Source organism: Vitreimonas sp. (genome assembly GCF_036392335.1).
Classification (GTDB): Bacteria; Pseudomonadota; Alphaproteobacteria; order Caulobacterales; family Aquidulcibacteraceae; genus Vitreimonas.
Window position 1 is genome coordinate 1 of sequence record NZ_DASVYD010000038.1, and the last position, 41928, is coordinate 41928.

General features: G+C 63.1%; 41 protein-coding genes and 1 tRNA gene. 8 read left to right on the forward strand and 34 right to left on the reverse strand.

What is annotated here, in order from left to right; all coding sequences use genetic code 11:
- Together VF769_RS09020 and VF769_RS09025 are read left to right on the forward strand one after the other, a co-directional pair.
- Positions 1–939, forward strand: a 939-nt coding sequence (locus VF769_RS09020; RefSeq protein WP_331008064.1) for a tetratricopeptide repeat protein, incomplete at its 5' end; no start/stop codon positions are given.
- 67 nt (positions 940–1006) lie between these two features.
- The gene (locus VF769_RS09025; RefSeq protein WP_331008065.1) at positions 1007–1735 is read left to right on the forward strand and encodes a DsbA family protein; all 729 of its coding nucleotides are present in this window, start codon (positions 1007–1009) and stop codon (positions 1733–1735) included.
- On the opposite strand, the gene VF769_RS09030 is transcribed toward VF769_RS09025, so the two are convergent.
- The 12 genes from VF769_RS09030 to VF769_RS09085 form a co-directional block, all read right to left on the reverse strand.
- Positions 1732–2463 (reverse strand): squalene/phytoene synthase family protein, encoded by a 732-nt coding sequence (locus VF769_RS09030; protein WP_331008066.1) that lies wholly within the window; start codon positions 2461–2463, stop codon positions 1732–1734. The genes VF769_RS09025 and VF769_RS09030 overlap by 4 nt on opposite strands.
- Before the next feature lie 96 nt (positions 2464–2559).
- Complete coding sequence (locus tag VF769_RS09035; RefSeq protein ID WP_331008067.1) at positions 2560–3189, reverse strand: urate hydroxylase PuuD; 630 nt, start codon at positions 3187–3189, stop codon at positions 2560–2562.
- Positions 3190–3234: 45 nt separating this feature from the next.
- A complete protein-coding gene (secF, locus tag VF769_RS09040; protein ID WP_331008068.1) occupies positions 3235–4278 on the reverse strand; it encodes a protein translocase subunit SecF in 1044 nt (347 codons plus the stop codon).
- 14 nt (positions 4279–4292) lie between these two features.
- On the reverse strand, positions 4293–5891 hold the full coding sequence (gene secD / locus VF769_RS09045) for a protein translocase subunit SecD (RefSeq protein WP_331008069.1): 1599 nt from the start codon (positions 5889–5891) through the stop codon (positions 4293–4295).
- A gap of 5 nt (positions 5892–5896) precedes the next feature.
- Entirely contained in the window at positions 5897–6244 is a 348-nt protein-coding gene (yajC, locus tag VF769_RS09050) for a preprotein translocase subunit YajC (RefSeq protein ID WP_331008070.1), read from the reverse strand.
- 157 nt (positions 6245–6401) lie between these two features.
- Entirely contained in the window at positions 6402–7430 is a 1029-nt protein-coding gene (locus VF769_RS09055; RefSeq protein ID WP_331008071.1) for a M23 family metallopeptidase, read from the reverse strand.
- Positions 7431–7469: 39 nt separating this feature from the next.
- Positions 7470–8099 carry a protein-L-isoaspartate O-methyltransferase family protein gene (locus tag VF769_RS09060; protein ID WP_331008072.1) on the reverse strand — a complete coding sequence of 210 codons (630 nt, stop codon included), beginning with the start codon at positions 8097–8099 and terminating at the stop codon, positions 7470–7472.
- Between the two features lie 3 nt (positions 8100–8102).
- A complete protein-coding gene (surE, locus tag VF769_RS09065) occupies positions 8103–8888 on the reverse strand; it encodes a 5'/3'-nucleotidase SurE (protein ID WP_349258123.1) in 786 nt (261 codons plus the stop codon).
- An 88-nt stretch (positions 8889–8976) separates the two neighbouring features.
- Positions 8977–9381, reverse strand: a complete 405-nt coding sequence (locus tag VF769_RS09070) for a DUF1761 domain-containing protein (RefSeq protein ID WP_331008074.1) — start codon at positions 9379–9381, stop codon at positions 8977–8979.
- A 108-nt stretch (positions 9382–9489) separates the two neighbouring features.
- The gene (locus VF769_RS09075; RefSeq protein WP_331008075.1) at positions 9490–9855 is read right to left on the reverse strand and encodes a DUF2155 domain-containing protein; all 366 of its coding nucleotides are present in this window, start codon (positions 9853–9855) and stop codon (positions 9490–9492) included.
- The gene (locus VF769_RS09080; RefSeq protein ID WP_331008076.1) at positions 9852–10331 is read right to left on the reverse strand and encodes an MlaD family protein; all 480 of its coding nucleotides are present in this window, start codon (positions 10329–10331) and stop codon (positions 9852–9854) included. The genes VF769_RS09075 and VF769_RS09080 overlap by 4 nt, the downstream gene beginning before the upstream one ends.
- Complete coding sequence (locus VF769_RS09085; protein ID WP_331008077.1) at positions 10328–10735, reverse strand: NADH:ubiquinone oxidoreductase subunit NDUFA12; 408 nt, start codon at positions 10733–10735, stop codon at positions 10328–10330. The genes VF769_RS09080 and VF769_RS09085 overlap by 4 nt, the downstream gene beginning before the upstream one ends.
- A gap of 191 nt (positions 10736–10926) precedes the next feature.
- On the opposite strand from VF769_RS09085, the gene VF769_RS09090 reads away from it, so the two are divergent.
- A complete protein-coding gene (locus tag VF769_RS09090) occupies positions 10927–13743 on the forward strand; it encodes a hypothetical protein (protein WP_331008078.1) in 2817 nt (938 codons plus the stop codon).
- A 117-nt stretch (positions 13744–13860) separates the two neighbouring features.
- Positions 13861–14343 (forward strand): pentapeptide repeat-containing protein, encoded by a 483-nt coding sequence (locus tag VF769_RS09095; RefSeq protein WP_331008079.1) that lies wholly within the window; start codon positions 13861–13863, stop codon positions 14341–14343.
- Here VF769_RS09095 and VF769_RS09100 read toward each other — a convergent pair.
- On the reverse strand, positions 14340–15506 hold the full coding sequence (locus VF769_RS09100; RefSeq protein ID WP_331008080.1) for a hypothetical protein: 1167 nt from the start codon (positions 15504–15506) through the stop codon (positions 14340–14342). The genes VF769_RS09095 and VF769_RS09100 overlap by 4 nt on opposite strands.
- 72 nt (positions 15507–15578) lie before the next feature.
- Positions 15579–17381, reverse strand: coding sequence for an aspartate--tRNA ligase (gene aspS / locus VF769_RS09105; protein WP_331008081.1), 1803 nt, complete (start codon positions 17379–17381; stop codon positions 15579–15581).
- 264 nt (positions 17382–17645) lie between these two features.
- Between aspS and VF769_RS09110 the strand changes: the two genes are divergently transcribed.
- The 3 genes from VF769_RS09110 (at position 17646) to VF769_RS09120 (ending at position 20095) form a co-directional block, all read left to right on the forward strand.
- The gene (locus tag VF769_RS09110; RefSeq protein ID WP_331008082.1) at positions 17646–18770 is read left to right on the forward strand and encodes a DUF898 family protein; all 1125 of its coding nucleotides are present in this window, start codon (positions 17646–17648) and stop codon (positions 18768–18770) included.
- Positions 18767–19999, forward strand: a complete 1233-nt coding sequence (locus tag VF769_RS09115) for a M48 family metallopeptidase (protein ID WP_331008083.1) — start codon at positions 18767–18769, stop codon at positions 19997–19999. Before VF769_RS09110 ends, VF769_RS09115 begins: the two co-directional genes overlap by 4 nt.
- Before the next feature lie 21 nt (positions 20000–20020).
- Positions 20021–20095 (forward strand) — tRNA-Thr (locus VF769_RS09120).
- Positions 20096–20119: 24 nt separating this feature from the next.
- Here the strand turns inward: VF769_RS09120 and VF769_RS09125 are convergent.
- The 19 genes from VF769_RS09125 to VF769_RS09215 form a co-directional block, all read right to left on the reverse strand.
- Entirely contained in the window at positions 20120–24568 is a 4449-nt protein-coding gene (locus VF769_RS09125; RefSeq protein ID WP_331008084.1) for a hypothetical protein, read from the reverse strand.
- A gap of 63 nt (positions 24569–24631) precedes the next feature.
- The gene (locus VF769_RS09130) at positions 24632–25447 is read right to left on the reverse strand and encodes a sulfite exporter TauE/SafE family protein (RefSeq protein ID WP_414731773.1); all 816 of its coding nucleotides are present in this window, start codon (positions 25445–25447) and stop codon (positions 24632–24634) included.
- 132 nt (positions 25448–25579) lie between these two features.
- Entirely contained in the window at positions 25580–26182 is a 603-nt protein-coding gene (locus VF769_RS09135) for a glutathione S-transferase family protein (RefSeq protein ID WP_331008086.1), read from the reverse strand.
- Positions 26183–26326: 144 nt separating this feature from the next.
- Complete coding sequence (locus VF769_RS09140; RefSeq protein ID WP_331008087.1) at positions 26327–28012, reverse strand: M28 family metallopeptidase; 1686 nt, start codon at positions 28010–28012, stop codon at positions 26327–26329.
- Positions 28013–28094: 82 nt separating this feature from the next.
- Positions 28095–28298, reverse strand: coding sequence for a hypothetical protein (locus VF769_RS09145; RefSeq protein ID WP_331008088.1), 204 nt, complete (start codon positions 28296–28298; stop codon positions 28095–28097).
- A 3-nt stretch (positions 28299–28301) separates the two neighbouring features.
- The gene (locus VF769_RS09150) at positions 28302–29303 is read right to left on the reverse strand and encodes a cysteine synthase A (RefSeq protein WP_331008089.1); all 1002 of its coding nucleotides are present in this window, start codon (positions 29301–29303) and stop codon (positions 28302–28304) included.
- Positions 29304–29405: 102 nt separating this feature from the next.
- Entirely contained in the window at positions 29406–29546 is a 141-nt protein-coding gene (gene ccoS, locus VF769_RS09155; protein ID WP_331008090.1) for a cbb3-type cytochrome oxidase assembly protein CcoS, read from the reverse strand.
- The gene (locus VF769_RS09160) at positions 29534–31804 is read right to left on the reverse strand and encodes a heavy metal translocating P-type ATPase (protein WP_331008091.1); all 2271 of its coding nucleotides are present in this window, start codon (positions 31802–31804) and stop codon (positions 29534–29536) included. The genes ccoS and VF769_RS09160 overlap by 13 nt, the downstream gene beginning before the upstream one ends.
- Positions 31786–32283, reverse strand: a complete 498-nt coding sequence (locus tag VF769_RS09165) for a FixH family protein (protein ID WP_331008092.1) — start codon at positions 32281–32283, stop codon at positions 31786–31788. The genes VF769_RS09160 and VF769_RS09165 overlap by 19 nt, the downstream gene beginning before the upstream one ends.
- A complete protein-coding gene (gene ccoG / locus VF769_RS09170) occupies positions 32280–33761 on the reverse strand; it encodes a cytochrome c oxidase accessory protein CcoG (protein WP_331008093.1) in 1482 nt (493 codons plus the stop codon). The genes VF769_RS09165 and ccoG overlap by 4 nt, the downstream gene beginning before the upstream one ends.
- A gap of 59 nt (positions 33762–33820) precedes the next feature.
- Positions 33821–34789: a cytochrome-c oxidase, cbb3-type subunit III gene (gene ccoP / locus VF769_RS09175; protein ID WP_331008094.1), complete on the reverse strand. Its 969-nt coding sequence runs from the start codon at positions 34787–34789 to the stop codon at positions 33821–33823.
- Positions 34779–34943, reverse strand: a complete 165-nt coding sequence (locus VF769_RS09180; protein ID WP_331008095.1) for a cbb3-type cytochrome c oxidase subunit 3 — start codon at positions 34941–34943, stop codon at positions 34779–34781. The genes ccoP and VF769_RS09180 overlap by 11 nt, the downstream gene beginning before the upstream one ends.
- A gap of 5 nt (positions 34944–34948) precedes the next feature.
- Positions 34949–35683, reverse strand: a complete 735-nt coding sequence (gene ccoO, locus VF769_RS09185) for a cytochrome-c oxidase, cbb3-type subunit II (protein ID WP_331008096.1) — start codon at positions 35681–35683, stop codon at positions 34949–34951.
- Positions 35684–35695: 12 nt separating this feature from the next.
- Positions 35696–37174 carry a cytochrome-c oxidase, cbb3-type subunit I gene (gene ccoN / locus VF769_RS09190; RefSeq protein ID WP_414731774.1) on the reverse strand — a complete coding sequence of 493 codons (1479 nt, stop codon included), beginning with the start codon at positions 37172–37174 and terminating at the stop codon, positions 35696–35698.
- Positions 37175–37740: 566 nt separating this feature from the next.
- Positions 37741–38163 carry an META domain-containing protein gene (locus VF769_RS09195; protein WP_331008098.1) on the reverse strand — a complete coding sequence of 141 codons (423 nt, stop codon included), beginning with the start codon at positions 38161–38163 and terminating at the stop codon, positions 37741–37743.
- Entirely contained in the window at positions 38160–38600 is a 441-nt protein-coding gene (locus VF769_RS09200) for a hypothetical protein (RefSeq protein WP_331008099.1), read from the reverse strand. Before VF769_RS09200 ends, VF769_RS09195 begins: the two co-directional genes overlap by 4 nt.
- Entirely contained in the window at positions 38597–39364 is a 768-nt protein-coding gene (locus VF769_RS09205; RefSeq protein ID WP_331008100.1) for a glucose 1-dehydrogenase, read from the reverse strand. The genes VF769_RS09200 and VF769_RS09205 overlap by 4 nt, the downstream gene beginning before the upstream one ends.
- A gap of 10 nt (positions 39365–39374) precedes the next feature.
- Complete coding sequence (locus VF769_RS09210) at positions 39375–40211, reverse strand: universal stress protein (RefSeq protein WP_331008101.1); 837 nt, start codon at positions 40209–40211, stop codon at positions 39375–39377.
- 9 nt (positions 40212–40220) lie between these two features.
- Positions 40221–41045, reverse strand: coding sequence for a universal stress protein (locus VF769_RS09215; RefSeq protein WP_331008102.1), 825 nt, complete (start codon positions 41043–41045; stop codon positions 40221–40223).
- A 96-nt stretch (positions 41046–41141) separates the two neighbouring features.
- On the opposite strand from VF769_RS09215, the gene VF769_RS09220 reads away from it, so the two are divergent.
- Positions 41142–41714: an NAD(P)H-dependent oxidoreductase gene (locus VF769_RS09220; RefSeq protein WP_331008103.1), complete on the forward strand. Its 573-nt coding sequence runs from the start codon at positions 41142–41144 to the stop codon at positions 41712–41714.
- On the opposite strand, the gene VF769_RS09225 is transcribed toward VF769_RS09220, so the two are convergent.
- Positions 41711–41928: response regulator transcription factor (locus VF769_RS09225; protein WP_331008104.1), on the reverse strand; the 218-nt coding region annotated here is incomplete at its 5' end. The genes VF769_RS09220 and VF769_RS09225 overlap by 4 nt on opposite strands.

Genomic DNA, 41928 nt, shown 5'->3' on the forward strand with positions numbered 1-41928 from the left:
GGCGCGGCCCTCATCGCCGGCTCGCAACAATTCGCGATGTCCAACTTCGTGCGCCACACCCAGGTGCAGGAATCGGCCGCCGACCAAGCCGGCGCGCAATTCCTTGAGCAAAGCGGCCAATCTGGCGAAGGCCTCATCAGCTTCTTCAACCGCAACATGCGCCCGTACGAATTCATGACGCGCCGCATGCCGCCTTACATGATGACGCACCCCTATTCATCGGACCGCGTCGAGGCGTTGCGCCAGCGCGTCGCCAACAATCCGCACCGCGATGCAGTGGATACGCCGGAAAATATCCGCCGCTTCCAATTCATGCAGGCGAAGCTGATCGGCTTCATCCAGTCTCAGGGGCAAACCTTGGCGCGCTATCCGCTGCGCGACCAATCGCAGCCCGCGCGTTATGCGCGCGCGGTCGCCTATTATCGCGTTTCCGATCTGCCGCGCGCGCGGCAAGAACTGGACAGCCTGATCGCGGAAGACCCGAGCAACCCTTATTACCAGGAATTGATGGGCCAGATTCTGTTCGAAAACGGCCGAGCGGAAGAGTCTATCGCTTATCACCGTCGCTCGCTGGAGCTCTCACCAGGGCAACCCTTGCTGCAGGTAAATTTGGCGCGCGCGCTGGTTGCCGCCCACGAACGCGCGGGCGCCGACGAGGCCATCGAAATTCTCCAGCAGGTCGTCGCACGTGAGCCGGACAACGCCTTTGCTTGGCGTGAACTCGCCCAGGCGCGCGATCTGCGCGGCGAACAAGGCCTGGCGGAACTCGCATCCGCCGAGCAGAACTTCGCCCTTGGCGATTATGGGTCGGCGCTCAATTTCGCCGAACGCGCGCGTCGCACGCTGCCGCGCAATACACCCTCTTACCAGCGCGCGACCGACATCGTGACATTCTCCGGCAACGAAGTGCGGGAGCGCGCTGAAAGGCGGCGCAGTTAGCCCGCTGACTTGCTCCCTGAGCTGAAAGCCGCCATGTCCTGATCTCCGATATCTTGGAGATCGCCTGATGGCGCGCTTTCTTATCGCCGCTTTCCTCGTCTGCGTCATGAACTTGCCGTCGAACGCGGCGGCGCAGAACTTTAATGCGCAGGAGCAGGCGGAGATCCGCGCCATCGTTCGCGACTATCTAGTGCGAAATCCGGATGTGTTGCGCGAAGCGCTCGACGCGTTGGAGACGCGCATCACCGCCGAGCGTTGGCAGCAAATCCGCAACGATCCTCGCGATTTCTCGATGGGCCCTGCCAACGCGCCGATCACAATCGTCGAATTCTACGACTACCGCTGCGCCTATTGCCACGCCGCACTTGAATGGCTGAGCGATGTCGTGCGTACGCGCAACGACGTGCGCGTGGTGTTCAAAGAATTGCCGATCCTCTCGGCGGAATCCATGGAAGCAGCTCGCGCTGTTCTGGCTGCGCGCCCGCAAGGCCGCTATTGGCAATTTCACCAAGCTTTGATGAGCTTCCCGCTCAACCAGCAACTCACCTCCGCTGAAATCGACCGCATCGCGCGCCAATCCGGCATCGATGTCTCTCGCATGCGGCGCGGCATGGAAACACCTGAGATCACCGCGCTGCTTGAAGACAATCGCGGACACGCCGTGGACTTCCAGATCAGCGGAACGCCAGGCTTTGTCATCAATGGCGAGCTTATCTCGGGCTTCGACCAAACGCGCCTTGACGCTCGCTTGCGCGAAGCCACCCGCGAAGCGCGCGAACGCCAAGCCCGCCGCTAAACCCGTCCCGTCGCCGCCGCCGCTATCAACGCAGAATGGCGCGCGAAGAGCGAGAGATCCCGCTCCTGCGCCATCGCCTTAAGATAGCGCGGCGCGAACGCGACATAGCCGATCGCCGCGAACGCGTCGGCAGACACGCTGCGTGATGTCTTGCGCGCCGCGCCATAGGCCGCCCACGCCCGTTGCTTCAACTCTTCCAAGCTCCCCTCGCGCGGGATCACGCTCCTGCCCCGCGACCGCCAATGCGCCGCGGCGCGCAAGAGACCCGTATAACCCCAGGCGCGCGCGCCGGTTTCCACGAACCCCTGTGCAGCCTCTGCAGCACCCGGCGCGCAAGCCTCGACCGCGCCACGCATCAAAGCGCCAGCAGTGCCGTCGACGTAAGCGTCTAGCTCCGCCCAACTCGCGAACGGAGCCGCATCCAGATCGCGCGCGCGCGTGGCGATGATCTCAGGCAACACGCCGAGCGGCGCGCCGCTTTCTCTCAGCGCGCCGAGAGCTGGCGCGCGCGGCGGCTTACCTTCCGCGATCTCTTCGACGCCGGCGCGCCACCATTCGAGCCGGATGTCGCCCAACGCCGCTTCACGCACAGCCTCCGTCGAGTGCGCGATTTCGTAATAGACCGCGTAAAGCGCGATGAGCTTCGCGCGCGCATCCGCCGACGCAAAACGCGTCGCCAGCCAACGATCTTCGTCCACGCGACGAACGAGGGCGTCCAAAGCTTCCATGCGCGAATAGTCAGTAGCGAATAGCGAATAGGGGCGCCACGTCTCCGCAGCGCCCCTACCCACTAATCAATATTCGCTATTCGCAACTCACTGTCCTTAGAACAGCGTGGTGGCCCCCGTCATCGCCACCAGCATAGGCACGGACAAGAACGTGTTCGTGCGGGAGAACAGCATCGCCGTCTTGCCGGCTGCAGCCTTCGCGGCGGCGTCGAGATCGGGATACTTGTTGGCGATGTTCAACGCCTTTTGCTGGTTCGGCCAAATAATGAACCAGACGTTGAACCACATGATGATGGCCAGCCACATGCCGATGCCGATCAGAATATGCTTTGGCACGGCAAAGCTCGGATCATCGGCTGCGCCCAGAGTGAGCGCCTGCAGCAAATACCCTTGGTTGCCCGCCAGCGCGAGCCCAGTGATCAAGGTCGCCATCGCGCCCCAGCGAAACCAGAACAGCGCCGCCGGCGCGATCACCTTGGTGACGGCAGGCTTCTGCTCGTCCGGGATCTTCGGCATGTTCGGGATCTGAGTGAAATTGAAATAATAGAGATGGCCGATCCACATGATGCCGGCCAGCACGTGACTCCAGCGCCAGATCGCTTCCCAGAAGCCGGGATCGCCGAAGCCGAAGCCTGCAACGCCCATCGCAAAATAGATCAAAAACAGCGCGCCGACGGCCAGCGCCGTCCACGCCACGTAACGCAGATTAGACAAAAACCAGGCCATGCCCTCTCCCTCCAGCCGGCACGCGCGGAGCGAGGGGTCTTTGCCCTAGCCCGCCGTCTGCGGCGCTCCCCGCGCTTCGCCGCCCTCCCGCCCGCGCTTGACGCCCCAGATGAGGATCGCCGGTGCGGCAACGTAGAGCGACGAGTACGTGCCGATGACAATGCCGAAAATCATGGCAAGCGCGAAGCCCGAAAGCGCCTCTCCGCCGACAAAATACAAGCCGATCAGCGCAAACAGCGCCGTACAACCCGTGATAATCGTTCGGGAGAGTGTCTCGTTGAGCGAGAGATCGATCAGCTCGCCCAGGGGCATCTTCTTGTACTTGCGCAGATTCTCGCGAATGCGATCGAACACAACAACCGTATCGTTCATCGAATAACCGACGATCGTCAGCAACGCGGCGATGATGGTGAGCGTAAATTCCAGGCGGAAGATCGAGAACAGGCCGAGCGTCAAAATCACGTCGTGGAACAGGGCCAGCACGCCGCCGAGGCCGAACTGCCATTCAAATCGGAACCAGATGTAAACCAGCATCAACAGGATCGCGAGACCAAGCGCGATCAGACCGCCGGAGAAGAGTTCTTCCGAAACCTTGGCGCTGACAGAATCCACGTTCGCGATGCGCGCGCCCTGCGCCACCGCACCGAGGCCCGCGCGAATCTCTTCAACGGTCGCCGATTGGTCTGGTGCGGTCTCGAAATTCAGGATCGCGCAATAGGGCGGCGCATTGGTCGGACGGCAGGTCGTACCCTGAACTTCGACGTCGCCCTCTTGGGCGCTACGTCCAAGCGCACGCAACGCTTCTTGGTCAATCGGCCCAGGGGCTTCGATAAGAATCGATGTGCCGCCGCGAAAATCGATGCCGAGATTGAAGCCGCGTTCCATGATCGCGCCGATACGCGCTAGCGGCGAGCCATCGGCTTGCTGATAGATCTCGATTGGGTTTGCACGAAAGCCGCCAGTGAAAACCGAAATGATCGAGGCGCTCACAGCGAGAATTGAGAGCACCGCGGCGAACCCAGCAAATTTCACGTACGTGAAGTTCGTCTTCTTCGGCAGCAGGCGAATAAGAGGCCAGAACGAAGCCATGATTTCCCGTCCTCTTAAATCGGCATCTGCTTGGGCCGCGCCATGCGGAACCACCAAGCGATCAAAAGCTGTGTCACCAACACGGCGCTGAACACGGACGTGATCACGCCGATCGACAGCGTCCAGGCGAAGCCGCGCACGGGGCCGGCCCCAAACTGGAAGAGGATCATCGCCGCCAGAATCGTCGTCAAGTTGGCGTCGATGATGGTGATCATCGCCCGGCTAAACCCGGCGTCGATCGAAAGCGCGGGACTTCGCCCCGCCTGCGCTTCTTCGCGCATCCGCTCGTAGATGATGACGTTGGCGTCCACGGCCATGGCGATCGTGAGGATAAGACCGGCGATGCCAGGCAAGGTGAGCGCGGCGCCCACCATGCTCATGGCGCCAATCAACAGCACGAAATTCACCACCAGGGCGATACAGGCGAACACGCCGAAGAGGCCATACGCCAGCACCATGAACACGAAGGTGACCACGCCAGCGATAATCGAAGCGGTCGTTCCAGCATTGATGGCGTCTTGGCCAAGACTCGCATCCACGGTGCGCTCGTCGATCACCGTGAGCGGCACCGGCAGCGCGCCAGCGCGCAGCATCACAGCGAGTTCGTTCGCAGTTTCCGCAGTAAAGCCGCCGGATATCTGCCCGGAGCCGCCGCAGATCGGCTCATTGATGCTCGGCGCCGTCAGCACCTGGTTGTCGAGCAAAATGGCGAAGCGTTGTCCGGTGAATTCGCGGGTAATGCGGCAAAACAACGTGCTGCCCTGGGAATCCAGTTGGAAGCTCAGCACAAACTCGCCCGTCTGCGCGTCGGTGGACGGGTTCGCGCGCACTAAGCGTTCACCAGTGAAGCGCGGACGGCGTTCCACCACCTCTGGCCCGGCGCCGCGGCCGCCCGGATAGGGCTGTACGACCATCGTGCCCGGCGGCAAGCGGCCTGACGCCGCTTCCTCGGCGCTCATCTCGCGCACCATGTGGAATGTCATCAGCGCTGTCTGGCCGATGCGCTCCTTAAGCATTTCCGGATCGCTGACGCCAGGCGCCTGAACAACAATGCGATCATCGCCTTGGCGGACGATCGTCACTTCGCTGGTGCCAGTCGGGTCGATCCGGCGGCGGATGATTTCGATCGATTGCTGCGCGGCTTGGCGGCTCAACTCGCGCATATGCACGTCAGTGATCCGCGCCTCAATCAACCCTTCCGCACCTGAGCTGAAGGTCAAAATCTCTGCGCCGCCCGTCGAGGAGAGCGCCAACGGACGCAACAAACGCTGCGCCGCCTCCATCTGCGTGGGGTCGACCAAACGCACACGTGCGGCGTCGCCAACAACGCCCCGGCCCGTATAGCGAATGGCCGGTTCAGCCTCGCGCAGGGCCGCCGCCATTTGATCGGCTACGTTGTCGAGCTGCTGGCGCTGCATCGCCGCGCGGTCAATTTCGAGCAGCAATTGCGAACCGCCCTGCAGGTCGAGACCCAGATTGATGGCTTGCCGTGGCAGGAAGCCGGGCAAGCTGTCGCGCGCGCTTTGCGGCAGGAAGTTCGGGAATGCGAACGCAATCCCAAACACGGTCACCACGGCGACCAGAATGATGCGCCAGCGCGCGACTTGCAGCATGAGATTTATTCCGGCTTGGAATCGTTCGCGGGCGCGGGATCGGTCTTGCCACGCACTTCGGCGATGGTGCCGCGCACAACACGCACTTCCACGTTCGGCGCGAGTTCGACACGCGCTTCGTCATCTTGCACCGACTTGATTTTGCCGATGAAGCCGCCCGAGGTGACCACGACATCGCCTCGCTTCAGATTGGCGATCATTTCCATGTGCCGTTTGCGGGCTTGTTGCTGCGGCCGGATCAGAAAGAAATAGAACACCACCACGATCAGAATGAGCGGCAGCATCTGCATGAACACCGCCGTCGTCGGATCGCCGCCGGCTGCGGTCTGCGCATAAGCTTCTGAGATGAACATTGATCCTCGCAATTTGCGGCGCGTCGGAAGGGCCGCTGCGACCGTTGAGATTTGACCGGAGCGTCCTGCCCCGCGAAGGCGGCGAATATATAGCCAGCCCGCGCCTTTTCAATCGCTCTAGAGCGAACCTTCGCGCCGTTTCGCCGCAGATAAGTCCTTAATTTGTCAGTCCTAGCAGCGGCGCGGGATCGACCGGGGTGCTGCCCTGTCGCACTTGAAACAGCAAGCGCGCGCCACCGTCCGCACGCCCCCCGAGTTCAGCGATCGCCTCTCCCGCGCGCACCCTCTGGCCTTCGCGCACAAGTGCCCGACGCGTGTAGGCATAGGCGGTGACGAGATCGTTGGCGTGCCGGACCAAAACCAATTCGCCATAGGCGGGGAGGTCCGAGCCCGCATAGACAACGTCCCCGTCGGCCGCCGCACTGATCCGATCGCCCTCGCGGCCCGCGATCTCGATCCCGTCCAAGCGCCCGCCGCTCGGCTGGGCGCCGAACCGCGCCACGACCCGCCCCCGCATGGGCAAAACCAGATGCGCGTTCGCCGCTGTCGCCGCCGGAGCGCCACTTGACGCAGCCGCCTGGGCGGGCGCCGACGCTGAGGACTGCGGCGGCTCGGCGCGCGCCATCGCTGGCAGCACGATGCGGTCGCCCACGCGCACGCGATAGGGCGCACTCATCCGGTTCAGCAGCGCCAGCGAGCGCGTATCGACATTGTACGCGCGCGCAATGTCCTCGAAGCGCTCGTTCTGGGCGACGGTGTGAAACCGCGGCGGCGGCAGACGCAATTCGCGCCCGGGCGTGAGCGCATAGGGCGGCTCCAATCCATTCTGATCGATCAGCGCGCGCAACGGCACTTGGTAACGGGAGGCGATGTCATAGAGGGATTCATGGACGCCGACGCGATGCGTGCGTGGCAAGGCCGATGGATCGTAGGGCTGGGCCTCGCCTGGTTGCAGCGCCCACGTCGACAGCGGCGTGCCGTCGCTCGCCGCCCAATCGGGCGCCTCTTGAGCCGCTGGCGTCCTCGCCGGCGCTCGCGTCTCTACCGGGGCAGGCGTCCGCCGGTCTTCGATCCTGGCCGGCGCACGCGGCGGCGCGGCCTCACCGCGACCATACGAAATTGGCGCCGGCTGCGCCGAAGCGCACGCGCCAGCCAACAGCGCAAGCAAGAGAACAGCGCGCGTCATACGCCTCCACTCTCACGCAGAATCGGCTGCGGTCGCAAATTAAGTCGGCGCCGCCAGCTCGCCCTCTTCCAAACCCCGCTCGAGCGGCGGCAACTTGAGCGCCCCCAAGTCCTCGCGCGAGCCGCCGCGGTAGCGAATCAGGCGATCGCCGATGGAGGCCACCAGCACGCCATCCGGTTTCAATTGCTCCAGCAATGCGGGCGGAATGTCCTCCAGCGCCGCGTTGACGACAATCCGGTCATACGGTGCATCGTCTTCCCAGCCCGAATAGCCATCGCCGACATGCGCGTAAGTCCGCATCAACCGCGCGCGTCCAAACTTGCCGCGCGCCTCAGCCGCGAGGTCGCGCCAGCGTTCAACGGAAACGACCCTGTGCGCGAGATTCGACAGCACGCCGGTCTGAAAGCCGGACCCCGTCCCGATCTCAAGCACACTATCGTTTGGTCGCACATCAAGGGCGGTCACAATACGTCCGATCAGAGAGGGTTTGGTCATACTCTGACCGTGTCCGAGCGGCAGCGCGACATCATCGAGCGCAAGCCCCTCGAGATGCGTCGGGGCATAGTGCGCGCGCGAGGTGCGCTCCATTGCCGCCAGCACGCGCGCGTCCGTCACGCCAGCTTGGCGCATCTCCAGGACAAAGCGCATCAAGCGTGCGGGATCGCTCAAGCCCTACTCCATCTTTGGCGGCGCGCCGCCCAATACGCCTTTGAGGTCATGAATCGTCTGCATGTGAGTCAGATCGATATGCAGCGGCGTGACGGAAATGCGACCTTCGTAGATGGCGCGCAAATCCGTCCCCCGCGGCGGGCTCGATAATTGGCCGCGAAAGCCCAGCCAGAAATAGGAATTGCCGCGCAGGTCTTGGCGCTTGTCCGCGTAAATGATGTGCTGATCGCGTCGGCCTTGGGTCGTCATCTCGACTTCCTTCACTTGGTCAGGCGGCAAGTCGGGGAAATTCACGTTCATCAATACGTCTTTGGGCCAGCCGTGCTTCAGCAATTGGCCGACGATCCCAGCTCCAAAAGCCTCCGCCGTCTCCCAAGGGATCGCCGCTTCTTCGCCACGAAACCCGCGCGCCTGTGAAAGCGCGATCGCGGGAATACCAAACTGCATGCCCTGCATCGCGCCTGCGATCGTGCCCGAAAACGTCACATCCTCGGCGATATTTTGTCCGCGATTGACGCCCGAGAGCACGAGGTCAGGTTTCGCGCCTTCAATCAGATGCTCCACACCCAGCAGCACGCAATCCGTCGGCGTACCTGTGATGGCGAAGCGCTTCTCGCCCGCCTCCCGCACCCGGATCGGCGCCGTCAGCGTCAACGCTCGTGACGCGCCCGATTGCTCATTTTCTGGCGCGATCACCCACACATCATCGGAGAATGCACGCGCGATCTTCTCCAAGATCTTCAGCCCAGGCGCGTGAATGCCGTCATCATTGGTGCAGAGAATGCGCATGCGGCTAAGGCAGTACGGCAATAAGGCCGTAAGGCAATAGGCTTGATCCACCTATCGCCCCACCGCCGAGCGCGCATGTCGCCCTAAATTACTTCCACGCGCCTAGGATGGCCCCCGCGGCCGCGTAACAGACCAGGAAATGCGCCAAGTTGATCGCCACGAATTGTTCGCTGTGGCCGCCATAGACGTAGGAGTAAAGACTGGTCGGGAAGACAAACAGGATTGCGACCAGCAGCGCCGTGGTGACGCCTCCGATCCAGCCGGGCTTGTCCCGCCATTTAATCGCCATCGACAAACCGATCGCCGCAAGAACCGGCATAACCGCGCCGACTGGCATCCTAGCTAAGCCGTAATCGACGCTCTCGGGCGTGAGTCCGGTCATCGCCATATATTGTTCGCCGGTCATCATCATGCCGAAGATGACGTACTCAATCAGGTAGATCGCGATCGCCGCCGCTATGATCGCCAACCAATTGTGGCCCATGATGCGCATGCGCACCTCCCTACCGGCGTGCGTTCAGCCGCCGTCGCGCATCAGCTTAACGCCGAAGTGTTCTTTCCCTTAGGTGATTCAACTATCGCGGGCGAAGCTCGCGAGCGACTAACGGCAGTCGATCGCCCAAATGTCCCACGTCGGGTGGTCCACAGCATTGAGGCCCGGGCTCGAGGCAAACAGCCAGCCGTGGAAGATTTCCGCGCGCTCGGCCTCCTCGCCTTCACGCGCCGGCGGATTGTCGAACACTTCGACATAGATGCGCACTTCCGGCGTTTCTTCCGGCGCGCTCTTGGTGCATGCCCGCGCGATCACCTCAAGCGAGCCTACGCGCTCGGCCCGGCCGATCGTCAGCGTGTAATCACGGGCATGACCGGTGATTTTGTCGAGACCGCGAATAACAGCGCGCTGCGCGTGGGCTGGACCCACAGCGGCTATGAAAAACACAAGCGCGGCGACAAGCGTGCGGATCATGGAGTCGGAGCTTCTTCCTGAGATTGGCTTTGGCCTTGCGATTGGGCGAAGCCTGCAAACAGCGTCAGCCAGTCTTTGTCACCTTCAGTGTAGGCGATCTCGCCGCCCGGCGGCAAAGGATCGAGACCAGACGGCTCAATTGCGATGTAAGCGCCCCCCAGCAAGCCATCGGCAGAAACCTGCGCAGCAGACTGATCTAGAATTTGCACGCCATCATTGATCACCATGACGACGCGCGCTTCGTAAGTTTCGGGATCCAATTCAACACTGCGGACCACCCCGACTTTCACGCCCGAAATGCGAACATCCGTTCCAACCGCCACGCCATTCACGCGCTGAAAGCGACCAAACAATTCGTAGCCGTTCGCGCTACTCGTCGCGCCCGCTTGCGTGGCGGCGAACACGAAGAAGCCGATCGCCACCACAGCAACCGCCGCGCCGACGATCGTCTCGCCCCAGCGTTCGAAATTGTTCATGAGCGCGGCTCCGCGGCGTCCGGCGTCCACGCTTCGTAATCCGCGCTCGACGCTTGGCGCTCGCCACCGCGCGCAATTGAACCCTTCGGGCGATATGCGAACACAGTGCCAGTCAAATTCGGCTGATGCGGCTTTTCCCACTTTTGCCGCTTCAGCGGCTGCACCGTCGGCGGCTCGGCGAGCGTGTGGTGCATCCAACCATGCCAATCCGGCGACACGCGCGAGGCTTCAGCCAACCCATTATAAATGACGTAGCGGCGCTTGCGGCCTTCGATGCTCGGCCGGCGCTCCTCGTAATAGCGATTGCCTTGCTCGTCTTCGCCCACGAAGGCTCCTCGGCGGCCGATATCGAACAGGGCCCCCAGAGTGGCCCCGTTCCACCAGGTGAAGATGCGCTTAAGCATGGGCTGAATTGAGACTCCTCCGCGCCAGTATTGCGGCCCTGGTTCGCGGCGGCCGCAATATGACGAAGCGCCCGCGCGGCGTCCAGTGCGGGTGCGAAACAATATCTTGGGATAATCCCCGGTCGTTTCATACTAGATATTGATCCGATACGCGACGCAAGCGTATGTTCCGGGCCCATAGGAGACTCTCCATGGCTCAGGACTTCGATCAGGAATCGCGCTCCGCCGCTCAAGCGCCCGCGCAATGGTCCGAGACCATGGTGCAAGCCGCCCTCGAAGCTGGGATCGCCGTGGATACACCTGCCGGGCCGAGCATCACCAAGGCGCTGGCCCGAGCGACCGCCAGGTTGGGCCTCTGGGCTGAGGACAACACGCTGGCCGATCGCCTCAACGCACTGATCGCCGCGGGCCAAGTCACGCTCGATCCGCCACTGCTGCGCGCGGCGATAGCGGACGGCGCCGAACTCGCTCTCTCCGCTGCACTTCTGCATTGGCCGAAGGACAAGCGCGAAGAATTGAGCGCGATCGCGCGCGCGCAAACACTGCTCGCCGCCGGCGCCAAAATTGGCATCGCCGGCAATCCGACGCCGGCCGCGCTCGATGCGCTCGATGCCGCCGCGCGCATGGCCGATCCGGAAGGCCGCGACGGCGCCTCTATTCTGGTGCGTTGTGATGGCGATAGCTTGGTTGCGGATGAAGCCGCGCGCATCCGCGCTGGCGCAGCCCTCGCCGCCGGCGCGCGCGCGCTCGACACAGCGCTCGCCGATCTCGCCATCGAAGCCGTGCGCAACGGCCTGAACATCGAGAACGGCGGCGTCCGCCGCAAAGCCGCCGCCGCGCGTCTCGCCGGCGCACCAGACGCTGATATTCTCGCGGCCCTGGCCGGCGCCGTGACACGTGGCGCTTACAGTGCAGCACTGGACGCCGGCGCCGATCCCGCGCGGCGTCGCGTCGCCATCGCTGCGGCAGAGGCTGGCGCACACAGCCTCACCGCATTTGGCGAAGGCGCCATCGATCCCACCGGCGCGTTCGCTGCATCCGACGAAACCAGCGTTATCGGCGCCGGCATCGCACTCTCGCGCTTCCACGATGCCGACAAGACCTTCGACATCGCCGGCTTCGAAGCCGCGATCCGCGCACTCGTACAAACACTCGACGCAGCTCATGGCGCGCATGGCGCGCCGCGCCGCCCAATCCTCATTCGTCTGGAAGGCCTCGCCGCGCTGCTGATGCGCGCGGGCCTCGCCTACGACAGCGATGCTGGCCGCACGCTTGCCGCATCTGTCGCCGCACTCGCGCACGCCACCGCGATCTCCGAAAGCGCCGCCCTTGCCGACGCCAAGCACGCCTACCCGGAATGGAGCAAGTCGAAACGCACGGAAGAAGCGTCGGTGAAAGCTGCGCGTGACGCGGCGGCGTCACTCAAAGGCGCTATCGCCGCGCGCGCGCAAACGATCTATCGCGGCCTACCGGGTGCGAAGAACGCGGGTCTGCGCGCCTCCGTCGCGATCGCTTTCGCACGTGACATTGGCAGTGCGCGGCGTCTGGGCGTCTCCGCTCTCGGCGCCGCGCCCGCACCCAGCGTCGCCGGTTTCGGCCAACGCGAGGACGGCCGCTTCGGTCGCATGCTCAGCGACGACGCGCGCGCCGGCCTCGCCACGCTTGGCTACAACGCTGACGAGATCAACGCGCTCACGCTTCACGTCGAAGGCCGCCGCACCCTGCGCGGCGCACCGGGCGTCAATCTTGAACGCCTCGAAAAACTCGGCCTCACCGAGCCCGCGCTCGAAGCCATCGAAGAAGCCGCCGCCGATGCGTTCAACCTGCGCGCCGCCGTGCATCCGCTTGTGATCGGACCGGAGCTTTGCCAAGAGGTGCTGAAGCTTCCGCCCGACGTCGCCGCCGGCAAGCGCGGTGATCTTCTAAAAACGCTCGGCTTCAGCGAAGACGACATCGCTGCAGCCGAGGCGTTCTGCACGGGCGCGGGCGATCTCAAGGGCGCGCCGATCTTGCCTGACGCACACGCCGCCATTTTCGCCAGCGATCGCGACATCGCGCCTGAAGCGCGCATCGCGATGGCCGCCGCTGTCGCGCCGTATGCACGCACCGCGCTCGACATCGCGCTCGGCGACGCCAGTAACGAACGCCGCGCCGAATTGCTTGCAGCAGCACAAGCGGCCGGCATTGCGCTGATCAACATCCGCGCCGAAGCGCCGCCGATCACGCTCACGCTGCCAGCGCTCGAAGAGGACGTCGCAGAGGAATCGCGCCCCAGTGCGCCAACATCGCCTGCGCCAACACCCGCGATCATCGCTGCTGCGCCAGCGCAACCGGCCCCCGCGCGCGTTGAGCGCCGCCGTCTGCCCGAGCGCCGCAAGGGGTACATCCAAAAATCCCAAGTCGGCGGCCACAAAGTCTATTTGCACACCGGCGAATATGACGACGGCGAACTCGGCGAAATCTTCATCGATCTGCACAAGGAAGGCGCGGCCTTCCGCTCGCTGATGAACAATTTCGCGATCTCGATCTCGATCGGCCTGCAATATGGCGTGCCGCTTGAAGAATATGTCGACGCCTTCCTGTTCACACGCTTCGAGCCCGCCGGCGAAGTGCGCGGCAACGACACCATCCGCCACGCCACGTCGATCCTCGACTACATTTTCCGCGAACTCGCCGTCTCGTATCTCGGCCGCGCCGACCTCGCCCAAGTCGATCCATTCGAAGCGCGCAGCGACGGGCTCTCCAAGCACGCGCAAGACGCCGAGAGCGCCGCCCGCCTCATCTCGCGCGGATTCGCTCGCGGCGCATCGCCCGACAATCTCGTGATGCTGCGCCCGCGCGCTGCCGAGTCCCGCGATCGTCGCGACGAGAAGCCGACCGCAGCGCCCGCGCGCCCAGCCGCAACCGGTTATCGCAACGAACCGTGCAGCGCCTGCGGCCACTTCACCGTCGAACAATCCGGCAAATGCGCCGCCTGCGGCGCGACAGGCGAAGCCAGCGGCGGCTAACGTGAATACTTCTTACGAGAGCGCAACGACAACCTTGCCCACAGGTTAGACTGTGTCGCACGGCTTGAAACAATAAGTAACAATCCTCGCTTACCCACATTTCACTGGCGCGAACACTTGGGCGGACCTATCGCCGTCCACGTGTTGACACAATTCCGCCTCCTCGCGATCGCGGGCGCTACGCTGGCTGTAGCGTTTGGCGGCCAGGCGCTCGCGTTCTGGCCGTTCGGCGGCTCAACACGCATTGCGCTTTCACCGGCTTATGGCGGGGTGTGCGAGGATTGCGACCTTTCAGGGCGCATCCTCGCCGGCGCCAAGATGTCGAACTCGGTGTTCAATCGCTCAAACTTCACGCGCAGCGTGATGCGGCGCGCCGATGGGACAGAATCAGAATTCGTCGAAGCGAATTTCACTGACGCCGATCTGAGCTACATGAAGTTCGACAGCGCCGACGTGACGGATGCGATCTTCCTGCGCGCGCGCATCCACGGCGCCGATCTCGCCGAAGCACACGGCCTCACCCAAGCACAGCTCAACCAGGCTTGCGGCGACGACGAGACGCTCGCGCCGCGCGGCTTGCGCGTCCGGGTTTGCGACTAGCGTCGCGCTACAAATCGAATAGTGCGAAGAATGTTGGACTCCATTCGGCAGTTCGGCGTGGAACCCTCCTCCCGCTCAACCCGCCACCGTCCGACTACGCGTTCGACCTCAGTAGCGAACTGCTCAGCGCCCGCGCGTGCGGCAATCTGTGAGTGCTCAATTTCGCCCGCCGCATTTACGCGAAAAAAGACCACGACCGCGGCAACCTGCGCGGAAATGGCGTAGCGTGGCAGGGGGGACGCTACCAATCGCATCTGACAACGGGGGCGCGTGAGATCGACCGCTCCCACTTCGCTCCAACCATCCGCATCACCCTGGGCCTCCTCCGGCGCTTCGGGGACAGGCACGCCTTCCGACATAAGCAGGGCTTCGAGCGCACTGATCCAGGCACGTGATTCCGCATACATTTGCTGCGCAGCCGTCAGCTCTAGAGACGGGGATTCATCGGTGAGCGGATGCAGCGCCCGCGCGGCTTCGCTCAGCAAGGCGTGTGCATCATAGGCGTCTTCCTGACTAAACCGTCCCAGCCGATGTCGGTCGAGTTCATTGAGGATTATGGAAATAGCTTCGTATGTGCGCGCGCGACCAAGCCCGAAAGCCGCTCCCGACGGCGAACCTGATGGTCGCGCACCCGCCGCCGCCCAGCCACGTTGGGCAAGTTCATATGAACTATGCTCCAGCCCCCAGTTTCCGAGTTGGGCGCCCGCCAGATAGACCTCTTGGTCGTCAAGAGTCTCCGCGCTCGGCGCGTTCAAGAGGGCGCTCAGTCGCTCAGCATAGACCGCGGCCGCGTCTTCCGCTCCCAGAGCCAGATTTGCCCGCGCCAAGATGAGTTCGGCAAAGTCGACGTTGACACCATCCGCGCCGCCGCGCGCCAAATTCAGCGCGTACTGCGCCGCCTGCGTCGCGGCTGCGGCATCACCAGCGGCGAGTCTGGAGGTCGCCACATTGAGCGCAAGCACCGCCGTCCGCCCGCCATCGCCATCGCGTGCCTGCGACGCTTCAAGGGCCAATTGCGCTTCGCTTGCCGCCGCTTGAACGTCACCACGCTCCAGCGCCGACAAATAAGCGCGATAATGCTGCACGGCGCTACTTTGCTGCGCTGACGCACTTGGCGCCAGCAATAGCCCAAGCGTCAGGATCGAAAGCTGCAACAACCGCATCTGGTTCTCCCCAGACAACCTAAAGCTTTATCGCGCTGGAAGCCAGACGTTGCTTCTTAGGTCCCGTCCCAATCACCCCTTCGGCGGCTCGACGACGCGGATATGCAACTCTTTCAGCTGCTTTGGCGTCACTTCGCCCGGCGCGTTCATCATCAGGTCTTGAGCCTGTTGATTGAACGGGAAGACGATGACTTCGCGGATGTTCTCGACGCCCGCGAGCAGCATGACGATGCGGTCCACGCCCGGCGCCGAACCACCGTGCGGAGGCGCGCCGAAGCGGAACGCGTTCAGCATGCCGCCGAACTTCTCTTCCACCACGCTCTGCGGATAGCCGGCGAGTTCAAACGCCTTGATCATGATTTCCGGCTTGTGATTCCGGATCGCGCCCGAACTCAGCTCCACACCGTTGCAGACGATGTCGTATTGGAACGCGGTGATCTTTTCGATCGTGTCGCGATCGCTGACGTCGAGTTTCAAGAATTTCTCGTGGTCGAAATTCGGCATCGAGAACGGGTTGTGCGAGAAGTCGATCTTCTTTTCTTCCTCGCTCCATTCGTACATCGGGAAATCGACGATCCAGCAGAATTTGAACTGGTCCTTGTCGGCCAAGTTCAATTCGTCAGCGACTTTATTCCGTGCGAGGCCCGCAAATTTGTAGAAGCTCGCAGGCTCGCCCGCGACGAAGAACGCCGCATCGCCCACCTTCAAGCCAAGCTGTTCGCGAATAGCGTTGGCCTTCTCAGCGCCAATGTTCTTGGCGATCGGCCCCGCGCCACCTTCTTCGCCTTCGCGCCAGAAGATGTAGCCCAAGCCCGGCTGGCCTTCGCTTTGCGCCCACGAGTTCATCTTATCGCAGAACGCGCGCGAGCCGCCGTTCGGCGCGGGCACAGCCCACACCGCCGTTTTTGGCTTTTCCAGAATGCGCGCGAACACGCCAAAGCCGCCGCCGCGGAAATGCTCGCTAACGTCCTGCAGGATCAGCGGGTTGCGCAGATCGGGCTTATCCGAGCCATACTTTGAAATCGCCTCCGCATACGGGATACGCGGGAATTCGTTGGCCGGCGTCACGCGCTTGCCATTGCCGAATTCCTCGAACACGCCGGCCAAGACCGGCCCGATCGCGTTGAACACGTCTTCCTGCGTGACAAAGCTCATCTCGAAATCGAGCTGATAGAATTCGCCCGGGCTACGATCAGCGCGCGCGTCTTCATCGCGGAAGCACGGCGCGATTTGGAAATACTTGTCGAAGCCCGCCACCATCAGCAGCTGTTTGAATTGCTGCGGAGCTTGCGGCAGCGCGTAGAACTTGCCCGGATGCAGACGCGACGGCACCAAGAAGTCGCGCGCACCTTCCGGCGACGACGCCGTTAAAATCGGCGTCTGAAACTCGGTGAAGCCCTGATCAATCATGCGGCGGCGCAAGCTCGCGATCACTTGGCTACGCAGTAGGATCGACTTGTGCAGCTTCTCGCGGCGCAGATCGAGGAAGCGATATTTGAGGCGAATGTCTTCCGGGTATTCCTGTTCGCCGAACACGGGCAGCGGCAATTCTTCAGCCGCACCCAGCACTTCCAGCGCCGCCGCCTGGACTTCAACCGCGCCTGTCGGCAGGTTCGCATTCACGGTTTCAGCCGTCCGCGCCACCACCTTGCCGTCGATGCGGATCACGCTTTCGGCGCGGAGCCGCTCGGCAATCGCGAACGCCGGGCTCGACGGCGCGATCACGATCTGGGTCAGACCATAATTGTCGCGCAAATCGATGAAGAGCAGCCCGCCGTGGTCGCGCTTGCGGTGCACCCAGCCGGCCAGACGTACGTCCTTGCCGGCGTCGGCCGGGCGAAGGGCGCCACAGGTGTGGGTACGGTAGGCGTGCATTAGGGGCTCCGGGGAGTCAGGGATTTTGGCGCGGAGAGGCGCAGGGGGGGCGCAGGTTGTCAAGGCAAGCCCTGCCCTGGCCCAACGACCTGGAGCGCTATTTCTTATCCACAGGCTTCACCGCCGCCTTCCGGCGGCCAATATTGCGCTTCAGAGCCTCAGCCAACCGCTTTTCGCGGTCATTCTTGGGCGGCGGCGCTTTCGCATTCATGTCCGGAATCGACCCTGGCTCAATGCACCGCTAGGTTGGCGGCGGGGGATTTCATGACGCTGGAAGCTGCGCCGACGCAAGCCTTCGCCCACAGCGGCAAGCTGGGCAACGTGCTGAAGCTTGCCCTTAAGAACGCCGGCCTGACTCTGGCCACGCTCACCCTCTACCGCTTCTGGGCGCGCACGGCGATGCGCCGCCGGCTTTGGTCGCGCGTTTGGGTCATGGGCGACCCGCTGGAATATACGGGGTCGGCCTGGGAGCTCTTCCGCGGCTTTCTGATTTCGCTGCCCTGCTTCTTCCTGCCGGCGATCTTCATCTTTTACATCGCACCGTTGATGATGGATCCGGTTACGGCCGGCTGGCTTTCGTTTGGCTTCTACATCGTCGCCAACCCGCTGATCGCCGCCGCGCGTTACCTGATGCGTCGCTATCAGCTCTCCCGCACCCGCTGGCGCGGCATCCGTTTTGGCCTCGCCGGATCAGCCGCGCGCTACGCCTTCGCCTCGTTCGGCTGGACCATTCTGCAAACCTTGTCGCTCGGCTGGTACACCCCCGCGGCGCGCATGAACCGCGCCAAGCTGATGTGGGACAATGCGCGCTTCGGCGACCAGCCCTTCCAATTCATCGACGACGGCGAAAGCCCGCAGAAGGGCATGTGGTGGCCGTTCGCAATTGGATGGTTCGGCTCGCTGTTCGCGCTGTTCGTCTCGTATATGATTGTGTTCATGATCGCGCTGACGCTCGGCTTCGGCGATGCAATTGCACAAGCTGAAAACGGTGCTCCGCCCGAACAAGCTGCACTCTATTTTGGCGTCATCGGCCTTGCCTCGATCGCGCTTGCTCTGTTGCTGATGATCCTGGCTTGGGCGCCCTACAACGCCGCCGCCATGAACCGCATTGCTTCGCTCATAGAGCTGGACGGCGCACGCTTTAAGCTCAACGCCAAAACGTTCTCACTTTTCTGGGTCACGCTTGCGGGCTGGCTCATCACCATCTTCTCTCTGACATTGCTCGCGCCGGTCGCGGGCTTCTTGCAAGTGCGCTACGTGATCAATCGGCTCGAAGTGATCGGCGCGCCGAAATTCGCGGAAATCGGCCAAAGCATCGTGCCAGAGGGCGCTTCAGGCGAAGGCTTAGGTGACGCCTTCGATCTCGATATGGGGGTGGGCGTCGTATGATCCTTGCCCGTTACGCCGACGGCCGCGCCGCCATCACTTACGACGCAAGCGTCGAACTCGGCGCCGAGAGTCTGACCATCCAGGTAGGCGACCAAACCCACGTCTGGGCGTACGCCGAACTTCGCCGCGCCGATGACGGCTCCGGCCGCGTCATGCTCAAGCGCAAGCCAGATACGGGCGAGCGCCTGATGCTGCATCAAGAGTCCGAATTGCAGACGCATGTGCCGGACCTGTTTAAGCCGCGTGCGTTCGGCATTGAGGGCTTGCCGGTGGTCGGCGGCCTTGTCGCTGCGGCTTGGACGCTCGCTGCGACCTTCCTCATTGGGGTGCCGCTCGCCGCGGCGCCGCTTGCCGACGTGATCCCCGAACGTCAGCGCAATCAGATCGCAGACATCTCCTGGTCACAGGTCAATGCCTTCACCAACTATTGCGACGACAGCGACGAGGCCGCACGAATTTTGAACGATGTCGCCTATCGCATGATGGAAGCGTCCAATGTGCCGCGCCGCGACGATATTTGGATCACCATCGTCGATGCGCCGTTCCCTAACGCGTTCGCGCTGCCAGACCATTCCATCATCGTCACCGACGACTTGATCGCCATGGCCGAGAGTCCCGATGAGGTGACGGGCGTACTCGCACACGAGATCGCGCACATCGAGCACAACCACGTCATGAAGAACATCATCCGCAACGTCGGCGCGGGCGTGTTCTTCGATATCGTCTTCGGCGGCGCCGGCGCGGGTCAGGCCATCGCCATCGCCTCAGTGAACTTGACCGGCCTCCAGTACAGCCGTGACGACGAGACCGACGCCGACGAACGCGGCTTCGATTATATGGACGCCGCCCAGATCGACACTGGCGGCGTCGCCCGCCTGTTCGCGCGCCTCAATGAAATGACCGAGGAACAGGGCGGCGACATCCCCACGCTGCTGTCCAGCCACCCCGCCACCGCCGAGCGCGCCGCGGCGGCGCGCGCCCGCTCAAGGCCCAATCTCGCCCCCTCGATCAGCGACGCAGACTGGCGCATCGTCCGCGCAGCCTGCGGCGGCGGCGAAACCGAGGTGGAGGCAACGCCAACCGCCCCCGAAACCACCTCACCAGCGGCGCCGCCGGATGCCTCAGCACCGCCGCTGGAAGGCGGGCCGGGCAAGCCGGAAGCGATCCCGGCCCCCAAGGCCCTAGCGCCGCGCACCGGCGGGCTTCCCTCTCCGAGCCGGGCAAGCTAGAAGCGCCGCTTCCTGGGAATCGCCGCGGTAGCTCAGTGGTAGAGCGCACCCTTGGTAAGGGTGAGGTCGAGAGTTCAATCCTCTCCCGTGGCACCAGTCCACCCAAGCAAATTGAGCAACTTAGCCGCCCGTCAGCTTCGACAGCGCGGCCTGATAGTTCGCCAGTTGGGTCTGCAGATAGGCGGGCGGCGCTTGACCCAGCGCCGCCTGACGGCGTGCTTCGAGCGCTTTCTCTTCCTCCGTCTGCGCTTTGGCGTTCGGATTAAGCAGCGCCTCGTAAGCTTGCCGCACGATCGATATGGCCGCGGAAATCTCAGCCTTCGTCTTGGCGATGTTTTCCTTGGTATCGAGTTTGAGTTCGGCCTCGATCAGACCCAGACCATAGGTCTTCAGCGCGCCCCTGCCGGCCGCCTCGTTGTTCGCGACAATGCCCTGGATCAACCCCAGCGCCGGCAGCGCATTACGATCATCGCGCCCCGCATCGATACGCACCGCTTTGTTGCTGCTCGGCGTAATCTCGATGCGCTCGACGCCTTTGTCCCTGACGATAGTCGCCTTGCCTGCGCCCGAGATGGCGCGATTGATGGACGCCGCAAGCGAGGCGAGCGTGTCCTTGTCGGTGACCTTGATCGTGGTGAGGCGGCGCCCATCGACGCCGATCTGAAACTCATCGCCGACACGCAGGCCGCTGCGGTTTACCAGCAGACTGGAATCATTGGCCGCAACCACGCCTTTCGGCAATCCCAGCACATCGAGCGCCGACGCACCGCTCGTATCAACGGCCAGACCCGTCAACGTCAGCTGCCCGCCAGCGGACGCGAATGAGCGCATCCAGGACACTTCGCCACTATCGCTCAAGCGCGAGATGAAGCTGCTCGCCCCCTTCGAAGAACCTTGGCCCGCGATAAGCCCGCCCGTGGAGCCCGCCGCGTATACATCGCCGTTCACAATCGTGATGCTCTTCACGGCGTCGTCTTGCGAAGATCCAAGATAGCTTGCGCGATCCAACGCGGTCGACACCAAATCGCTATCTAATCGTGCGACGAATCCTTCTTTGCCTGCCACAGCCGCGCGCCCGGTTGCGCCCAGAGTCAAACGGTCCGCGCCAATTTGGCCGCCGACATAGAGAGAGGCGCCATCCGCCGCGAGCGAATTGATCGCGCCCTCAAAGAAATAGCCGATGTCGCGTGTGGCGCCCGTCGTCAGCCCACCGTTCGCCGAATAAGTGAAGCTGCGCACCACGCCGCGATTGTTTTCAACGCCGCCGGTGAAAATCTCGATCCCGCTCGCGCCATTGTCGCGCACGAGCAGCGCCGTCGCCGCATCCGCGCCGCCGCTACCGAATTGGCGCGTGAACGTCTCGACGCCATTTGCAGTGTAGCCGCGTACATAAGCGTCCATGCCGCCCAGCGCGATCGCCCCCGTGAGCGCCGACGATGTTTGCCCAACGACCACGACGCTGCCGTCCTCGGCAAACGCGATGTCGTTGACCTGATCGTCGCTCGCGGCGCCCCGACGCGCCGTCCATAGTTCTTTGCCGCCCGCGTCAAACACGGTGACGAACGAATCCTCGCCGCCCTTGGCGCTGGCGCCTGAGAGCCCGCCCTCAACCGAGCCCGCGACCGCCACTTTGCCATCCGCCGAAACGGCCAACGCAAAGCCGTTTGCTTCATCCGCCGCGCCTAGCATTTGCGTGTAGAGCAGCTTGCCCGCGGAATCGTATTTCATGAGGGCGACATCGCGCGCGCCGCGCACCGCCGCGTTGGCGGAATCTTCCTTAAGGTCGGCCAGCACATAAACAGCGCCGTCGGGACCGACTTCGACGTCGCGCGCTGTCGCCACTTTCGCGACGCCGCCGACGTTCACGTCGAACGCCCGTCCCGGAAACCACGCCGATGCATTGGCTGTCGGCGCCGTAAACGTGGAGGACCCCGGCGCCGTTTCCGTGACCGTGGCGCCGCGCGAGGCGCGATCGAATACGCGAGCCGCACCCACCGGATTGTCCACATAAGAAACGGAATCGATGGGATCGAGCGTCACAGTATGGACATCGCCGCCAAGACCGATGCCGCTTACGCCGCGTACGCTGTGCGAGGCGCCGGTCACGACGCGCAATCCAGCGCCGCCGCCCGACAGCGCTGTCGCCGCCACGCCGGCGTCATAACCTTGCGCCGCCAACGCTTCGTTCAAGCGTAACGCCGCGCTCTCCAAAGTGCGCGGATCGCCGGGCTCAAGCGTAGCGCTGATCGTGCGCTGGCCCCAAATCGTGTTGAGCGTGATCGACACCGTGTCATCACTCAACAACGCCGTCACATCATCGCTCACGCCGGTCGCGGCCTGCGAAGAGGTAAAGCTGCGCTCGGCTGTGAACGCGCCGCCCAGCCCCAGGCTCGGCGCCTGCGCTCCAAGCGCCAGCGCATCACCGTTTACGCTCACCGAAAGCAGCCGCTGCCCGGAGCCTTCCGCAATCTGCCATGTGCTGAGATCGCCGCCGGGGGCGGCCATGTACACGCCCGCCTCGTTCAGCGCCGCGTTTAGGCGATCTTGCAACACGGCGTTCCACTCGCCGGGCCCAACATCCGGATTATCGAGGCGCTCCTGCGCGCTCACCGATACGGCGACGGTTTTCTGCCCTGTCGGCGTGCTGACCAAGATCTGAATGTCGAGCGCGCCTGCGTGCGTTTGCAGGGGAGAGGCCGCGGCATTGTAGGTGCGTATCGAAGTGGAGAAGAGTTGCCCCGGCCCGCTGACAGGCAACCCGCCATTCGCCCACGCGCCCGGCGCCCGGAGCAGCGTGTCGTTATCCTCTCCGTTCAGCACCGCGCTGACGCCAATCACGTCATGCAGCGCATCCACGCGGAAATCGAACGCGCCGCCATTCTCATCGAGATAGGCCGCCGCCGCGATGCCCTTGGCTTGCAGCTGCGTGTTTAGCCTCTGCATCAGCACTTCGGCGGTGATGCCGTCTTCGCCGCCGTCGATGACGATCGAATGCGTCGTCGTCGATGTCGTGAATACGAATGTCTGATTGTCGACGAATAAGTCCGTGCTCGCGGCGACGCCATTGGCGCCATAACGGCGCGCGAATACGCCATCGTTTAAGCCGCCGATCGCGCCCGGATTGGGCGTCGTGTTGAACACGACCGCTTTGCCGCCGATATTCAAGCCCGAAACGCGCACGCCGTCCGCCGAGAACACAGACAGGCCATATTGCCCGCTGTCCTCCCATACGTCGACGCCAGCGGCGACGCCTTGTTCGTGCAGCAATTGTGTCAGCCGCTCGGCGACATCATTGAGCATCGCCTCATTGGCGCCTTCGCCTGCCAACGTACGCCACGCCTCTTGGTCGCCGGTGCGCCACGCGGTGCTCACCGAAAGCACACGCCCGTCGCCCATATCGAGCTTCAGCACCGCTTCGCCGGCCTTGTTCAGCAGATCCTCGTAGGAGGTCGTGACGCCGTCATCGTCCGACACCAGCGCATTGCTGCGCTGTTCGACCGCGCCCGCTTGCGCAGGTCCATTGACGCCGTACCAACCCGTCGCAATCCAGGAGCCAATGGGATCGTCAGTCGCATTCGGACGCATCAGCCACACCGGCTGACCTGCGGCCCCGCCCACATCCTCAAGCTTGATAAGCCGCGCACCATTGCTGGTCGTTCCAAGCGCATAGAAAGAGGGGTCAGCATCGACGGGCTTGAACTCGACCTTCTCGCTCGCACGCACATCGACCTTCAGCGCATATTGTTTCGGGCCGGTGTAGCGGCTCTCGATCGCTTTGCCGCCGAGCATGATCGTGCTCGTCTTCGGCGTCTGATCGACGGTTTCGATCCGCGAGGAAGCGCCTGCGGCGGAGAGCTTTTGATTGATGAAGCTCACGACGTTGCCGAGCGTGCGGGTCACCGATCCCATCTGCGAAAGATCAATCGTGACGTTGCGCACCGTCCCGGCGGCGGAGGTCGCAACGATCTCGAACTTTGCGTTTGCGTCCAGGCCAGAGAGCCTTTCGTAAAGCCCACCGCGATGGATGATCCCCGTCGTGTAGTCCTCTGATTTTATCGGCAGCGCCAAAGTCGTCTGCGCGCTATCCACGCGATCACCCTGCGCGAGGCGCATGTCGGAGAATTGCTGCTGGCGGAAGAAGGTTTCCAACTCGGTCATGCCGCGCCCAAAGGCGGCGACCGTCTGATTGATCTGAGCGGCCGAAAGCTCCTCATCGCCAGCACGCGTCGCAAGCGCATTGAGCGTCGACAGCCCTGAGTACAGCGCAAACAGTTTCTGGTAATCGCCGGTCGCGCCGAGATCGCTATAGAGCTTGGCGCTGGTATCGAAGAACGCCTTGTTGGTCAGCGCCCGCTGCACCAACACTTCGGCGCTGGGCGAGATGCCGGGCTGCCAGACCGGCGCCAACGGCGCGTCAGGATCCTGCGTCGAGGTCTGCGTGTTGACGCCTATGCCAGCCTTGGCCTGCGCCCAAGCGGCGAGCAAATCAGCGCTCACCCCCGACGTACCCGTCGAGGACGTGCCGCCAAACAAGGCGCTGACCATGCCGGAGCTGACAGAATTGACCAAGGCGGACTCCGCGAAGCCTCTAGCTTCGCAGAGCGTCGTAAACGGGGCGTTCGTACCCGATGGTTAACGGCTGCTAAAAAACCCGGACAGCATTGGCTCGTCCAGCAGCTTTGGCCAGAGTTGGATGCCCTGCCAAATCGATAGGCCAATCACCAAGACCGCGGCCGCCCCGAGCAGCAGACGCGCCGGCGCGATCTTCGTCACGTATCCGGCCAGCGGGGCCGCCACCAAGCCTCCCAGCACCAACCCCCCGAGCGCGGCCAGCGCCTGGCCAATTCCGCCCTCGATGACCATTCGTCCTGTCACCATCGCCCAAACGAAAGTCGCGGATATCGCAACCGTAACGAAAAACTCAGCCGTGTTGACCGAACCGATCGCGTAGCGCGGCGCATGTCCTCGCCCAAGCAAGGTCGTGGTAACGATTGGCCCCCAACCGCCGCCGCCGCTAGCGTCGAGAAAACCGCCAACCACACCAAGCGGAATCACATGGTTCAAATGCGGCGGCTCCTCTCGCGGCCCGCGCACAGCGCGAAACAGCAGGAAAAGCCCCAATATTCCGAGATAGGCGACCACAAACGCCTTGATGAACGTGGGATCGAAACCAGTCAGCAAATAGGCGCCTATCACGCCGCCGACGATGCCGGCAGGCGCCAACCGCAAAAGCAATCGCCAATCGACATTCCGGTGCAGCAAGTGCGACGTGCCCGAAGCGCCCGTCGTGAAGCACTCTGCGGCATGGATGGTGGCGGACACCTGTGCTGGCGGCACGCCAAATGCCAGCAGCACGCTGGAGGAGATCACGCCATACGCCATGCCCACCGCCCCATCGACCAGCTGGGCAAAAAACCCGACCAGCAGGAAGAGGCCAAACGTCGCCAGAAGCGCCGGCCAGAGTTCGGACGGAATTTCCAAAAAGCACCCTCAAGCAGCTCGCGCTGGATCATAGCCCTTCGCAGCCTAATGCGGCCAGATCAGGGAGGTTCCCGTTGACTGATGACGTGGACGTCAGGTTCAATCCGCCGCACTCAATCCGAGGTCAGCCTCAACGCGCGAGACCCAGGCGCGGACCGCCGGATACTGGCTCATGTCGAAGCCCCCGCGATGGGCCACCCGGGTGTAGGCCACCAGCGCCACATCCGCCAGAGTCAGATCCTGGCCGACCAGATAGCTCGTCTGCGTCAGTTGCAGCTCAAGCCGCGCCAACGCCGCATGGCCCTTCGTCAGCAACGCCGGATCGAGCTCCGCATCGCTCATACCGAGATAGTGTTTGCGGGCGATGCGCACGGCAATGGTTGGCTCGTGGCTGTACTGCTCCCAGAACATCCACTCAAACATCTTAGCGCGCGCGAAGGCGTCGCCGGGCACAAGGCGACTCCCATCGGCCAAGTGCAACATGATCGCATTCGACTGCGCGAGCACGCGCCCATCCGCGTAGACGATAACCGGAGCCTGGCCCGCGGGATTGAGTTTCAGAAATTCAGGCGTGCGCGTTTCACCATTGAACGTGTTCACCTCCACCCAGCGAAAGGGAATCTTGAGCTTGTCGGCCACCCATTTCGGCTTCAGCGAATTGCCGCTCGATGAACTGCCGTACAGCGTAAATGCATCAGACATGCGCACTCCCTCCGCCTGTGATGCCCTGACCGCGCACACATAGGGCCGCATCCCGCCCTGCGCGAGCGCACGGACGGGATGCGGCAAACAAAAAGGGCTGTGTGGGTTTCTTCCCACACAGCCCTTCTCAACTCTTGCCCCGGACTAGCGTCCAGACGCCGTACGCGCGGCGCGGAATTCCGCGTTCTCGCGCCATTGCGGCCAGTCTTCGCCATCGGCGAGGCGACGGCCAATCGCGTAGAGCAATTCGAGATCCTGAGCGCCGCCGCTCATATCCCAATCCGCCGTCACTTCGTCCGACGGCTTATGATAATTGTTGGCGGTGTATGCCTCGTTGACCGCACGGCCCCGCGCGACGCCGCCATCGACCATGTCGATGCCATTCGACGTGTAGAGCACTGGAATGCCCAATTGGGCAAAGTGCAGGTGATCCGAGCGATAGAAATAACCCGCTTCCGGCGCTGAATCGGGCTCCACGCGACGGCCCTGAGCGCGAGCGGCCTCGACGATAAGGTCATCCATCTCGCTCTTGCCGAAGCCGACCACTTCGATGTCGTGCGTCAGGCCGGCATTGTTGATGCCGTCCATATTGATCGCAGCCACAGTGTCACGCGCCGGAAAGATTGGGTTCTGCATGTAATAGAGCGCGCCCAACAGACCCTGTTCCTCCGCGGTCAATCCAATGAACGCCACCGAACGCTCCGGCGCGCCTTCGGCATGGAAGCGCCGCGCCAATTCAATCAACGCCGCCGTGCCGGTCGCGTTGTCGAGCGCACCGTTGCAGATATCGTCGCCATTGATCGGCGGGCAGCGACCCAAATGATCCCAATGCGCGGAATAGAGGATGGTCTCGTTCGGACGCTGCGACCCAGGCAGAACGCCCACGACATTCGCGGTCGTCCGGGTTTCAATCTGCGTCTCGAGCCGCAGTGAACCCGTCAAATTCATCGGCACGGCGCGGAATCCCCGCGTCTGCGCCCGAGCCTTAAGCTGATTGAAATCAAGCCGGGCGCGGCTGAAAGTTTCCATCGCGACGTCATTCGTGATCCAGCCTTCAAAGCCCGCACGATTGGCCCCGCCGTCGGCGCGCACGATGTCCCAGCGCGCGCTGCCGGTTGAGCTTTGAATCACCGCCCATGGATACGACGCCGGCGCGGTCTCATGGATGATGATGGCGCCTGCCGCACCTTGACGACCCGCTTCTTCGAATTTGTACGTCCAACGGCCATAATAGGTCATGGCGCGTCCGCCAAAGCCGCGATCGTCGCCGGTTTCAAAATCCGGATCATTGATCAGCATGACAACGATCTTGCCGCGGACATCGACTCCTTCGTAATCGTTCCAGCCGAGCTCAGGCGCATTGATGCCATAGCCGACAAAGACCAGTTCGGCGTTTTCGATGTTGACGACGGGCTCGACGCGACGCGTCCACGCTGAGAATTGTGTCGCATAGGCGTAGGCGCGAGCCCCATCGCGACCGCTGAGAGTCAGAGTCGGCGTATTGGTCAGCGTCGCGGCGCTCAATTGCGTTTCCTGAACCCAGGACCGTGTGCCGTCCGGCAACGTCACGCCGGGCTGCAGCCCTGCCGCCGCGAATGCACGAGAGAGGTAGTCCACCGTCAGGCGCTCCCCGTTCGTGCCGGGCGCTCGACCCTCAAACGCGTCCGACGCCAGCGTGCGTGTGTGCTCCAGAAGCGCCTCCGCCGAAAGTGGCGGCGCTGCGAACGCGGCGGCGTTCGGCGGCGGCGGCAGGTTCTCGGTGGTTTGGCTCGCGCTGGCGCAGGCGGCCAACGCAAACGCGGCCGCAAGTGCGACGTGGCGTAGTTTCATAAGCATTCCCCCAACTCGGATTGGGCGGCAATTTAGGCCGCACACCCCGCGAGGGAAGCCAAAAAGTGACGAAGCGCTTGGACTACCGCCAGTTCTTGAACACAGCCGCGAGAGCGAAAGGCGCCACAATCAAAAGAAAAACCAGCAAGCCGAGCTTGCTGGTCGTGGAATGAAATCGGCCCTGTCCGAACACTATCGCGTCTTGGTTCATCCCGACCATAAGCGCGCCAATCAGGGTCAGCAGAATTGCCAAGCCCAAGACGTACACGGCGCGGCGAATGATCATGCCTCAGCCCAGCCAGGGCGGCGTCGGCAAATCCTTTGAGCGCAGGAATTCGGGATTGAAGAGCTTACCCATGTAGCGATTACCATAGTCGCAAAGGATGGTGACGATCGTCTTCCCGGGCCCCAGCTTCTTGGCCAGCTCAATGGCGCCTAACACATTGAGCGCCGACGAGCCGCCAACGCTCAAACCTTCATCCTGCACGAGGCTATACAATACGGGCAGCCAATCCTTGTCCTCGATACGGAACGCCTCATCCACAACGACGTCTTCGAGGTTCGCCGTGATGCGACCTTGGCCAATGCCTTCGGTGATCGACGTGCCTTCGGCCTTCAGCGTTCCGTGCTTGTAGTAATGATAGAGCGCAGCGCCGCCCGGGTCGGCGAGACCGATAACCACGTCCTTGTTTTTGGCCTTCAGCCCCATGCTGACGCCGCCTAACGTGCCGCCAGAACCGACGGCGCAAATGAAGCCGTCGACTTTGCCCTGCGTATCGTTCCAGATCTCCGGCGCTGTCGTATCGATGTGGCCCTGGCGATTGGCGATATTGTCGAATTGATTGGCCCAGATCGCGCCGTTCGGCTCGCTCTTCGCCTTTTCCTCGGCAATGCGGCGCGCAACTTTCGGATAATGGTTTTCGTTGGCCGCCGGCACCGCGTCGACTTCGACAAGCTCGGCGCCCAGCGCGCGCACAGCGTCCTTCTTCTCTTGGCTCTGCGTGCGCGGCATCACCACGATGGTGCGATAGCCGCGCGCGCCGCCGACGAGCGCCAACCCGATTCCGGTATTCCCTGCCGTACCTTCAACGATCACGCCGCCCGGCTTAAGTAAGCCTTTCGCTTCCGCATCCTTCACGATGGCTAGAGCAGCTCGATCCTTCACGGATTGTCCCGGATTTAGGAACTCGGCTTTACCTAAGATCGTACACCCGGTCTGCTCTGAAGCCCGCTTCAACTTGATCAGCGGCGTATTGCCAATCGCATCGAGAACCGAACCGTGGATCGTCATAGAGGGCTCCTGCCGCGTGGGCGCGCCGAACATGTGGCGCGTTTTCGGCGTTCCTCCAAGTCCTCTGTCACTTAAGCAAAACTAAAGTGTCACGCCCGTCGATCACTCGTCGTCGATCAGGATACGATGCGCCGCCCCATCGAGATCCTCGTATTGCCCCGAACGCAGGCTCCAGAAGAACGCGCCGAGCCCAATGGCGCCCATCAGCACGGCCGCGGGAATCAGAAAAATCATGATGCCCATGATCGGCCCTCCATCTGCAGGCGTAGCGCGTTGAGCGTCACCACTAGAGATGATCCCGACATCGCCAGCGCCGCGATCAGCGGCGTCAGCAAGCCCGCCGCCGCCATCGGCGCCGCGATGAGATTATAGAGCGCCGAAAATTGCAGGTTCTCAAGCGCCCGCTTGCGCGCGGCCTTCGCTACGTCAATCGCCTCCACCAGCGGGAGCAACCCCGCGCCTTGAATCACGATGTCCGACGCCGCTTGGCTCGCTTCCAGCGCCGTGCCGGGCGAGGCCGAAGCATGCGCCGCCGCGAGCGCGGCGGCGTCGTTCAGACCGTCGCCGACCATCAACGGCCTTTTGCCTTGCGCGCGGAGCGTGTTGAGGCGCGCGACCTTATCTCCCGGCGCGGCGCCGCCAGCCCAGGCGCCAATCCCTGCCGCGCGCGCCGCGTTTTCCACTGCGAGAGGCCGATCGCCCGAGATCAGTTCAATCCCAATACCACGCTTCTTCAGCGCCGCGATTGTCTCCGCTGCGTCAGAGCGCAACGCGTCGACAAAGGCGAACCGGGTCGGCGCTTCGTCCCCGCGCGCAAACCACAATTCTGCGCTGCCGTCGGCCACGTCCTGCGCCTGCGGCGCAGCGAACGAGCGTCGCCCCAAACGGGCCAACACGCCGTCCATCTCTGCTTCAATGCCTTCGCCGGGAATCTCGCGCACCGCCTTCGCCGCGGCGCCAGGCCCAGCTGCTTCCACCAATGCGCGTGAGAGCGGATGCCGTGACGTACGCGCCAGCGCCGCGGCCGCCTGTAGCGTGTGCACGTCCACCAAGCTTGTTAGGCGCGGCTTGCCCAATGTGAGCGTGCCCGTCTTATCGAACACAACCACATCGACTTGCGCCAAGCGCTCGAGCGCATCCCCCGACTTTACGAGTACGCCACGCTTAAACAGGCGCCCCGTCGCCACAACCTGCACGGCCGGCACCGCCAGCCCCAGGGCGCAGGGGCAAGTAATGATCAGCACCGCCACCGCATTCATCAATGCGATCCGAAGGCCGACATCGGCTGCTTCGACGCCGAACAGCCGCAACAGGGCGGGGCCGAAGAGCCAGCCGAGGAAGGTCAGCGCCGCAAGCGAGTGCACAACCGGCACATAAAGCTGCGCCGCCTTATCCGCGAGACGGACGAACTTTGCCCGGCTCTGCTCACCGGTTTCGATCAACCGCGACAGTTCGGCCACGGTTGAGTCCTGCACACGCGCTGTGGCGCGCATCACCAGCCGTTGCGTCAGGTTGATCGTACCGGAATATATCGCGCTCCCCGGACGCCCGGCCTGCGGCAGCGTCTCGCCCGTCAGCATCGAGCAATCCAGCTCAGAGACGCCTTCTTCGATGACACCGTCCACCGGGGCGCGGTCGCCCGCCGCCAATTGTAACCGATCGCCGACCTTGATTTCGCGCGCGGCGATTGCCGAGACGTGCCCGTTTGCGTCGATACGCGACGCAGAGACTGATTGCAGCGCCAGGAGATCTCGCGCGGCTGTACGCGCCCGCTCACGCAATCTGTGATCGAGATAGCGCCCGATCAACAGGAAGAACAGCAGCATTGTGATGCCGTCGAAATAGGCGTGCTCACCCTGCTGCAAGGTCTCCGAAACAGAAATCCCGATCGTCAGAAATACGGCGAGCGAGATCGGCACATCCATATTGGCGCGGCGCGCGCGCAATGCGGTCCAAGCGGACTTGAAAAAGGGCTGGGCGGCATACAGCGAGGCCGGAATGGCGATGATGGCGGACACCCAATGCAGCAAAGTGCGTGTGCCTTCGCCCATTTCGCCATGGCCCGACCAGACGGGCACCGAGAACATCATGATGTTCATGGCGGCAAAGCCCGCGACGGCGAGATAACGCAACAGCTTGCGCCCCTCTTCATCGGTCTGTTGCCGGGCTGCCTCCGGATCAAACGCGGCGGCGGCATAGCCTAGTTTCGCCAGCGCTTCCGTAACCTCGCCAGCGCGCAGCACGCCCGGCGCCCAGGCGACGCTCAACCGTCCGGTCGAAAGATTCAGGCGCGCGTCCTCGACGCCTGGCATCGCCAACAGCCCACCCTCGATCTTCTTGATGCAGCCAGCGCACTTGGCGCCCTGCACCATGAGTTCAAGCGATTCACGTCCCTGCTTGTCGGTACGCACGAACGCGGCCGGATCGGCGCGGTTCTCGCCCTCCGTGGGCGGCGCCAATCCAGAGGGGCAGCCGGTTTGGCTTAACGCTGGTTCGCCCATGTCAGCTCCGCTTCGAAATCAAGAGCCCCACTGTCGCGCTCGGCGCGCGCGCGCAGACGCCACCGGCCCGGATGCAAGTCCGCGAGCGGAGCGACGTAGCGCCCACCGCCCACGGACTCAAATGCCGCCGTACGATCAAACGAATCCGTCGTCGGCCATTGAAGCTCTCCAGCCACACTGGCGCCCTCGATGGCCGCCCCGTTGCGATCGCGCAGGGTGACCTCCAGCAACGCCCCGTCCGCACTCGGCGCCAATCTCGCTGTCGCCTGCCAGCCAAGTGCGGCCTGCATCCGACGCTCTTCCAGAGTGTTATTGTATTGAATGCCTTGAAGATACGAACGCCGTACGTCCTCGCCAGGGAAAGACTGCACAGCCACTACGGCGAAGACGACGTTCACGGCGATCACCGCGCCGAAGAAGGCCAGCATCATCAGCAAGACGTGCCAACCACGCACTCTGAAGGTCGTTACCGTGCTCATGGAGCGGCTCCCGCTAGAAACGCCGACTTGCTTGTCGCGACATCGCCGCTGTCCAGATCGCGAATCGTAAAGGTGAGATCGTGCGATCCTTCACCAACTGTGTTGGGCACAACGACGTGCATGCGAACATTCGTAACGCTATCGGCGTGCGCGGTCGCCACAAACCGTCCACCGTCTTGTAACGACGACGACTGCAAACGGGCGCCCTCTAGGCCGCTCACCTCAATAACCAAGCGGCGCTCCTCGTTGGTCATATTGATAAGTTTCAAAGCGTAGTCATTACGGAACGAGCCGTCCGCCAGACGCACAAACGGCGGGCTGCGATCGCGGATGACGTTGAGATCAAGCGTCTGGCGCGTTGCAAGACCATAGATCATGAGCAAGCCGACCAAGGCGAACAGTGCGCCATAAAGCATGGTGCGCGGCCGTATCAGTCTGATCCGCGCCTCCTTGCCCTGCGCGCGGCGGGTCTCGTTTGCGTAGCTGTCGTACGCGATCAGGCCTGTGGGGCGCCCGACCTTGCGCATAATGTCGTCACACGCGTCGATACAGAGCCCGCAATTGATGCACTCCAATTGATCGCCATCGCGAATGTCGATGCCTTGCGGACACACTGCGACGCATTGGCGACAATCGATGCAATCCCCACGGCCTTCCCAGCTTTCACCCTTCTTGTGCGGGCCACGCGGTTCGCCGCGATCGACGCGATAAGTGACGCTGAGGGCGTCCTTATCCATCATCGCCGCCTGGATTCGCGGCCAAGGGCACATATAGGTGCAGACCTGCTCACGCATCGTCCCGGCAAGCGCATACGTAGTGAAGGTCAGCAGACCGATCGAAATGTAAGCGGTGACGTCGGCACGGCCCGCGAAGATGTCGAAAAACAACGTCGGCGCATCAGCGAAATAGAATACCCACGCCCCGCCCGTCGCGGCCGCGATCAGCAGCCAAATGGCGTGCTTGGAAACCTTCTTGGCCGCCTTCTCCACGGACATAGGCGCCTTGTCGAGCCGCATCCGCGCATTGCGGTCGCCCTCGATCATGCGCTCCACATAAATGTAGAGGTCGGTCCAAACTGTTTGCGGGCACGCATAGCCGCACCAGACACGGCCAAACAGAGCTGAAGAGAGGAAGATGCCGAAAGCGGCCAGGATCAGCAGGCCGGTGATATAATAGACCTCCTGCGGCCAGAGTTCGATGAAGAAGAAATAGAAGCGTCGCCCTTCGAAATCGACCAACACGGCTTGGTCGGGCCGGCCAACGCCGCGATCCCACCGGAGCCACGGCGTGATGTAATAGATCGCCAGCAGGACGACCATCGCCGCCCATTTCAGGTTCCGGAAGAACCCGTGCGCGAGCTTCGGATAGATCTGCTCGCGCTTTTTGTAGAGAGCGCGCGCCTCTTTCGAGTTGACTGCACGCGCGTCAATGGCGTGCTCGCCGTTCTGGCGCTTGTCGATCAGCGTTACTTTGGTCATCGGCGGAGGCTCTCCCAACCTCCGCCCCCTCCCGAAGGAGGGGGCTTTGGGTCGTACTCTTAACGTAGCGGCGTATTCGCCGGCGCGTTTTGAGTTGGCGCAGGCGCTGCTGCATCCGTTGTCGCAGGCGCCGGCGGCGGCGCATCCGGCTCACCACCACCCATTTCATGAACATAATAGGCCAGCGCACGGATGGTGCCCGGATCGAACCGGGCTTCCCACGACGGCATCACGCCGCCGCGGCCAAGCTCGATCTGACGCCGGATCTCTTCGCGCGAGCCTCCATAGAGCCACACGTCATCATTGAGACTTGGCGCGCCGAACGCACGGTCGCCCGCGCCCGAAGCGCCATGACAGGCGGCGCATTGCTCTTGAAAGATCACCGCGCCGCGCGCGGCCGCGGCTGCGCTCGCTTCAAGTCGGCTATTCGCCGCCGAGATCGCGATCACATGCTCCGTGACATCGCCGATCTGGGCCGGCGTCAACAAGCCGTCACGGCCGTAGGCGGGCATCTGCGACACCCGTGTCTCCGGATGCTCCGCGCGAATGCCGACCCGCAACGTGTGCTCAATCTCAGCCATCGAGCCGCCCCAAATCCAGACGTCGTCGGCCAACACCGGATAGCCCGGCGCGCCGGCGCCGCCGGCGCCGTGACAGGTCCGGCAATAGTCGCCGAACACCGATTCACCAGCCGCGCGGGCGAATTCCTGCAGTTCGGGATCGGCTGCGATCTCCGATACGCTGGCATTCGCCAAGCGCTCGAACATCGGCGTACGCGCCGAACGCAAATTCTGCACATCCGACGCCACATTCACCCGATCCGAGAACCCGAGCGTCCCACGGGTATAGCTGTTGACCAGCGGCCAAGCGGGCATCAACACCCAATACACGACAGAGAAAACGATCGTGGCGTAGAAGATATACAGCCACCACCGTGGCAGCGGCGTATCCAGCTCCTTGATGCCATCCCATTCGTGGCCAGTGGTTTCGGTGCCGCTGACCTCGTCGCGTTCGCGTTTATCGGCCATCGTCGTCCCCGTCATTTAGCGGCGCATGTGCTGCGCGGTTGAATTTTTCGCGATTGCTGGGCCAGAGCGCGTAGATGACGGCGATGGCGAAGCACACCGTGAGCAGCGTAAGGCCCCAGGTTTGCGCGAAATGCGTGGCTTGCTCGTAGGTCATGGCGATCACCTCTGATTCTCAGGCGCTTCGGCCTGATAGGTGCTGAAATCCACGCCCGTGCCGAGCATCTGCAGGTAAGCGATCAGCGCATCCATCTCAGTCACCTGTGATGGATTGCCGTCGAAATCGCGCACGGCCGCCGTCGGATAGCGCTCTTGGAAGTCAAACGCATGCTCGCCCATCGGCTCGGCTTGCGCGCGCGCATCAATCGCCGCGTTCGCCAATTGCTCATCCGTGTACGGCACATTGAGCATCCGATTGGTGCGGACGTGATCCGTCATCAACGATGCGTTCAGCTCCGCATTCGCCAGGAACGCGTAAGGCGGCATCACCGATTCCGGCACGACCGAGCGCGGATCGACCAAGTGGGCGCGGTGCCACTCATCCGAGTAGCGACCGCCAACACGAGCGAGGTCTGGCCCCGTGCGTTTCGAGCCCCATTGGAACGGGTGGTCGTACATGCTCTCCGCCGCGAGCGAATAATGCCCGTAGCGTTCCACCTCATCGCGCAGCGGACGCACCATCTGCGAATGGCAGGTGTAGCAACCCTCGCGGATGTAGATTTGCCGTCCCGCCAGTTCGAGCGGCGTGTAGGGACGGACGCCCTGCACGCGCTCGATCGTGCTCTCGATGAAAAAGAGCGGTGTGATCTGCACGAGGCCGCCTATCGAAACGACGACGAGAATGCCGACCAGCAGAATGAGCGTGTGGCGCTCAAACCATTTGTGAAAGTTCCACATAAGCGCGCCCCCTTATTCAGCCGCCACGGCTTGCGCCGGGACGTCAGCGGCGCGTTCGTGCGCGGGTTCTTTGCCCGTCGCCGTACGCCACAGATTGTAGGCCATGATCAGCGCGCCAGTGAGGAACAGCAGCCCCCCGAGCGCACGGATGATGTAATATGGATGCATCGCTTCGACGCTCTCGACGAACGAATATTCGAGGAAGCCGAACTCGTTATACGCGCGCCACATCAAGCCCTGCATGATGCCCGCAACCCACATCGAGGTGATGTAGAGCACGATGCCGATGGTCGAGAGCCAGAAATGCCACTCGACGAGCGCATGGCTGACTTGACGCTTCTTCCAAAGCCATGGCGTCAGGCAATAGAGCGCGCCGAAGCTAACGAAGCCGACCCAACCGAGCGCGCCCGAATGCACGTGACCGATGGTCCAGTCCGTATAGTGCGAGAGCGAATTGACGGCGCGGATCGACATGACCGGGCCTTCAAACGTCGACATGCCGTAGAACGCGACCGACACAACAAGCATCCGCAGCACCGGATCTGTGCGCAGCTTGTCCCACGCGCCCGAGAGCGTCATGAGGCCGTTGATCATGCCGCCCCAACTGGGCATCCACAGCATGAGCGAAAAGGTCATGCCCAAGGTCTGCGCCCATTGCGGCAACGCCGTGTAGTGCAGATGGTGCGGGCCCGCCCAGATATAGAGGAAGATCAGCGCCCAGAAGTGGATGATCGACAGCCGGTACGAATAGACCGGACGATCCGCCTGCTTTGGGATGAAGTAATACATGATGCCGAGGAAGCCGGCCGTGAGGAAGAAGCCCACCGCGTTGTGGCCGTACCACCATTGCGTCAGCGCATCCTGCACGCCCGAGAACGCCGAATAGCTGAACCAGCCGCTCAAGCTCACAGGGATCGCCAGATTGTTGACGATGTGCAGCATCGCGATCGTGACGATGAACGCCAGATAGAACCAGTTCGCGACGTAGATGTGCTGCTCTTGTCGCTTCCAGATCGTGCCCAGGAATACGAGCAGGTACGCAACCCACACAATCGTGAGCCAGATATCCGTATACCAAGGCAGCTCCGCATATTCGCGACCTTGGGTGATCCCGAGCAGATAACCGGTGCCCGCAAGCAGGATCACGAGCTGAAAGCCCCAGAACACGAACCAGGGCCACAAGCCGCCGGCCAGGCGCGCGCGGCAGGTGCGTTGCACGACATAGAAGGACGTCGCAATCAGCACGTTACCGCCAAACGCGAAGATCACCGCGTTGGTATGCAACGGCCGCAGGCGGCCAAAGTTCAGCCAGCCGAAATCTTCGAAATAGAGCAGGTTTGGGAACGCGAGCTGCGCGGCGATGATCACGCCGACCAGGAATCCCGCAATGCCCCAAAACATGGAGGCGATCACGCCCGCCTTGATCACGCCATTCTCATAGCGCGACGTACTGTCGGCTTGGCTGGGATTGCTCACCGCGCCGACAAGCATGACGCCGCCCGCGACGAAGGCGCCCAGCGCCGTCCACATCTGAATAGCGAACGCACGGTCTGTCGCGTGCGCCGCCCCCCAAAGGGCGTAGAACGCCCCCAACACAACAATTGCCAGGATGGCGACGGTATCAACCCGCCATTCCTGCTTGCCTACTGCAGCTGTCATTCGCCGCTCCCCAGGTCGGCGCGGAGCGCGCCGTAGAAAGGAATCGCTTTTCAGCGCTATCCTACACAGCACGCCGGTAGCAGTGGCCCTGCGCGGCAAACTTGATTTGGCTCAACGGACGCTGCGCTGCAGCACGCTAAAGGCAACATGTCGCGGGAGATCGTAGATGAGTCTCGACATGAAACGGGTTGGCGCAGCGTCCATGTTGGCTAGCGCCGGGGCGCTTTGGCCCACGGCCTTTTGTGCGGTCACGGACGCCATGCTGACACCCTACCAGCGCGCCCTTAGCGCCGCGTGGTGCGGCGCGGGCGACCCCGCGGTTGAATTCCTCGGCCATTGCCCAGCTTGCTGGGCGGGCGCGGCGGCGTTCCTGATCGCCGCCGCAATGATGCTTGCGCCTAGCCGCCAGCCTCGTCGGCAAGCCGCAATCTAACCAACGCCTCAGCACCTTCCTCACGCGGCAGCAATTCCAACGACCGGCCATTACGCACATAGCGCGTGATAGACGGCAGTACGCCCAAGAACCGCGCCTCATCCGTCGCTGCTGCGTCGCTCGGGCATTCGCCAGCCTCCTCGGTCACCGGACCGAAGGCCAAGGTGGCGCCGAACTCGGTGATGGTTGAGGTAAAGTCATTGCAACCGGTGAACCCGCTCACCGCACTCGTGGCCGGATCAATCTCCAGCCAGAGGTAAATGCCTTCGCCGAGCGATGCGCCCGCCACTTGCTGCACCTCCCAGCGTCCACCCAACTCACTCGTCTGCTGCGGCTGCGCGCAGGCAGCCAGTGCGACAACAACCGCCGCCATCAACCAGCGTTTCATGTTTCCCTCCTCGGTGCTCGCGGCGCCGCGATCAGCGGCATCGTCGTAAAAACAATCAAGGTGGCGAGATAGATGAGGCCGGGCGGTGTCGTGAAATACGCCACTTGTTCGCTCAACGTCATGCCACGTAGGCCAAAGCCGACGGCCAGATCGGCGGTCTGCTGCAGCGCTAAGGCCACGACGCCCATGACCAAGCGCCGCCACCACCCATGCTCGAGCTTCACCCATGCGGGCGCCCACCGGGCGCCAAGCCACATTGCGCCGATGAGGAACGGCGTTTCGCACAATACGGCCAGCGTCCGCCCCAGCCAGGGCTCCAGCCACAGCACGCGTATCGGTCCCAAGAAGAAGCCAACCGCGAACACGATCAGGAAATAAATCGCCGCCGCGCTCAGCACGCGCCGCCAGCCGCCCGGAGAGACCGGCGCGTTACTCATTGCGCCGTATAACCGCCGTCGATCACCAGTTCAGCGCCCGTCACAAACTTGGATTCATCCGAAGCGAGATAGAGCACGCCATAAGCGATATCGTTGGGCTCACCCAGATGGTTGACCGGATGCAGGCTCGCCACATAGGCCTTCGCAGCCGCTGGATCGGGCTCCTTTGCAAGATGTTGCTCCACCATGGGCGTCCAAATGTAGCCGGGATGGATCGAGTTCACCCGGATATTGAGACCGGATTTGGCGCAATACAGCGCGGCGGACTTGGTGAAGATTCGTACGCCGCCTTTGCTCGCATTGTAAGCAGCTAGGTTGGCGTCGCCGATCAATCCCTCAATCGACGAAAGGTTGATGATCGAACCACCCGTCGGCTTCATCGCCGCGATCGCGCGCTTCGTACCCAGGAACACGCCGTCGAGATTGATCGACATGAGCCAGCGCCAATCCTCTAGACTCGTGTGCTCGACATCGCCGCCCAACGCCACGCCTGCGTTATTCACCAAGATTTGCAGACCGCCGAAGCGCTCGACCGTTGCGGTCACGACGCGGTCCCACTCCGCCTCCTTGGCGACATCATGATGCAAGAACATAGCCTCGCCGCCGGCGTCCACGATCTCGTCCGCCACCTGGGCGCCTTCTCGGTCCTTGATGTCGGTGACGATGACCTTAGCGCCTTCGCGCGCCAACATCAGGGCTGTCGCGCGTCCAAGCCCCAAGCCGCCTCCGGTTACGAGGGCGATCTTTCCCGCAACACGTCCCATGTCGGCCTCCCTAATGCGCCATCAGCACCGGCAACGGCGAACCGAGCAACAACTCACGCGTCACGCCGCCGAAAACGAACTCACTGGCGCGCGAACGCCCGTATGCGCCCATCACCATCACTTCGGCGCCAAATCCCTCCGCCTCGTCGAGCAAGGCGCGCGCCTCCGTGCGCCCCATGCTGTCGAGGTTGCGCACCTCGACTTGGACGCCATGTCGCGCCAGATAGGCGGCGAGCTCACGCCCTGGCGCCTGGCCGTGCCCAGAACGGCTTGGCAGCGCATCAACCGTCGCCACCGCGACGGCTTCCGCGCGCTGCAGCAAAGGCAACGCTGCGCTCACGGCGCGCATGGATTGCGCCTTGGCGTTCCAACCAATCAAGGCGCGCTTCCAGGCCCTAGGTTTTCTCGGCGCGCTCGGCACAAGCAAAAGCGGCCGACCGGCTTCGAAGAGCACATGCTCGATCAACGCGCGTCTGGCATGCGCGTGCGTCTCCGCCCGGGCCATCACCACGAGATCCGTCACGCGCGCGTGCGCTAGAACTTCATTTTGGTCGACCGCCGCCTCGATGGTCAGGTCCCGCACCTCGAAATTGTGAACCGCCGCCTCAAGCCAATCCACGATCTTGGTCCGCTCCAACGCCGCGGCGTTGCGGGTCCCACGCGCGACGTCAGCCAGCACTTCCGAGAATGGCCGCTCTTGGTCCGCAAACGCGGAGGCGACATGGACTGCAACGATCAGCGCCGTCGCACGCGTCTCGAACGCATGCGCAATCTCGGCGGCTGCTGTGAGCGCGCTCTCATCCGCTTCAAGCGTTATAACCGGCGCCAGAATGTCCTTGTAAGCCAACTGCGCCTCCTAATGGGCGAGCAGGAGATGCGGCGCCTGTTCCGCTTGAACCAGGCTACGCGTGGTGCCGCCCAACACCATCTCATAAAGCCGCGGTCGCCCATAAGCGCCGGACACTAGAAGATCGCACTTTTCAGCGCGCGCCGCATCCAACAACGACGGCGCGACGCGCGCGCCGCGAATGTCGCGCGCGATTACGCCCTTTACGCCATGGCGCCCGAGATATTCCGCGAGCGTTTCCGAGCTCACGCCACCTTCATCAAGCCCCGCGTCCTCGGTGTTGCGCAGCACAAGGACACCGGAGGCCAAGCGCAACAAAGGCAGGGCGGCGCGCACCGCGCGTCCAGCTTGCGCGCTGCCGTCCCAAGCGATAGCCGCCGTCGCGAATCCCTCCGCGGCCCCGTTCACCACCAGGCACGGCGCGCGCGTCGCGATCAACGTCTCCGCGAACACGCCGTTCAGCGCGCCGCGCGCCGCGGCGCCATGGAAGGCGGTGAGGTCGGCCAACACCGCCGCGTTGGCGACCGCAATCGCCGGCAGCAGGTCACGCCGCGCTACGCTCACGTCGGCTTTCCGCGCGGACGCGACCGCCCTTGCGAGCGCCTCGATCTTGTCCTGCTTCTCGCGCTCGGCGGCAGTGACCCGCTCCACCGCAACCTCAGGCAAGCTCGTGCCCAGCGTAGCGCCGTAATAAATGAGATCAGCGGCGGGGTCGGGGAATGCAGGGATCACGCGCACGCGCCCCTGACTCCGCGCGGCCAGAGCTGAAGCCACGCCCAGCAATTCCTCATCCTCTGGCAGGCCCGCAGCAACGGCAACGATCGACTTGAGCATCGGAGGCTCCCTTCAGCGTTCACCATGGCGAGAACCGCGGACCGGGCGTTGCGTGCGATCAATTCGCGCAGCGACGACTTGGGTTAGCCGTCCAGTATGACCAACGTTCTCGTCATCGACGGCCACCCTGACAAAGGCCCGACGCTCTGTCACGCCCTGGCGGAGGCCTATGTGGAAGGCGCGCGCCAAGCTGGACACGAAACTCGACTTATTCGTCTCGCCGACGCGAACTTCCCGTTGCTGCGCCGCGCTGCGGACTTCACCACGCCACCCGACGATCCAACCATCCAAGAGGCGCGCAGCGACATCCTTTGGGCGTCGCACGTCGTTTTCGTTTTTCCGCTTTGGCTCGGCGGCGCCCCATCGCTCCTGCGTGGATTTCTGGAACAATGCGCTCGGGGTCAGTTCTTTGCGGAAATGTCTCCTACTGGTCCGCGGGGCAGGCTTAAGGGCAAGTCCGCCCGCATGATCGTGACCATGGGCGCGCCTTCGTTGTTCTATCGACTCGTCTATGGCGCATTCGGACTGCGTGCGATCGCCCGCAGCGTGCTTGGCTTCGCGGGCCTCAACCCTGTTCGCTCAACCTTGTTCGGCGCGATCGAAGGTCCGCAGGAAGCCCAGAAGCGGCGGATCGCGCGCGTCCGGGACCTCGGGGTGTCGGCCGCCTAAGAGTCGCCCCGCAGCAACGCCATGCGCACGAGATCGGACAGAGTCCGTGCTTGCATCTTGTCCATGACGTTAGCGCGATAGATTTCCACCGTGCGCGGGCTGATGCCAAGGCGAATAGCGGCTGCCTTGTTGGAATCGCCCGCGACAACGGCCTCAAACACATCGCGCTCGCGCGGCGTGAGCTGCGCCAAACGTGTCTCGATTTCGGCTCTTT

Bases quoted from the DNA above. Each gene is read 5' to 3' on its own strand.
- VF769_RS09025 (WP_331008065.1), top strand. From the start codon at position 1,007: ATGGCGCGCTTTCTTATCGCCGCTTTCCTCGTCTGCGTCATGAACTTG.
- VF769_RS09030 (WP_331008066.1), bottom strand. From the start codon at position 2,463: ATGGAAGCTTTGGACGCCCTCGTTCGTCGCGTGGACGAAGATCGTTGG.
- VF769_RS09035 (WP_331008067.1), bottom strand. From the start codon at position 3,189: ATGGCCTGGTTTTTGTCTAATCTGCGTTACGTGGCGTGGACGGCGCTG.
- secF (WP_331008068.1), bottom strand. From the start codon at position 4,278: ATGGCTTCGTTCTGGCCTCTTATTCGCCTGCTGCCGAAGAAGACGAAC.
- secD (WP_331008069.1), bottom strand. From the start codon at position 5,891: ATGCTGCAAGTCGCGCGCTGGCGCATCATTCTGGTCGCCGTGGTGACC.
- yajC (WP_331008070.1), bottom strand. From the start codon at position 6,244: ATGTTCATCTCAGAAGCTTATGCGCAGACCGCAGCCGGCGGCGATCCG.
- VF769_RS09055 (WP_331008071.1), bottom strand. From the start codon at position 7,430: ATGACGCGCGCTGTTCTCTTGCTTGCGCTGTTGGCTGGCGCGTGCGCT.
- surE (WP_349258123.1), bottom strand. From the start codon at position 8,888: ATGCGCATTCTCTGCACCAATGATGACGGCATTCACGCGCCTGGGCTG.
- VF769_RS09070 (WP_331008074.1), bottom strand. From the start codon at position 9,381: ATGCGCATCATGGGCCACAATTGGTTGGCGATCATAGCGGCGGCGATC.
- VF769_RS09075 (WP_331008075.1), bottom strand. From the start codon at position 9,855: ATGATCCGCACGCTTGTCGCCGCGCTTGTGTTTTTCATAGCCGCTGTG.
- VF769_RS09080 (WP_331008076.1), bottom strand. From the start codon at position 10,331: ATGAACAATTTCGAACGCTGGGGCGAGACGATCGTCGGCGCGGCGGTT.
- VF769_RS09085 (WP_331008077.1), bottom strand. From the start codon at position 10,735: ATGCTTAAGCGCATCTTCACCTGGTGGAACGGGGCCACTCTGGGGGCC.
- VF769_RS09090 (WP_331008078.1), top strand. From the start codon at position 10,927: ATGGCTCAGGACTTCGATCAGGAATCGCGCTCCGCCGCTCAAGCGCCC.
- VF769_RS09100 (WP_331008080.1), bottom strand. From the start codon at position 15,506: ATGCGGTTGTTGCAGCTTTCGATCCTGACGCTTGGGCTATTGCTGGCG.
- aspS (WP_331008081.1), bottom strand. From the start codon at position 17,381: ATGCACGCCTACCGTACCCACACCTGTGGCGCCCTTCGCCCGGCCGAC.
- VF769_RS09110 (WP_331008082.1), top strand. From the start codon at position 17,646: ATGACGCTGGAAGCTGCGCCGACGCAAGCCTTCGCCCACAGCGGCAAG.
- VF769_RS09115 (WP_331008083.1), top strand. From the start codon at position 18,767: ATGATCCTTGCCCGTTACGCCGACGGCCGCGCCGCCATCACTTACGAC.
- VF769_RS09135 (WP_331008086.1), bottom strand. From the start codon at position 26,182: ATGTCTGATGCATTTACGCTGTACGGCAGTTCATCGAGCGGCAATTCG.
- VF769_RS09140 (WP_331008087.1), bottom strand. From the start codon at position 28,012: ATGAAACTACGCCACGTCGCACTTGCGGCCGCGTTTGCGTTGGCCGCC.
- VF769_RS09145 (WP_331008088.1), bottom strand. From the start codon at position 28,298: ATGATCATTCGCCGCGCCGTGTACGTCTTGGGCTTGGCAATTCTGCTG.
- VF769_RS09150 (WP_331008089.1), bottom strand. From the start codon at position 29,303: ATGACGATCCACGGTTCGGTTCTCGATGCGATTGGCAATACGCCGCTG.
- ccoS (WP_331008090.1), bottom strand. From the start codon at position 29,546: ATGGGCATCATGATTTTTCTGATTCCCGCGGCCGTGCTGATGGGCGCC.
- VF769_RS09160 (WP_331008091.1), bottom strand. From the start codon at position 31,804: ATGGGCGAACCAGCGTTAAGCCAAACCGGCTGCCCCTCTGGATTGGCG.
- VF769_RS09165 (WP_331008092.1), bottom strand. From the start codon at position 32,283: ATGAGCACGGTAACGACCTTCAGAGTGCGTGGTTGGCACGTCTTGCTG.
- ccoG (WP_331008093.1), bottom strand. From the start codon at position 33,761: ATGACCAAAGTAACGCTGATCGACAAGCGCCAGAACGGCGAGCACGCC.
- ccoP (WP_331008094.1), bottom strand. From the start codon at position 34,789: ATGGCCGATAAACGCGAACGCGACGAGGTCAGCGGCACCGAAACCACT.
- VF769_RS09180 (WP_331008095.1), bottom strand. From the start codon at position 34,943: ATGACCTACGAGCAAGCCACGCATTTCGCGCAAACCTGGGGCCTTACG.
- ccoO (WP_331008096.1), bottom strand. From the start codon at position 35,683: ATGTGGAACTTTCACAAATGGTTTGAGCGCCACACGCTCATTCTGCTG.
- ccoN (WP_414731774.1), bottom strand. From the start codon at position 37,174: ATGCTTGTCGGCGCGGTGAGCAATCCCAGCCAAGCCGACAGTACGTCG.
- VF769_RS09195 (WP_331008098.1), bottom strand. From the start codon at position 38,163: ATGAAACGCTGGTTGATGGCGGCGGTTGTTGTCGCACTGGCTGCCTGC.
- VF769_RS09200 (WP_331008099.1), bottom strand. From the start codon at position 38,600: ATGAGTAACGCGCCGGTCTCTCCGGGCGGCTGGCGGCGCGTGCTGAGC.
- VF769_RS09205 (WP_331008100.1), bottom strand. From the start codon at position 39,364: ATGGGACGTGTTGCGGGAAAGATCGCCCTCGTAACCGGAGGCGGCTTG.
- VF769_RS09215 (WP_331008102.1), bottom strand. From the start codon at position 41,045: ATGCTCAAGTCGATCGTTGCCGTTGCTGCGGGCCTGCCAGAGGATGAG.
- VF769_RS09220 (WP_331008103.1), top strand. From the start codon at position 41,142: ATGACCAACGTTCTCGTCATCGACGGCCACCCTGACAAAGGCCCGACG.